Genomic DNA, 57,671 nt, shown 5'->3' with positions numbered 1-57,671 from the left:
CCGTTGTAGGTCCAGGCGTCGACCACGGCGCCGGAGCCGAGCCGGATCCTCGTTTCCCCGGCCGTCAGGGTGAACGCGCGGTCGGGGGTGCCCGCGCGCGGTCCGGTGAGGGCGGCGACGTCGACGGCGGGGGCGCCCGGTGCCCGGCTCCCGTGGTGGGAGCCGCCGGGACCCCCTCCGTGGTCCACCTCGCCGTGACCCATCATGGACATCCGGTCGGGCAGGAGGCTCGCCCGCATCCGGTGGACGCCCGCACCGGTGACGGCCGTCGCCACCAGGGCGGTGACGGCCACAGCCCGCCTGGCTCCACCGGGGCGCGGGTTTCGCGCCCCGGACGCCGCCGCGGCCACGAGGAGGACGCCCGCGTAGATCGCCATGTCCGCGCCGTACGGCGGGAGCGGGCGGGAGAGATACTCCATGAAGGCGCCGAGCAGGGCGGCCGCCGCGGTCGTCCGCACGGGCACCCGGACGGACACCGGAAGGGGCGCCGACGGCGCTGCCGCCGTCTCCGTCGTCCCGTCGGCCGCTCGACGCCGCCCGGCGATCCGCCACAGCGCGGGCACGGCCAGCGCGAGCGTCGCCACCATCGGAACGGCGAGCAGGGGGAGCGCCACCAGTATCCGGTCCGCGGCGAAGACCCAGCCGTTCGACCACAGCAGGCCGGTGTCGATCCCCCGAGCCGCCGCGGCGGCCGTCCCCACGCCGATCAGCACGAGCAGGGCCCGGGTCCGGCGGTGCGAGGAGAGGCCTCCGGCGAGGAGGCCGGCGACGCCCCAGACGATGAGGAGCAGGGTCACCAGGATGCTGTCGGCGTTCGCCGCGAACTCGTACATGGGCGCCGACGTTAGGTTCCCGACACGGGCGCCCACATCCGCCCGGTGCCGACACCAGCTACGCAGATCACCGTACGGACGGCCGGATGGGAGTCGTACGGTGCCGGGTGCGTCCTGGCCGTCGGTGTGCCTTCGCCGTCGGGCGTTCCCCGGCTGTCGGGTACGTTCCGGCCGTCAGGCGTGCCCGGGACGGACCAGGCCGGTTTCGTAGGCGATCACCACGAGTTGGGCCCGGTCGCGCGCGCCGAGCTTCAGCATCGTCCGGTGGGCGTGGGTGCGTGCGGTCGCCGGGCTCATGGACAGGCGCCCGCCGATCTGCTCGTTGCTCAGCCCGGCCGCCACGAGCGCCATGACCTCGCGCTCCCTGCCCGTGAGCCTGTCGAGCACGCCCGTGTCCCGCCGGGGCGGCTCCTGAGCGAGGAACCGGGCGATCAGCCGGCGGGTCGCCCCTGGGGACAGCAGTGCCTCGCCCTGGGCGACCACGCGCACCGCCTGCCGGAGGTCGGCGGGTTCGACGTTCTTGGTGAGGAAGCCGCTCGCGCCCGCGCGAAGGCCGTCCATAACGTACTCGTCGAGATCGAAGGTCGTGAGCACGATCACGCGAACCGCGGACAGCGCGTCGTCCCCGGCGATCCGCCTGGTGGCCTCCAGCCCGTCCATGACCGGCATCCTGATGTCCATGAGCACGACGTCGGGGCGAAGCTCGCGCGCGAGCCGGACCACGTCCTCCCCTGTCGTCGCCTCCGCGACGACCCTGATGTCGTCGCCGTTCTCCAGCAGCCCGCGCAGGCCCACCCGGACCATCGCCTGGTCGTCGGCGACCAGTACCCGGATCACGCGGGGTCTCCGGTCGGCATCCGGACGAGGACGGAGAATCCGCCACCGGGAAGGGGGGCCGCCGTGAGCGTTCCGCCGAGGGACGACGCGCGCTCTCCCATCCCGCTGAGCCCGTATCCCGGGGTCACCCCGGCTTCCGGGTGTTCGTCGCCTCTCCGGCCCCGTTCCTCGCGGGGGCGCCCGTCGTCGACGACCTCGACCTCGAGCGCGTCCGGCTCGTAGGCCAGGGTGATCCGCACCGTCCTGGCGTTCGCGTGCCGGATCGTGTTCGTCACCGACTCCTGCACGACGCGGAACGCGGCGAGGTCCACCGCGGGAGGTAGCCGCCGCGCCTCGCCCCTCACGATGACCGTCGCCTCCAGGCCGGCGCTCCGCGCCTGTCCGGTCAGCTCGCCGACCTGGCCCAGGCCGGGAGCCGGTACGCGCGGCGGGGGCTCGCCGTCATCCGTCCGGAGGAGTCCCAGGGCCGCTCTGAGCTCGGCCGTGGCCTCTCCGGCGGCCGTCCGGATGGCGCGCAGGGCCGTCCGGGCGTCGGCCGGCCGATTGTCGAGCACCTCGTCGGCCAGCGCCGCCTGGATGGTTATCCCGGTGATCGTGTGGCTCAGCACGTCGTGTATCTCCCCGGCGATCCGCAGCCGCTCCTCCGCCGCCCTCCGGGCCGCCTCGCGCTCCTGCCCGGCCTCCACCAGGGCCAGTCGCTCGTCGGCCTCCGCGAGCCGTACTCTCCGGCCGCGCAGGGTCTCACCCAGCAGGACGACGGCGAGAAGCAGCCCCGCCTGGGCCGCCATGTCCGTGAGCACCGGCAGGATCGGCTCGCCGAGATGCAGAGGGCGGACCGTCAGCCCCAGCACGACGAAGAGCGCGGCGATACCGAGCGACCACACCAGCAGTCCTCTCGACGCCGCGGTGTAGAGCGCGACGGCCAAGGGGACGGCCGGGGTGATGCCTGGATATTCCAGTCTGTAGTACAGCAGGAGGCACGCGGCCGTGACGAGGAGCACGCCCAGCGGCGAACGCCTGCGGACCAGGAGAACCCCGCCGATGACCGCGGCGAGACCGTAGGCGATCGCGTCGGGAGGCCGCGTTCCGAGGGCGGGCTCGGTCGCCACGCTCATCGCGATGCCCACCAGGATCCCGACGAGCGCCGCCAGGCCGGCGTCGGCGGCGGGTCGCGTCCATCGGCTCATGGCCACACCCTAAACGCGACCTCGGAAGGCGACACCGAGAGCCCGGGAGCCGTGGGCGTGGACGACACGTCCTCTCCGGGCTTGCGCCCTGTGTGATCAAATGACTACTATACGTAAAAAAGATCTTGGATTAAAGGGGGTCCGGGATCCCGATGGTGCTCCGGGGCGCGGTGGCGGCGGGCGCGTAGGGCCGGCGGAGCGCCCGGCCGGGGCGGGCTCCGCCGGTGTTCCACGACGGCAGGGGGATGTGCGGTGGCCGGAAGGCTCCAGCGCGTGATCGTCGCGTTTCTCGTGGCGGGCGGCATGGCGTCGGCGACGGGCTCCGGGGTTTCCGGCGCGTCCCGGGTTTCCAGTGCGTCCCGGGTTTCCAGTGCGTCCGGGATGTCCGGGATTCCCGGCGCGCCTGGTGTGTCCGGGTTTTCCTGGGCTTCCAGTACTTCTGGTGCCTCCAGTGCGTCCGGTGCCTCCAGTGCGTCCGGTGCGTCCGGTGCCTCTGGCGCGTCCGGCCCGGCCCCGGACTTCTCGCTGACGGTGAGCCCGGCACGGCTGGCGGTCGGTCCGGAGGAGATCGACCACCCTCAGTCGTTCCGTGTGGTCAACGGTGGCCGGTCGCCGGTCGACGTGACCGTCGACAGGGTGGGCTTCACGATGGACGGGACCGGCAGGATGGTCTTCGGGCATGACGCCCCTCGCTCCGCCGCGAGCTGGCTCAGGGTCACACCGGCGGACTTCCGTCTCGCCCCCGGAGCGAAGCGGAGCGTCACCGTACGGATCGACCCCCCGCCCCGGCCCGAGCCCGGCGGGTATCAGGTGGCCCTGCTCTTCGTCACCCCCGCCGGGACCGGCGAAGGCGGCATCAAGCTCGACCGGGCGATCGGAACGCCGATCTATCCCACGGTTCCGGGGCCGGTCGACACGTCCGTGAGCGTCGACGGCCTCACCACTCCCAGCGGCTTCACGACGGGCGGTCCCGTCGACTTCACCGCCACCGTCGACAACGTCGGGACCGTCCACCGCGACTTCCTCGCCCCGCGGGGCCTGAAGGTCGACGTGAACGGGTACGACGTGCCGTTCCCCGACTTCACCCTGCCCCGCGGGGTCGGCAGGACCGTCACCGCCAGGTGGACGAATCCGCCGTTCATGTGCGTCTGCCACGCGACGGTGTCGGTCTCCGGCACCGGCGGGACCTCCCGGCGGAGCGTCACGCTGGTCATCCTTCCGCTCCGTTTCCTCGGGGCGCTGCTGGCGGTGGCGGTGGCGTTGTACGTCCTCGCCTGGCTGTCGCGCCGCCGGCGCCGGGCGCGGGTGCTCGGGGAGACCCGAGCCTCACGCGCCCGTGACACCCCTGCTCAGGAGGGCTGTGACGCCCCCGCCCCGAGTGGTGGCCCTCCTGTCCGGGACGGCCGCGACGACCCCGCCCGGGTCGGCGGCGAGGGCTAGCGCGAGGCCCGAGGGTGCGGCGCAAAGCGTGCGAAACGGCTGTTTCACCCCGGAGGGCTCTCTCGTCCCGGCAGATGGGGGAGGCAACCCTGTGGATTCGCCCCGTACGGGCGGCCCTTCGTCACATACTGAGACGCTAGATAAGCGGAAAGTGACCGACGAGGGGCGCGGCGGTGACAGTAACGATCCTCCAGCGAGTCCGCACGGAGCGGGGCGGCTGCGACATCACGAGCATGGAGCGGGGCGGCCGCGACATCACGAGCGAGGAGGCGATCCGGTCCGACGTCGACGTCACCGTGATCGTCCCCCTCCACAACTGCGGACCCTATCTCGACAGGTGCCTGACCTCGCTGCTGATCCAGCGCGTCGCCCTGGAGGTGGTGGTCGTCGACGACGGTTCCACCGACGGCGGTGCCGCGCTGCTCGACCTGTACGCCTCCTGCCACCGCGGGGTGATCCGCGTCGTCAGGCAGGAGGCGTCCGGCGGCGCGGGACGCCCGCGCAACGTCGGGCTCTCCCACGCGCGCGGCAGATACGTCTTCTTCTGCGACGCGGACGACTACCTCGGCCCCCAGGCGCTGGAGCGGATGCTCGCGATGGCCGACCGCAACGGCTCGGACATCGTGCTCGGGAAGATCGTCGGGCATGACCGCAAGGTGCCGATCTCGATGTTCAAGGAGAACGCCGAGCGGGTGCCGCTCGGCGACAGCGCGGTCTACAACAGCCTGAGCTGCTTCAAGCTGTTTCGCAGGGAGATGCTGGAGCGGCACGCCATCCGTTTCGACGAGACGCTCCTGGTGGGGGAGGACGTCGTCTTCACCACCCACGCCTACTGTCACGCGGACGTGATCTCGGTGGTCGCCGACTACGACTGCTACCACCTGGTCGCCCGGCCCGACGGCACCAGCATCATGCAGCGGCAGGGGAGCCGCGACCCGGTCTCCTGGCTACGGATGATCAAGCGGCCGATCGAGCTGATGCTCGCCCACGTACGCCCCGGAGACCTTCGCGACCACCTCCTGCGGCGCCATTTCCGGATGGACGCCTTCGGCAACCTCGGCAGGCCCTTCCTGGACGCCGGGGAGGTCGAGCGCAAGGAGATCGCCGCCGAGGTGGCCGACATGTGCGAGCGGTGGCTGACCGACGGGGTCCGCGAGCGGCTCCCCGCGATCGACCGGAGCCGGATCGCCGCGCTGCAGGACATCGACCGCCTGGTGCGGCTGGCGCACATCGAGTCGGCCTCGGTCCGACGGGAGCTCACCGCGCTCCGCTGGGAGCGGGGCCGGGAAGGGCGGCTGGCGATCTCGGGCAAGGTGGCGCTGAGCACGCTGGAGCGCTACGACCGCCCGGAGATCACCGGTGGGGACCTCGTCCTGGTGCTGCGACGCCGGCACGCGGACCCCGGCCCCTCGGACGAGGTCGTGATCCCGGTGACCGGCGACTGCGCGGGATTCACCGGGACCGTCGACGTCACCACCCTGTCCTCCGGCATCTGGGACGTCCACGTGAGCGTCGCCTTCGAGGGCGTCCCCCGGCTCGCGCGCCTGGGCGCCGACGGGGAGGGGCTGATCGCGCCGCCCGCGCCGCGCGTGGTCGGCGACGTCGTCGCCCTCCCGTACTTCACCCATCCGTACGGCAACCTCAGCCTCGACATCGGCGGGCACGTGGTCGCGGTGCCGGGCAGCGCCAGGCTGGTGCGCGCCCGCTGGGCGGCCGGGCATCGGCTGGTGCTCGACGGGGAGGTCAGCGTGGGCGCGGCGGCCCCGGCGGCCGACGCGCTGCGCCACCTGGTCTGGCGGGAGCGTGAGTCGAGCCGGGAGCGGCGCGAGCCGGTCACGGTCGGCGAGGGCGGCACGTTCAGGGCCTCCCAGGCGATGGGGCGGCTGGGCCCCGGCACCTGGGACGCCTACCTGGAGCTCGACCTGGGCGGGCCGCCCGCGCGCTTCAGGATCGAGGCGGTGCCGGATGTGATCGAGCAGCCGCGCACGTGGTGGCGCGGCGCGATCCGGTGGAGTGTCAGGCCCTACGCCACGGCGGGGAAGGGCCGGCTCAGCACGGTGGTCCGCACTCTCGGCCCCAGAACTTTCATCAGACGTATCGTCCGTTAATGCCACCTTCTTGCAACTACAAGCCCATGGCCTAAAGTTAGGGGCAAATCCGCACCTCGGAGGCTTGTAGTGCACGTGCCCGATGGTTTTTTCAACGCCGCCGTGTCGGTGTCGGCGGGAGTGGTGGCCGCCGCCGGCGTGGCCGTCTGCCTGCGCGGCGCCCGCCGCGAGCTCGACGACCGCACCGCTCCGATGGCCGGACTGGTCGCCGCCTTCATATTCGCGGTCCAGATGCTCAACTTCCCGGTCGCCGCGGGCACCAGCGGCCACCTTCTCGGCGGCGCGCTCGCCGCGATACTCGTCGGCCCGTACACGGCGGTGTTGTGCGTGGCCGTGGTCCTCCTGGTGCAGGCGTTCTTCTTCGCCGACGGCGGGCTGACCGCACTGGGCGTCAACATCACGCTGATGGGCCTCGTCGCCGTGCTGGTCGGGTGGGGCCTCTTCCGCCTGATCACCCGGAGCGTGCGGAGCAGGGGCGCCGTGGTGGCGGCCGCGTTCGTCGCGGCGCTGCTCTCGGTGCCCGCCTCGGCGCTGGCGTTCACCCTGCTGTTCTGGGCCGGCGGCACCGCGCCCATCGAGATCGGCACGGTCGCCGCGGCCATGGGCGGCGTGCACCTGCTCATCGGCGTGGGAGAGGGCCTGATCACCGCGGTCACCGTCAGCACCGTGCTGGCGGTCCGGCCCGACCTGGTGTACGGCGCCCGCGAGCTCGTCGCGCCGCTGGTCCTGCGCGGCGCGGGCGGCGACGTGACCGTCCTCCCCGACGCCCCGAGATCTTCCGCGCCGGTCGCCGCCCGCCGTCCCGGCTGGTTCCTGCCCGCCGGAATCGCGGTGGCGGTGCTCCTGGCGGGCGTGGTGAGCTTCTACGCCTCCTCCTCGCCCGACGGCCTGGAGCGGGTCGCCGAGGACAAGGGCTTCATCGGCCAGGCGGCCGACCACTCGCTGGGCGAGCAGCCGCTCGCCGACTACGGGGACGTGGGCGGCATCCCGGTGGGCGTGGCCGGGCTGATCGGCGTCGGGGTGACCCTGGCCGTCGGCGGCGGGGTGTTCTACGCCGTGCGCCGCCGCGGCGACAGCGCTGACTGCGGTGGCGGCGCCGGCAGGGACGACAGCGGTAAGAAGGTCTCCGCCTAGTGGGCGCGGGCCATCACCACCAGCTGCACCGGCCGGGCGACACGCTCGTGCACCGGCTGCCGCCCCAGTGCAAGCTGGTGGCGGTGGCCGGGTTCGCCCTGGTGGTGGTCGCCACCCCGCGCGAGTGGTTCTGGGCCTTCGGGCTGTACGCCGTGCTCCTGGCCGCCGTGGCGGTCCTGGCGCGCGTCCCGGCGGGGTTCGTGCTGCGGCGGATGGCGGTCGAGGTCCCGTTCGTGGTGTTCGCGCTGGCCATCCCGTTCATCGGGTTCGGCGAGAGGGTGACCTTCCTGGGACTCTCGCTCAGCGTCGCCGGCCTGTGGGCCGCCTGGAACATCCTGGCCAAGGCGACGCTGGGCGTGGTCGCGAGCGTGCTGCTGGCGGCCACCACCGAGCCGCGGCTGATCCTGCTGGGCGCCCAGAGGCTGAGGCTGCCGCCGCTGCTGGTGCAGATCGCCATGTTCATGCTCCGCTACATGGACGTGATCCTGGACGAGATGCGCCGGATGCGGGTGGCGAGGGAGTCGCGCGGGTTCGTGGCCAGGGACGTGCGGCACATCCCGGTGGTCGCCAGGTCGGCGGGGGCGCTGTTCATCCGCTCGTACGAGCGGGGCGAGCGGGTGCACCTGGCGATGCTCAGCCGGGGCTACACCGGCTCGATGCCGGTGATCCAGGACCTCTCCGCCGCTTCGCGGCAGTGGCTCGCCGCCGGTATGTTGCCGGGTGCGGCACTCGCCGTACTACTCGGGAGCTGGGGGTTCGCATGACAGTGCCGTCCTCGCCGCCCGTGCCCACCCCGTCCCCGTCCCCTTCGCCGCCCTCGCTCGAGGTGAGCCGCCTGGCGTACGCGTACCCCGACGGCACGCAGGCGTTGTTCGGGGTGGACTTCCGGGTGGAGCGCGGTGAGCGCGTCGCGCTGCTCGGGCCGAACGGCGCGGGCAAGACCACCCTGGTGATGCACCTCAACGGCATCCTGACCGCCGGGCACGGCATGGTGGCCGTGGCGGGGCTGCCGGTGGGCAAGGGGTCGCTCAAGGAGATCCGCAGGCGGGTCGGGCTCGTCTTCCAGGACCCCGACGACCAGCTCTTCATGCCGACCGTCCGCGAGGACGTGGCCTTCGGGCCGGCCAACATGGGGGTCGCGGGCGAGGAGCTGCGGCACCGGGTCGAGGACGCGCTGGAGCGCGTGGGCATGCTGGAGACGATTGACCGGCCGCCGCACCACCTGTCCTTCGGCCAGCGCCGCCGGGTCGCGGTGGCGACCGTGCTGGCCATGGAGCCGGAGATCCTGGTGCTCGACGAGCCGTCCTCCAACCTGGACCCGGCCTCCCGGCGCGAGCTCGCCGAGATCCTCAGGGGGCTCGACGTGACCGTCCTGATGGTCACCCACGACCTGCCGTACGCGCTGGAACTGTGCGAACGCTCGCTCATCCTCTCCGGGGGCGTCATCGCCGCCGACGGGCCGACCCGCGAGATCCTCGCCGACGCGAGCCTCCTCGCCGCCCACCGGCTCGAACTGCCGTACGGTTTCGCCGCTCCCTGACTCCGGCCCCCTGCCTTTTTCGGGCCCCCGGCTCCGAGATCCCGGCTCCGGGGCCTCGATCCCGAGCTCAGGACCCCGGCGGCCTGGCCTTCGAGGCGCGTTCGGCGCGAACTTCCTGTGAACAGTCGCGCATGACCTCGCGCGGAGTGACGGCGAAGTAAAGTAGGTCTGCCCTTCGGGCGCGAGGAGGACTGATGAAGCTACGGCTGGCTCGCCGCGCCGTCGGGGACGCCGTGGTGGTGGCTGTCGAGGGTGAGCTCGACCTGTTCACCGCTCCCTTCCTGCGAGACGAGGTCCGCGACGCGATCAAGCTGGACGGCGCGCGGCTGGTCCTCGATCTCACCGCCCTGTCCTTCATGGACTCCAGCGGCCTTTCCGTGCTGATCGAGGCGTGGCGGCTGGCCACGAGCGAGGGGGGCGGGGTCTCCCTGGCGGCACCTCAGGCGCCGGTGGCCCGCATCCTCCGCACAACGGGGCTCGACCGGCGAATCAAGGTCTATCCCGACGTGAGCAGCGCCGTCGGGGAGATCTGACGCCGGCGAGTTTTTACCCCACCCCGAGTAGAACTTCATTCGGTCCGCGCGTTAAAGTCCGCTCATGGACCTGAACGGAGCAGCAGCAATCATCTCGGGCGGTGCCAGCGGCCTCGGCGAGGCCACGGTACGCGACCTCGCCGCGCACGGTGCCACCGTCGTCATCGCCGACCTGAACGAGGAGCGCGGCAAGTCACTGGCCGACGAGCTCGGCGGCGTCTTCGTCAAGACCGACGTGTCGGACGAGGAGCAGGTGCAGGCGGCGGTGGACGCGGCCGTGGCGACCGGCAGGCCGTTGCGCGTCGTGGTGAACAGCGCGGGCATCGGCTGGGCCAGCCGGACCGTGGGCCGCGACGGCTCGCCCCACGACCTGGCCTCGTACCGCAAGGTCATCGAGGTCAACCTGATCGGCACCTTCAACCTCATGCGCATCGGTGCCGCCGCGATCGCGAAGACGGAGCCGGTCGACGCGGACGGCCAGCGCGGCGTGGTGATCAACACCGCCTCGGTGGCGGCGCTGGAGGGGCAGACCGGACAGGTCGCCTACTCGGCGTCCAAGGGCGGCATCGTCGGCATGACCGTCCCGGCCGCGCGCGACCTCGCCGCCGTCGGCGTACGCGTCAACACCATCTGCCCCGGCATCATCGACACCCCGATCTACGGCTTCTCGGCCAACGCCGAGGAGTTCAAGGCCAAGCTCATAGCCCCGGTGGTCTTCCCCAAGCGCATGGGGCAGGCCTCCGAGTTCGCCCACCTGGTCCGCTCGCTGATCGAGAACGACTACATGAACGCCGAGACGATCCGTTTCGACGGCGGCATCCGCTTCCAGCCCAAGTAGGAGTCACCAGGTGTCTGACGAGGTTCTGGTCGAAGTCGACGGCGGCGTGGCCGTCATCACGATCAACCGCCCCAAGGCCAGGAACGCCGTCAACGGCGCGGTCGCCCGGGGCGTCGCCGCCGCGCTGGACGAGCTGGAGGAGCGCAAGGACGTGGCAGCCTACGTCCTCACCGGCGCCGGCGGCACGTTCTGCTCGGGCATGGACCTGAAGGGGTTCCTGACCGGGGACTTCCCGGTCGTGGAGGGCAGGGGGTTCGGCGGCATCGCCGAGGCGCCGCCGAAGAAGCCGCTCATCGCCGCCGTCGAGGGCTACGCCCTGGCCGGAGGCTGCGAGCTGGCGCTGGCCTGCGACATCATCATCGCCTCCGAGGACGCCAAGTTCGGGCTCCCCGAGCCCAAGCGAGGGCTGGTCGCGGGGGCGGGCGGCGTGATGCGGCTGCCGCGGCGCATCCCGTACCACATCGCCATGGAGATCGCCCTGACCGGTGACCACTTCCCGGCCTCCCGGCTGTACGAGCTCGGCCTGGTCAACCACGTCACGCCCGCGGGCGAGGCGCTGGCCACGGCCGTCGAGCTCGCGAAGAGGATCGCCGCCAACGCTCCGCTGGCGCTCGCCGCGACCAAGCGCGTGATCGTCGAGTCGGCGGACTGGAGCCGCGACGAGATGTTCACGAAGCAGGGAGAGATCATCAGCCCGGTGTTCGGCTCCAAGGACGCCATGGAGGGGGCGGCGGCCTTCGCCGAGAAGCGCGCCCCCCAGTGGAAGGGCGAGTAGCCCTACCGGGGGCCGGAGGGAATTCCCGTGCCGGGCGCGATCCCAGGGGTCGCGCCCGGCGCGTTCACGGCCAGGAGTGCGTACGGTAAAGGTGTGGACAGGTGCGGCGAGGGCACTTGATATTCACGCCAACGCTCCAAGGCCAGGAGAGTGCATGAACGACCACGCGACCGGGATGACCCCCACCGGCCGATCCTCCGGCGATCTCCTGAAGCGCAGGGCGGGAAATCTGGCGGCGGGCGCGCTGGGCGCCGCGATCATCAACGTTCTCATGGTCGCCGCCATGTGGGTGATCGAGGTCGCCGACTACGTCATGCCGGGGGAGTTCGACGTCTACGGCATCCGGGCCTGGGATCCCGAGGGCTTGGGCGGCATCTTCCTCGCCCCCTTCCTGCACGCCGGATTCGGCCACCTGATGGCCAACTCGCTGCCCCTGCTGATCCTCGGCTTTCTCGCCGCGCTGCGCGGGATCGGCCGCTTCCTGGCGGCCAGCCTGATCATCGTCCTGATCAGCGGCCTGGGCGTCTGGTTCACCAGCTCGCCGACGGCCATCACGGTCGGCGCCAGCGGCCTGGTCTTCGGCTATTTCGGCTTCGTCGTCGCCCGGGGCCTGTTCGACCGTCGCGCCCTCGACATCGTGATCGGTGTCGGCGTGGCGATCGCCTACTACTCGATCATCTGGGGCGTGCTCCCCGGCGAGGCCGGCATCTCCTGGCAGGGGCACCTGTTCGGGCTCGTCGGCGGCGTCATCGCGGCCTGGGTGGTGCGCCGCAGGCGCCGCAGGGCCGTCGCCCCCGCCTACTGAGCCGCGCTCACTGCTTGTCGATCACTCTGCTTGTCGAACCCCGCTTATGAACTTCGCTTACTGAGGCCTGCTTACCGGGCCGCCTTATTGGGCCGCACCCGCTGAGCCGCGCTCGCCGAATCGCGCCTCCAGGCCTCCGGCGACCGAGCCCCCGCCGCGCGGGCTCGGCGCCGCCCGGCTTTGTGGGCTTCGCCCAGAGATAGGCGCTGTACGGGGCTGTGGGCGCTATATAGCGCTTCGTAGCACCTTGGGAATACCGGGCCAGGGTCGGGCGGCGGATGGTCTCCAGGGGCGAATGAGGCCGATTCCGGACGTCGCCGACCGGCGGGGCCGGCAGGCGTGGGTGACGGGTGCGCGATCGGCGTCCCGGGCGGTCGAGTTGGCGTCGGAGGGTTCTGGCCGGACGCCTTTTGGGGCGGTTCTTTCCATAACCGTGCGACAGAAGATTCTGCTGGAATTCCATAGCTATGGATGCATCGGTTGATTTAAGTGACAATATGACAAAATTTCATGTGTGAACCTGCCTGGCCGCGTGCCCGTACATGTTCCAGGGCATCACAGCCGGGCGCGACCCTCGAAAGGTGGCCGCGGGTGAACCTGGGATCCCTGGAACGCGCGATCATGGACGTGCTGTGGGGCTGCAAACAGCCACTGCTGGTTCGCCAGGTGCAGGACATGCTGAATCAGGACGCGGAACGGAGCCTGGCCTACACCACGGTGCAGACCGTCGCCGAACGCCTTGTCAGGAAGGGCCTGCTGGAGAGGGCACCCGCGCGCAACGCCTTTCGTTACACCGCCAGCCGCTCACGGGACGAACACGTGGCCGGGCTGATGCTCGCGGCCCTGGCCGGTAGCCCCGACCGGGCCCCGGTGCTGTCGCGGTTCGCGGAGGGGGTGGATCCGGACGACGCCCTGCGCCTGCTGCACGAGCTGGCGCGGCGCGCGGGGGAGCGAGCACACGCCCCGGGCGCGGGCGGACCCCCGAGCACGCTGGCCTAGGCTCCCGCCCGGGAGCCCGGCTCCCGGGCGGGAGCGAGGACCGCGATCGTCCTCGCCGGCCCGGCGAAGGGATGGGGACTACAGGCGCTCGACGACGTAGTCGACGCAGGTGGTCAGGGCCTCGACGTCGTCGGGGTCGATGGACGGGAACATCGCGACGCGCAGCTGGTTGCGGCCGAGCTTGCGGTAGGGCTCGGTGTCGACGATGCCGTTGGCCCGCAGGACCTTGGCGATCGCGGAGGCGTCGACGCTGTCGGAGAAGTCGATCGTGCCGACCACGTTGGAGCGGAACTCCGGGGCCGCGAACGGGGTGGTGTAGGAGGTCTTCTCCGCCCAGGTGTAGAGGCGCTGGGCCGAGTCGGCCGTGCGGGCGGTCGTCCAGGCCAGGCCGCCGTTGCCGTTCATCCACTCGATCTGCTCGGCGAGCAGGAAGAGCGTGGCCACCGACGGGGTGTTGTACGTCTGGTCCTTGGAGGAGTTGTCGATCGCCACCGGGAGGCTGAAGAACTCGGGGACGTAGCGCCCGCTGGAGGCGATCTCGTCGACCCGGGCCAGCGCGGCCGGGGACATCAGGGCGATCCAGAGGCCGCCGTCGGAGGCGAAGCTCTTCTGGGGCGCGAAGTAGTAGACGTCGAACTCGCTCGCCTCGACGGGCAGGCCGCCGGCGCCGGAGGTGGCGTCGACCAGCACGAGCGAGCCCTCCTCGCCCACGCGCCTGATCGGCATCGCGACGCCGGTCGAGGTCTCGTTGTGGGTGAGCGCGTAGACGTCGACGCCCTCCTCCAGCCGGGCCTCGGGGTGGCTGCCGACCTCCGACTTGATCACGGTCGGGTCGCCCAGCCACGGAGCCCTGGCCGCCACGGAGGCGAACTTGGAGGAGAACTCACCGAAGTGCAGGTGCTGGGACCTGTCGCGGATCAGCCCGAAGGCGGCGATGTCCCAGAACGCCGTGGTGCCGCCGTTGCCCAGGACGACCTCGTACCCCTCAGGGAGGGAGAACAGCTCGGAGAGCCCCGCGCGGACGCGCCCGACCAGCGACTTGACCGGCTTCTGGCGGTGAGAGGTGCCCAGGAGACTGGATCCGGAGGCCGCGAGAGCCGAGAGCTGCTCGGGGCGCACCTTCGAGGGCCCGCAGCCGAAACGGCCGTCGGCGGGCTTGATGTCAGAGGGAATCACGATGTCAGCCACCTGACCAGCCTACTGAGCCCGGGGGTTGACCTAGGACGGGGTCCGGATTTTGAGACGAGACGTGGGACGGTTTTGGACAGGGCGAGGTGATCCCGGGGGCCGGGCGGGGTGGTCCGGGGCGTGGAGGGTCCTCGGCCGAAGCGTGGAGGGGCCCGGAACCGGCAACGGCTGCCGCGCGAGACGCCGCGCGACAGCCGTACAGGAGAGGGGGATTCAGAAGGAGTGGACGACCTCGGTGGCTCCGGGGACGTCCTGGACCGAGCGCTGGGACGGACCCACGTAGTCGGCGCTGGGGCGGACGAGCCTGCCCGTGCGCTTCTGCTCCAGGATGTGGGCGGCCCAGCCCGCGGTGCGGGCGCAGGTGAACATGGAGGTGAACATGGAGGAGGGAACCTGGGCGAAGTCCAGGATGACCGCAGCCCAGTACTCGACGTTGGTGGCGAGCACCCGGTCGGGCTTGCGGGCGTGCAGTTCTTCCAGCGCGGCCTTCTCCAGCGCCGCGGCGACCTCGTAACGCGGTGCGTCGAGCTCCTTGGCGGTGCGGCGGAGCACGCGTGCCCGGGGGTCCTCGGCACGGTAGACGCGGTGACCGAAGCCCATGAGGCGCTGGCCCTTGTCGAGCTCCGACTGGACGTACTTTTTGGCGTCGCCGACCTGCTCGACGCCCTCGATCATGTGCAGCACGCGCGCGGGCGCACCGCCGTGGAGCGGCCCGGACATGGCGCCGACCGCACCGCTCAGCGCCGCGGCGACGTCGGCTCCGGTGGAGGCGATGACCCTGGCGGTGAAGGTGGAGGCGTTCATGCCGTGCTCGGCGGCGGACGTCCAGTAGGCGTCGATGGCCTTGACGTGCTTGGGATCGGGCTCGCCCTGCCAACGGATCATGAACCGCTCGACGATGCTCTCACCCTTGTCGACCTCGCTCTGGGGGACCATCGGCTTCCCCAGGCCACGCGAGGACTGCGCGACGAAACTCAGGGCGTTCACACTGGCCAGGGCCAGGTCGGCGCGGGCCTGCGCGTCGTCGATGTCGAGCAGCGGCCTGAAGCCGTACGCGGGGGCCAGCATGGCCAGCGCGCTCTGCACGTCGACGCGGATGTCACCGGAGTGGACAGGAATGGGGTAGGGCTCGGCCGGGGCCAGGCCCGGCTGGAACTTGTTGTCGACAAGCAGGCCCCACACGTGTCCGAAAGAGACGCGACCGACCAGCTCTTCGATGTCGACGCCCCGGTAACGGAGGGCGCCCCCCTCTTTGTCCGGTTCCGCGATCTCCGTCTCGAAAGCTACAACGCCTTCGAGCCCGGGTTTGAAGTCGGACATTCTCGGCTGCCTCCCTTTCTTGAAGTCAAAGCCTTGATGTCGAGATACCGGCGGGTCATATTCAACCCCCTGGGCCGAGGCGGTGTGCCGCCGGACCCGCCGGAACGCGATCGCCCCAGGTAGGGGGCGCCGCGCGGGCTTCCAGCTCGGCACGCGAGAATACCTTCCCGTGGATGCCACATCGCGACCGCCTTCGATGGCGGGCCTTCGCCGCACGTACCAGGGACTGCCCCTGATCGAGGCAGACCTCGCCCCCGACCCCTTCTCGCAGTTCGCCCTCTGGTTCGGTGACGCCGTGGACGCCGGGCTTCCCGAGCCGAACGCGACCGTGCTGGCGACCGCCTCGGCGGGCGGACGGCCGACGGCCAGGACCGTTCTGCTCAAGGGCTACGACGAGAACGGGTTCGTCTTCTACACCAACTACGAGTCGCGCAAGGGCCGGGACATGGCGGAGAACCCGCGTGCGGCCCTGCTGTTCCCCTGGCACTCGATCCGCCGCCAGGTGCGGGTGGAGGGTGCGGTGGTGCGGCTGCCGCGCGAGGAGTCGGCCGCCTACTTCAGGTCCAGACCCTACGGATCGCAAATCGGCGCGTGGGCGTCGCGGCAGTCGGCGGTCGTGCACTCCAGGGAGGAGCTGGACGCCCGCTACGAGGAGCTGTCGGAGCGCTGGCCCGAGGATCCGCCGGTCCCCGACTTCTGGGGCGGGCTGCGCGTGGTGCCGTCCGAGGTGGAGTTCTGGCAGGGTCGTACCGACCGCATGCATGACCGCCTCCGTTACCGGCGCTCCGGCGCCACCTGGGTCGTCGAACGTCTGGCCCCTTGAAACCCTGCCCCCTCTTTACTGATATATCCATGTATGTCAGGTAGAGAGGTAACAGGGTGGGTTTCGGGGATTTCGTCCGTAGGCACGCGGCAGACACGCGCCCGCTGACCATTCCCGCGTACCGGCGTCTCTGGGCCGGCCAGGGCGTGTCGTTCATCGGCTTCCAGCTCACCTCGGTGGCCGTCAGCGCCCAGATCTACGACATCACGAAGTCGTCGTTCTGGGTCGGCATGCTCGGGCCGGCCAACCTGATCCCCCTGATCGTCTTCGGGCTCTGGGGAGGCGCGATCGCCGACGCGGTCGACCGGCGCAGGCTCCTCATCGTCGGCGCGCTGATCGCCTGGTCGGGGACGCTCGCGCTCCTGGTCCAGGCCGCCCTGGGCTCGACGAGCGTCGGCCTGCTGCTGGCCACCGTGGCCGTACACGCCACCGGTTTCGCCATCACCGGGCCGACCAGAGGCGCGATCATCCCCAGACTGGTCCCCGCCGGCCTGATCCCGGCGGCCAACACCCTCAACTTCCTGGTGGGCGGCCTCGGCACCGTCATCGGCCCCCTGGTCGGCGGGATCGTGCTCGCCCAGAGCGGCTTCGCCACCGCCTATCTGATCGACGCGCTGCTGTTCGGCGCCGGTTTCTACGCCGCGGTGAGACTGCCGAAACTCGAACCGGTCGGCGAGGTGACCCGCCCGGGGCTGCGGTCGGTGGTGGACGGCCTGCGCTACGTCTCCGGGCACCCGGTCGTGCTGATGTCGTTCGTCGTCGACCTCATCGCCATGGCGTTCGCGCTGCCCAGGGCGCTGTTCCCGGAGATCGTGGCCGAACGGTTCGGCGGCTCCCTCGTCGCGTTCGGCTGGCTGTCGGCCAGCATCGCCATCGGCTCGGTCCTCGGTGGCCTGCTGTCGGGCTGGGTGGGCCGGGTCCGGCGCCAGGGACTGGCGCTCACATACGTGATCGCCGCGTGGGGGCTCACCGTCGCCGCGGCCGGGCTCGCCGACCAGCTGTGGCTGATGGTCGCCCTGCTCGCGTTCGGCGGGGCCGCCGACCTGGTCTCCGCGGTGTGGCGGCAGACGATCCTGCAGACCCACGCGCCCGACGACATGCGCGGCAGGATGCAGGGGGTCTTCATGGTGGTGGTCGCCGGAGGCCCCCGGCTGGGGGATCTGCGTGCCGGGGCCACCGCCTCGTGGTTCGGCGCCACCGGGGCCTGGGTGAGCGGGGGGATCGCCTGCGCGGTGGCCGTGGTCGCGGTGGGACTGGCCGTTCCGGCCTTCAGAAAATATCGCCCGCTCGCGCGTAGCGTTTGAGCAGCTAGGGAAGGATTTGGCGTCCTCGGGCGTTGCCGTCCTTTGTCATCGCGGGCTGTTCTCCCAATAAGGTCGTCTTCTCAAACTTCCGAGGTCCCGCGCCGCCCTCCCGGGAACACCGCGCGATGGACGTAGCATCGAGAGAGGACGGGAGGAACCTTGACCGCACACGGCCTGATCGACACAACGGAGATGTACCTTCGTACGATCTTCGAGCTGGAGGAGGAGGGCATCGTCCCCCTGCGCGCACGCATCGCCGAGCGCCTCCAGCAGAGCGGTCCCACCGTCAGCCAGACGGTCGCCCGGATGGAGCGCGACGGCCTGGTTCGCGTCGAGGGCGACCGCCACCTGACCATGACCGACCTGGGGCGCACGCTCGCGACCCGCGTCATGCGCAAGCACCGCCTCGCCGAATGCCTGCTCACCCAGGTGATCGGTCTGCCCTGGGAAGAGGTGCACATAGAGGCGTGCCGCTGGGAGCACGTGATGTCCGAGTCCGTGGAGGCCCGGCTCGTCAGCCTGCTCAACAATCCCACGGAGGACCCGCACGGCAATCCGATCCCAGGCCTTGAGGAACTCGGCGTGGTCGGCGTTCCCGGCGGGAAACCGGAGTCGCTGCCGTCGATGGCCGCGATGGCCGGACCCAGAGATATACCCGTTGTCGTGCGGCGAATTAGCGAACAAGTGCAAAGCGATCCGGCTGTGATGCTTAAACTCAAGCAAGTTGGGATACAACCCGGACGCGAGGTGACGCTCGCGGCGAGCGACGACGGTGTGCGGGTGACAGGTGACGACGAGGCGGACAATTTTCTTGCGGATCTCCCGCGAGAGATTGCCGCGCACGTTTTCGTCTCCACACGCTGACCGAGGCCCCTTAGCTCGGTTGGATCCCGTTCGGGAGTCCCTCCGCTCCCAGGCCGAGACTGCAGGAGCAACCGTGGTTCGCTTTGCACACACCCGCCCACGAGGGGCGGTCACCGGATGAAGCGGTGGGGGGATGTTTCCCAGGACGCCGCTGATCACCTTACGGCTGGTTCCGTCCTGGATCATGCCGAGATGGCGGTGGTCGTCACCGACAGGTTCAGCAACCTTCTCTACTGGAACCCGTTCGCGGAAAAACTGTTCGGACGCCCCGGCACATCGGGGCCCCGCGACCAGTCCCTCTCCCTGGGCATCATGGAGAAGGACCACCCGCTGGCCGTCGAGCTCTCCAAGCACGTCCTCAAGGGCGGCGTCTGGGAGGGCACGTTCGACGTCAGGCGCGGCGACGGAACGATCATCTACGTACGGGCCCAGGCCGTGCCGCTGCGGCATCCCTCGGGAGCGGTGACGGGCATCGTCATCACCGCCCGCGAGGCGATGCGCAGCAACGAGCGCGAGAAGGACCGCTTCGGCCTGCTGGAGCGGATCGGCGAGCGCCTCGCCGGATCGCTCTACGTCGAGGAGACGCTCAAGCGCGTCGCCGAGATGCTCGTCCCGCAGTTCGCCGACCACTGTTTCATCGAGCTGATGGAGGAGGGGCGGCTGACCCGCAGGGTCTCCACTCACGTCCAGGGCTGGAGCCCGCCGCCCAACACCTGGGCGCCGCTCGGAGCGGAGATCCGCTACCCGGTGGGGCACTACGCCGAGATCGCGCTGCGCCGCCAGGAGACGATCCTCGTCGAGGACTTCTCCCAGACCAACTATCCCAGCCCGGGTGAGGCCAACACCCGCCTGGCCGCCGAGATCGGCATGACCTCGGCCATCGTGGCGCCGCTGTGCGTGCGCGGCGAGACCCTCGGGCTGATGTACCTGGGGCTGTCCAACCTGACCGACCGGCGCAGCCCGCACTACGACGCCTTCGACCGCGACTTCGTGGGGGCCATCGCCACCAGGGTCGCCCTCGCCGTCGACAACGCCCTGCTGTTCGAGGAGGAGCGGCACACCGCGGAGTCCTTCCAGAAGCACCTGCTGCCCCGAGCGCTGCCGCAGCTCGACGGGCTGGAGATCGCGGTCCGCTACTATCCGGCCGCCCCCCTGGCCAGCCACGGGCAGGGCATCCAGACCCAGGTCGGCGGCGACTGGTACGACGTCATCCCGCTGTCGGCGGGCCGGGTCGGCATCGTCATCGGCGACGTCGAGGGCAGGGGCGCCAAGGCCGCGGCGGTCATGGGGCAGCTGCGGGCGGCCCTGCGGGCCTTCGCCCAGGACGACAAGCCGCCCGCGGAGATCCTCGCCAGGCTCGACGAGTGGACGCGCATCATCGCCACCCCCGAGCAGGACGAGAGCGGCGCCGACATCAGCGTCCCGCCCATCGTCACCTGCCAGTACCTGGTGTACGACGCCTGGTCGCGGCAGCTGTCGTTCGCCAACGCCGGGCACGCCCCCCCGCTGCTGCTCATCGGCAACACCTGTACCGAGCTCGACATCCACGAGGTCGGCCAGCCGCTGGGAGTGCGGGCCAAGGGCATGCACGCCGACCTGGTCTACAAGGAGGAGACGCGGACGCTGCCCCCCGGCGCCGCGTTGCTCCTCTACACCGACGGGCTCGTCGATCGTCGCCCCATCCGCGACGCCGATGGCAGACCGCCCAACGTCGAGGAGACGCTGGCGCAGCTCTGCGGCAAGCTCATCGAGATCAGTGACGCCTCCGTCGAGCGCATCGCCGACGCCGCCACCGTCGCGGTGCCCGGTGAGATCGACGACGACATGGCCATCCTCGTGCTCAGGTCCGCCTCCGAGGACCTGGCCGTCGAGGAGCGCACCTTCCCCGCCCAGCCGATCATGGTCGGCGAGGCGCGCCGGATGGCCTCGGAGGCTTTCATCGGCTGGAACGTCCCAGAGGAGCGCGCCGAGCTCGCCTGCCTGCTGGTCTCCGAAGTCGTCACCAACGTCGTGCTGCACGCCGCCAGCGCCAGCATCCCGCGCAGGGAGCTGACGATGGACGGCCCTCCGCTGCCGTTCGACGAGTCCTGGGACGTCCCCGGCTTCGAGGACGAGGTCATCAACGAGAAGGAGTTCACGCTCAGGCTTCGCCGGGGCGGGGAGTCCGTCTGGGTCGAGGTCTTCGACCAGGACCTCCGGCTGCCGCGCATCCGCAGCGCGGGGGAGAACGACGAGGGCGGACGAGGCCTCTACCTCGTCGACCAGCTCGCCAAGCGCTGGGGTTCCCGCCCCACCAAGGAGGGCAAGGCCGTCTGGTTCGAGATCCCCACCAAGTCGCGCTGAGCCACACGCGACAGAGCTGGAACACGTCCCCGATCGGTGGTTGACTCGGGGGCATGGAGCTGGCGTTCGAACGGCGCGGGACAGGTCCTCCCCTGATCCTGCTGCACGGTATCGGGCATCACTGGCAGGCATGGCTGCCAGTGCTTGACCGGCTCGCCGCCGAGCGAGACGTGATCGCCGTCGACTTCCCCGGGTTCGGCGTCTCGCCGCCGCTGCCGCCCGGCACGCCGTACACGGCAGAAAGCCTGGCAGACGCGATCGAGTCCTTCTTCGCGGTGCTCGGCCTGCGCGACCCTCACGTGGCGGGCAACTCCCTGGGCGGCTACGTCGCCCTCGAACTGGCCTCGCGCGGGGTGGTCCGCTCGGCCACCGCCCTCTCTCCCGCCGGGTTCTGGAACCGCAGCGAGCTCGCGTACGCGCGAGCCGTCCTCCGCGCCACCAGGGCCTCCGCCCGCCGCCTTCCCCCGGGACGGGCCGCCGCCCTCGCGCGAGATCCGCTGGGCCGCGCCCTGTGCGCCGGCGTCATGGTCGCCCATCCGGGAAGGCTCTCGCCCGAGGCGCTGCTCGCCGCCCTCCAGGCGCTCGGGGGCGCCTCCGGTTTCGACGAGACCCTCGCCTCGTTCGCGGGGCTGATGCCCCCCGCGCCGCCGAAGGCGCCGGTCACGATCGCCTGGGGTGAGAACGACCGGCTGCTGCCGCGCCGGCAGGCCATCCGGGCGGCCAGATGGTCGGGGCAGCGGGTGAAACTGCTCAGGGGCTGCGGGCACCTGCCGATGACCGACGACCCCGAGCTGGTCGCGAGCGTGCTGCTGGAGGCGTCCCGGTAGGCGGGGCGGCGCGCGGCTCTCAGGGGGGCGGGCATCCCGAGGCGCCCGGTGCCGGACATCCGGTGCCGGACATCCGGGTCCGGCCGGGAGAGGTCAGCCGGGGGAGGTCAGCGGACGGTCTGTCCCCAGATGGCGAGCATCGCGATGACGAACACCACCATGACGCCGACGTACGCGACCGGGCCGAGCCGGAAGGCACGCCGCACCCGGTTCAGGCCCCAGGCGAACAGGAACGCCAGGAAGATCAGCAGAATCAGTCCGCTGTCCATCGTCACCACCTCGGGGGAGTCTCCGCTGACCAGTATGCGTCGGCGGGGCAGCCTTCGCGCTTGGTAAAGGCAATCCCCAACCCATGGGATCGTTGCTTTTCGTGAACAGGACATCGAAGGTAACGCGCGCCCTGCTGGTGGCAGCTCTGGCCGCAGGCCTCTCCGCATGTTCGGGCGGGAGCGTCGCGCCCGGGGCGTCGGCGGCCGCCACAGCCACCGTTACCGTGACCGCCTCGGCCACCCCGTCCCCCGTGGCCTCCGCCACGCCCTCCCCGTCTCCCACGATCTCCCCGTCCCCCTCCCCGTCGGTGGACGCCCTCGTCACGGCGTCGCCGTCCGTGAGCATCCCCGGAGGGCGGGACGTCGACGCCACGATAAGCGGGCAGATCACCCTGCGCGGGGTGGACGGGATCACCGTGACCTCCGAGAGCGACCGGGAGGTGAAAGCCCTCCTGCTGCCGTACACGGTCGTGCGCGACGCGGAGGGGCTGGTCTGCAAGGAGGGCGAGGCCCCCTACAGCTGCTCGGTGGAGCAGTTGCAGGCGGCGATCAAGAAGGGCGGCGTCCTCATCGCCAAGGTGACGATCAAGGACGGGGTCGCCGTCAACATCGAGGACATCACCGAGAAGTGACGGGCCCGGCCGATCACGGGGATCCGCTGTCCCGCGGGGGCGCGGACGGCGGTTCTCCGCGGGGCCGTCCCGAGGGCCGGGGGTGTCCCGGAGGCCGGGTGCGGCGCGGAGATCGGTCCGGTGTGTTCCGGAGGCCGGCGGTCGTCGCGGAAGCCGGTGCCCCGGAGGCCGGTGGGCGTGGCGTGGCCAGGGGCCGGGGGCTCAGAAACCGAAGGAGCGGCCGATGATCTCCTTCATGATCTCGGTGGTGCCGCCGTAGATGGTCTGGACGCGGCTGTCGACCCAGGCCTTGGCCACGGGGTACTCCATCATGTAGCCGTAGCCGCCGTGCAGCTGGAGACAGCGGTCGATGACCTTGGTCTGCAGTTCCGTGGTCCACCACTTCGCCTTGGCGGCGTCCACGGCGGTGAGCTCCTTGGCGTTGAGGGCCAGGATGCACTTGTCCACGTAGAGGCGGGCGATGTCCACTTCGGTGTCCAGCTCGGCCAGGACGAACCGGGTGTTCTGGAAACTGCCGATGTTCCGGCCGAAGGCCGTGCGGCTCTTGCAGTACTCGATGGTCGTCCGCAGTACCGTCTCGGCCGCCGCCACCGCCATCACCGCGATCGACAGGCGCTCCTGCGGCAGGTTGGCCATGAGCTGGAAGAAGCCCTGCCCCTCCTGCGGGCCCAGCAGGTTGGCCACGGGCACCCGGACGTTGTCGAAGAACAGCTCCGCCGTGTCCTGGGCGTGCATGCCGATCTTCTCCAGGTTGCGGCCCCGGCTGAAGCCCTCCATGCCCCGCTCGACGACCAGCAGGGAGATCCCCCGGGCACCCGCGCCCGGGTCGGTCTTCGCGACCACGACGACCAGGTCCGAGTTGATGCCGTTGGTGATGAAGGTCTTCTGGCCGTTGACCACGTAGTGGTCGCCGTCGCGTACGGCGGTCGTCCTGATGCCCTGCAGGTCGCTGCCCGCGCCGGGCTCGCTCATCGCGATCGCCGTGATCAGCTCGCCGGAGGTGAACCCGGGCAGCCAGCGGGCCTTCTGCTCGTCGTTGGTGAGGTCGACGAAGTACGGCGCCATCACGTCGTTGTGCAGTGAGTAGCCCAGGCCGGACGCGCCGATCGCGATGACCTCCTCGACGATCACGGCGTTGTAGCGGAAGTCCGTGATCCCGGCGCCGCCGAACTCCTCGGGCACCCCGAAGCCGAACATGCCGATCTCTCCGGCCTTCTTCCACACCTCGCGGGGGACGATGCCGTCCTTCTCCCACTGGTCGTGGTGGGGCACCACCTCGCGGGCCAGGAACTCGCGCACGGTCTCTCGGAAGAGCTGGTGCTCTTCCTCGAAGAGGTCTCGCTGCATTGTGTGCCTCCTAGTGATTCGTGACACAGAATACGATTCTGTTACTACCAGGTACACCCGGTTCCGTACCGTCCATGCGGCTTGCGGAGGCGTATGGAGGTACGTCCAGATCACAAGTGCGCCACGGTCTTCGGATCAACCCCCATCTCGCTGCGCCGAAGATGGGTGAAACCGTACGATCTACCCTCGGTGTGCTATGGGTATGCCCGTTGACGGCAGCCTTCGTGATCGGAGTGTGTGGTGGTTCGGTGGCGATCTGGGCTCCGTAGGTCTCTCGCGGTTTCGGCCCTGTGCCTTTTCGGCGGTGCGCTGGTCGCGCTGCCATCCGGTGCGTCCGGTGCCAGCAATGCCGAACTCGTGGTCGACTACAGCTGTACGGGGGGGATCGCCCTGGGAAGCAGCGTGGTGAACCTCCGGACCAAGGTGTCGATCCCCACGACGCTCACGGTCGGGCAGCCGCTCAACATCGGCTGGGCCCTCAACTACAAGAACGGCGACCCCGCCAGGTTCGGCTCGCCGGGCTACTTCGGTCCCGGGGGCAAGGTCCTGGTCACCGGGAACGTGCAGCTCTCGGGGAGCTGGGTCGGCATCCTCCAGCCGAAGGGCGTCGTCGACCAGCCCGGCAAGCTTCAGCCAGGACAGATCCTGAAGCTCCCCGACGGGATCTCCGACTTCGCCCACACCACCCAGGCGGGCACGGTCAAGGTCACCCCCCGGAGGCTGTTCGTGGACTTCACGCCTCCGGCCGGGGAGTTCATGGTCAACAACGACGATCCCCTGGTGAAGTACCACGGGGCGGCCGACTGGTACGAGCTGAACGACGAGCCGCTGAGCATCGGCGACTACGGCCGTGACCTGCACCGCACGGACAAGGTGAACTCCTTCTCCACCTTCACGTTCACCGGCACCGGGATCGAGTACGTCGCCCGGCGCAGCACGGAGGCGGGGAAGGTCGGGTTCAAGATCGACAATCAGGACGCCACGCCGTCCTTCATCGACGCCTCGAAGAACCCCGACGGCACGCCGACGAACGCCGCGCACCAGGGCGGGCTCACGCTGTGGAGGTTCAACGGCCTCAAGTACGGCGAGCACACCATCCAGGTCACGAACCTGGAGGCCGGCAAGTTCGCACAGGTCGACGCCTTCCGGGTGATCACGAGGGAGCTGGCGAACCCGCCGGCCGACTACAGGGCCACGTGCACGCTCGTCAGCGCGCCGGTCTCGGTGGACGTCACCATCTCCGAGCCGGGCGAGTCTCCTCCTCCGCCCAGCCCGACGGTCACCCCCACCACCACGGTCACCCCGACCACCACGATCAGCCCCAGCACCAGCGTCACCCCCACGCCTACGGTCACCCCGAGCGCGAACGGCAACGGCCACCAGTCGGTCGGGACGAACAGCACCACCACCAGCACGACCACTTCCACGCCCAAGCCCACCCTGACCGTGACCGCCACCGTCACCCCCACCAGGCCCACCCCCACCGCACCGCAGGTGATCATTACGCCCAGCGGCGGGGCACAGACCGGTGAGGCTCCGGGAGGAGGCTCCGGACTGGGGCTTCTCGGCGCGGGCACGGCGATGGTGACGGGAAGCGCACTGGGCGGGGTGGCCTTGATGAGGCGGCGAGCGGCACACGCACGCGGCCAGAGGGATAGCTGAAGGAGGCGCCGGATGTACGAAGGACCTGTGCAGGGCGGTCCCGACCCCTACGACGGTCGCAGCCCGGCCCCCAAGCCCAAGGGGAGCATGCTGATGGCCGGGCTCCTCGTGGCCGGGTCGCTCGGCGGGGTGGCCGCGATCATGGCGGGGCTGCTCGCGTACCTGGCCCCGGCGATGGAGGACGCGCCGTACGGGCCGCCCGTGCCGCAGGCGGCGGACAGCAACCTTCAGATCCAGGAGGTTCCGGTCGCCGGCCAGCAGCCCGCGGGAGTGACGCCGTCCTCGGTGGTGGGGCCGGGCGGGCTGGACGCCCCGCTGACGGCCGCCGCGCCCACGGCGCCGCCGCCGCTGCCGGTGGTCATGCCTCCTGAGCCGTTGAAGAGCGACGGGGTGACGCCCCGGCGGCTGGCCATCCCGAAGATCGGCGTGCTGGCCCCGCTGATGGCGCTCGGTGTCGACTCCAAGCGGGAGGTCCAGACGCCTCCGCTGAGCAGGCCCAACCAGGCCGGCTGGTACAAGCACGGCCCGATTCCCGGGCAGCAGGGGCCCTCGGTGGTTCTCGGACACGTGAACACCAAGGGCGGGGCCGCCGTCTTCAGCCGGTTGAAGGAGATCAAGCGCGGGGACAAGATCAAGGTCTCCCGGTCGGACGGGAGCCTCGCGGAGTTCACGGTCGACGGTGTGGAACAGGTCAGCAAGGCGGCCTTCCCGTCCAAGCGGGTCTACGGCAACACCGGTGAGGCGACCCTGCGACTGATCACCTGCGGTGGTGTCTACAACAGCAAGACCCGCCACTACACCGACAACATCATCGTCTACGCGACCCTGTCGAAGACCCGTCGCGCCTGACCGCGCCGCCCGGCCCGCGGGCCGGGCACGGTGCGCCGTCCTTCCCGAATCGGGCGCGGCGCTTCTCGAATCGGGCGTGATGCTTCCCGGATCGGGCGTGGCGCTTCCCGGATCGGCGGGTGGCGGCCCCTTTGACGCCCGCCTCCGATCGTTAGCCTCCCCGGTATTCCGGGTAGGAAGTCGTTCGTACGAGACAACCCCCCGAATGATCAGAAGGCGGGGGTGTGCCCAGGTGAGCACTGTGCGGGCCGGGGTCGTAGCCGTACTCATAGGGATAGCCGCCCTTGGCGCGGTCCAGCACCCGAAGTCGGGGAACGAGCGCTCCACAGGCTGGGGTGCCAAGCGTCACGCGCACTCGACGCCGAAGCACGCCGGAGGCTGGACGACCAGAAACTGGGGCAACGGCGGACGGACGGCCGAGCGCTCGAAGACGACCATCGAGCGCAGGGGGAACTGGGGATTCGGGCGGCCGAGACACTCGGACGGCGGGCGGTACAGGGCCCGGGAGGCCGGGCGGCGGGATCCGGAGCGGGGGCGCTACGGGAATCGCGGGTTCTGGCGGCGTGATCCGGGGAACGAGCGCGGCGCGGAGTGGAGGTACGGACGCCATAGGGACCGGGAGTTCGGGCGGCCGGGCTCGGATGTCAGGAGTGGTGACGGCTGGGACCACGAACGGCTGGAGGATCCGGCGTTCGAGCGGTACAGGGGAGGCGGGTCCGGAGAGCGCGGTGACGGCTGGGGGCTCGGGCGTTCGAGGGACCGGCAGGTCGGCCTACCGGAAGACTCGGGGTTCGGGCGGTACGAGGAGGATTACGAGGCCGGGCGCGAGCGCGGTGAGAGGCTGGGGCTGGGGCCCCACATGGACCGGGAATGAGACCGGTCCGTCGCCGGAAGCCGGTGTGGTGCCGGTTCGTCGTTTGAGGTCGGTGTGGTGCCGGTTCGGTGCCCGTACCGTGCCGGTTCGCTGTTCGAGGGCCCGTGCGGTGACGGTACGCCGGATGAGACCGGTGCGGCGATCTGAGGTCGAGGCCGGAGCCGGGGACGGAGAGCGCCTGGCCGCCGGTTGACGCGTGTTTCCCTTCCCTTCGCCAAGGAGTGAGTGATTAATCGCTCACTCTTTTTTTGTGGCCTACGAAACCGGGACACATTCCGGGAAATACCCAAGGATGCGGTCATGTGGTGTTATCTCATCGAGAATCGCTTCTGATCGTTAATCGCACGTCCGGTCCGGGTATAGCCGTTATGCGAATGTGTCTCCCCCGCTGAACCGGAGCGAGGGGTGTACGCAGGTGAGCAGGACGCGGGCTGGTGTGCTGGCCGTATTCATAGGGATGGCCGCGATCGGTGCCCTCCACCACTCTGACTCGACGGGCACGCGATTCGTGAGCGCCACGGACGGACGATCCGGTGACTCGTCGGCCAAGCGGTCCGCGAACTCCGCGGCCGGGCGGCTCGCGAACCCGGAGGCCCGGCATTTCGGCCGCCACAAGGCCGCGCCGATCGTCATCGCGCATCGCGGAGCCAGTGCCTTCCGGCCCGAGCACACGCTTCTCGCCTACACGGTCGCCATCTCGATGGGTGCCGACTACATCGAGCCCGACCTCGTCTCGACCAAGGACCACGTGCTGGTCGCCCGGCACGAGAACGAACTCTCCGCGACCACCGACATCGCCAAACACCCCGAGTTCGCCGACCGCATGACGTCCAAGGTCATCAACGGCGTCCGGCACACGGGCTGGTTCACCGAGGACTTCACCCTGGAGGAGCTGCGCACCCTCCGGGCCAGGGAGCGCTTCCCCAAGGAACGGCGGGACAACACCGCCTACGACGGGACGGAGCGCATCCCGACGCTCGACGAGGTGGTCCAGCTCGCGCGGAGGCACGGGGTAGGTGTCTACGCCGAGACCAAGTTCCCCACCTACTTCGCCTCGATCGGGCTGCCGCTGGAGGAGCCGCTGCTGGAGACCTTCGCGCGGTACGGCTGGAACGATGAGCGGGACCCGGCGTTCATCCAGTCCTTCGAGCCGGGGAATCTCAAGCGGCTGCGTCCCCTCACGCGGCTGCGGCTCATCCAGTTCGTCGGCGCGACCGGTGCCCCGTACGACGCCGTGAGCGCCGGTGACCCGCTCACCTACGACGACATGGTCACCCCGGAGGGGTTGCGGGAGGTCGCCAGGTACGCCGACGGCATCGGTGTGGTCACCAAGCGGATCGGTCCCGGCGATCCCGGGGGCCTCGACGGGAGACCGGTGTCACCCGTCGAGCTCGTCGGGAACGCCCAGCGGGAAGGGCTGCTGGTCCACGCCACGACGGTTCGCAAGCTCGCCGCGCGGCTCCGGGCGGAGCTCAGGGGCGACACCTCCGGCGGGCGCGCCACCGCAGGGGTGAGGAGGTGGCTGAAGCGTCTGTACGGGCTCAACGTGGACGGGGTCATCGCCGACGACCCCGGTCTGGCGTGCGCCGTACGGGACCGGCTACGTGGCGGAGGCTGACGCGCGCGGGCCGGTGTCATGCCGCACGAGGAGTGTCGTACCGCGCGGGCGGTGATACCGCACGGGGGCGTGCCGCGCGGGCGGTCGTGCCGCGCGGAAGGTGTCCCGTCAACCGCCGCGCACGGCCGCCCGTACCCGGTCAAGGGTGATCGGCAGGTCGCGCTGCCGGAAGCCGGTCGCGTGGAAGACGGCGTTGGCGATCGCCGCGGCGGTGCCGACGATCCCCACCTCGCCGATGCCCTTGGCGCCGACCGGGTTGAGTTCGTCGTCCTGCTCGTCGATCCAGTGGGCCTCGATCCCGCGGACGTCGGCGTTCGCCGCGATGTGGTACCCGGCCAGGTCGTGGTTGACGAAGTCGCCGAACCGGGGGTCCGTCTCCAGGGCCTCGTGCAGGGCCATGGAGACCCCCATCGTCATGCCGCCGAGGAACTGCGAGCGCGCCGTCCTGGCGTTGACGATCCGGCCGCCCGCGAACACCCCCAGCAGCCGCTCGACACGGACCTGCCCGCTGTCGACGTTCACCCTGACCTCGGCGAACTGCGCCCCGAACGAGTGGCGTGAGAAACGCTTCCAGGCGGCGAGATCTTCGGTGGTGTCCGCCCGCGCCTCCAACCCCTCGGGAGGGACCAGACCGGACCGCTCGTCGAGCTTCTTGACCAGTGCCCGGCACGCCTTGCTCACCGCCCAGCTCCACGAGGAGGTGCCCATGGACCCTCCGGCGAACGGCGCGGGACCGAAGACGCTGCGGCCCACCCTGACCGTGACCCGGTCCATCGGCACGCCGAGCTCGTCGGCGGCCACCTGGGTCAGCGCGGTACGGGCCCCGGTGCCGATGTCGACCGCGGCGATCTGGACCACGAACCTGCCCGTGGGCCCGGCGTAGGCGGTCGCGGTGGACGCCCTGGTGAAGACGGGGTAGGTCGACGACGCGACGCCGGTCCCGGCGAGCCACCGTCCGTCCTCGCGCACGCCCGGCGTGGGGTCGCGCCCGGCCCAGCCGAAGCGCGCCGCCCCCTCGCGCAGGCAGGCGACCAGGTTGCGGCTGCTGAACGGGAGCCCCGACTCGGGGTCGACGGAGGGCTCGTTGGCGATCCGCAGCTGGACGGGGTCCATTTCGAGGGCGTACGCCAGCTCGTCCATCGCCGACTCCAGGGCGAACATCCCCGGGGCCTCGCCGGGGGCGCGCATCCACGAGGGGGTCGGCATGTCCAGTCGCAGCAGCCGGTGGGCGGTGTGGCTGTTGGGCGTCGCGTACATCATGCGGCTGGCCCCGACCGTCGGCTCGGTGTATTCGACGAGCTTCGAGCTCTGCTGGAGCGCGTCGTGCCACACCGCGGTCAGCTTGCCGTCCCGCTCGGCCCCCAGGCGTACACGCTGCACGGTGGGCGTCCGGTAACTGACGAGCGCGAACATCTGCTGCCGGGTCGCCGCCACCTTGACCGGTCGTCTGACGGCACGGGCGGCCAGCGCCGCCAGCACGGTCGGCGGGCGCGGCACCGCCTTCGACCCGAAACCGCCGCCGACGTGGTCGGCGATGACGCTCACCGCGCTCTCGGGAAGGCCGAACAGCTCGGCGATCGCGGTCGCCGACATCCATGGGGCCTGGTCGGAGTTGTAGAGCGTCAGGGTCTCGCCCTCCCAGAACGCGATCGTGGCGTGCGGCTCCATCGGGCTGGCGTGCTCGGTCGGGGTCGTGTAGACGGCGTCCACGCTCACCGCCGCCGCCGCCAGGGCGCTCTCGGCGTCGCCCCAGTCGACCGTCCCCGCGAAACCCGCGCTGGCCTTCTCCGGCGAGAAGATTCGCGGGTCGCCGGGATTCAGCACGACGTCGTGCTCCCCCTCTCCCGCCCCCTCCTCCTCGTAGTCCACGCGCACCGCCGAGGCCGCCTCGCAGGCCCCCTCCAGGGTGTTCGCGACCACGGCCGCGACGATCTGCCCCCGGTAGGCGACGTCGGCCGACTGCAGGACGGCCAGCTCCGCGTCCTCCACCCGGCGCAGCCGGGAGACGTTGCCGCTGTCCAGCACGGCGATCACCCCGGGCATGGCCAGCGCGGCGGAACCGTCGACGGCGCGCACCCGCCCGCGGACGATCGTGGACTGCACCGGAGAGACGTAGGCGGCGTCCGGTACGGGGTGCTCGTACGCGTAGCGGGCCGCGCCGGTGACCTTGTCGCGCCCCTCGATCCTGGTCGGTGCCCCGCCCACCACCTTGTCGAGCGTGGTCATCCCCGCTCCTCCCGCGTGAAGTTTCCCGTGGACCCGGTGTTCCCCGTGTTCCCCATGGACCCGGTGGACCCGGTGGACCCGGTGGACCCGATGGACTCTGTGAGGTCGCGCACGCTCGCCGCGATCAGGTCGACGGCGAGTCCGATCTTGAACTCGTTTCGCGGGAGGGGGCGCGCCGCCGCGAACTCCGCCTCCGCGGCCGCCAGCAGCAGTGCCCTGGTCGGCCTGTGGCCGGCCAGCGTCCGCTCGGCCTCCCGGGCCCGCCACGGCACGGGGGCCACCCCGCCCAGCGCCAGCCGGATCTCCCGCAGCGAGCCGCCGGCCTCCATCGCGACCACCGCCGCGACCGAGACCACCGCGAACGCGAAGGACCAGCGGTCACGGACCTTGTGGTACAGCATGACCGCGCCGTCCGGAGGCGGGGGCAGCTCGACCCCGGTGATCAGGTCACCGGGTTCCAGCACCGTCTCCCGCTCCGGGGTGTCGCCGGGCAGCAGGTAGAAGCGGGAGAGCGGCACCGCCCGCTCGTCGCCCCCCGCGAGCCTGATGTGCACCACGGCGTCGAGGGCGGCCATCGCCACCGCCATGTCGGAGGGGTTGGTGGCCACGCATGCGATGGAGGTGCCGATCACCCCCAGGTCGCGGTGGTCGCCGCCGATCGCCGAGCAGCCGCTACCCGGGTCGCGCTTGTTGCACGGCTTGGTGACGTCCTGGAAGTACAGGCAGCGCGTGCGCTGCAGCAGGTTCCCGCCGGTGGTGGCCATCGACCGCAGCTGCCCGGAGGCCCCGGACAGCACCGCCTGGGAGATCGCGGGGAAACGCTCTCTGATGCCCGGGTCGCCGGACAGGTCGCTGTTGCGGACCATCGCGCCGATGAGCACGCTTCCGTCGGCCCGGTGCTCGATCCGGTCGTACGGCAGCCGGGTGACGTCCACCAGCGTCGCCGGTCTGGCCACGCCGAGCTTCATCAGGTCCACGAGGTTGGTGCCGCCGGCCAGGAACATCGCGTCGGTGCCGTCGAGGAGGGCGGTGGCGGCGGCACCGGGGTCGGTGGCGCGCTCGTAGGTGAAGGGCCTCATCGCGTGCCTCCGGGATTCCGCCCGGCGAGAACCGGCTCCGCGCTCTCGCCGCCGGCCGCGTCGAGGACGGCTTCGACGATTCCGGCGTACGCACCGCAGCGGCAGAGGTTGCCGCTCATCCGCTCGCGGACCTCCTCGGCGTTCAGGGCGCCGCTGGAGGCGACGCCCGCGGCGACGTCCTCGGTGACATGGCTCGGCCAGCCCCGTTCCGCCTCGTCGAGCGCGCCGATGGCCGAGCAGATCTGGCCCGGCGTGCAGTAGCCGCACTGGAAGCCGTCGTGATCGAGGAACGCCCGCTGTACGGGGTGCAGGTCGCCCGCGCGGGCCAGGTCGGCCACCCCCTCGATGGTGATGATCTCCTGCCCGGCGGTCGTGACCGCGAGTGTCAGGCAACTGTTCACCCGGCGGCCGTCCAGCAGGACCGTGCACGCCCCGCACTGCCCGTGGTCGCATCCCTTCTTCGTCCCGGTCAGCCCGAGGTGCTCCCGTAGCGCGTCCAGGAGGGTCACCCGGTTGTCCAGGGAGACGGAGTGGTCGGCACCGTTGATGCGCAGCGTGACATCGCTGCTGAACGCTTCGACTGCCATGCGCTTATCCTGTCAATTTCCCGATGAGGGGTGGATTTCCTATTAATCTGAAAATCCAAAAGAAGCAACAATCCTGGCACTTCGCGAATCACGGGAGAGTTAAAGGGGCGCCAAGACCGGTCAGCCCGGTCGCCTGCCGGCGGCCATCGCCGACACGGCGGCCCCGCGCCGCTGGAACCGCCGCTGCGCCTGATCCAGCGCCACGGCGACGACGAGCACGGCTCCCTTGATGATGGTCTGCCAGAACGGCGACACCCCCACGAGTATCAGGCCGTCGGAGAGGAAGCCGATGACGAAGGCCCCGACGAGAGTGCCTCGCACCGTGCCACGCCCCCCGCTCAGCGCGGCGCCGCCGAGGATCACCGCGGTGATCGCGTTGAGCTCGTACGTCTCACCGGCCAGCGGTGTCGCCGCGTTCAGCTCCGAGGTGACGACGAGACCCGCGAGCGCGGCGCAGGCGCCGGAGATCACGTACACGGCCGTCTTGACGCGGTCGATCGGGACTCCGGAGAGTTCCGCGGCCCGCTCGTTGCCACCCGCGGCGTACAGCCACCGTCCGAACGGCGTCCTGGTGAGCACCAGCGTGATGGCGAAGGCGAGGAGGGCCATGATCCAGATCGCCAGGGGGAGGCCGAACAGGTGTCCGTCGCCGATGACCTCGAAGCCGGTGTTGCCGAGCTCGGGATCGCCCGTCAGGTCGGGGTAGGTCGAGCCACCGGAGATCAGCAGCGCGATTCCCCGCGCCACGTACAGCATGGCGAACGTCGCGATGAACGGCGCCACCTTGAAGCGGGTGATGACGATGCCGTTCACCAGGCCGACGAGCATGCCGACCGCGACGCAGAGCGCGATCACGCCCCACACGGGTGGGTAGGCGACCAGGCCGGCGAACCCGAGGTCGAGCCCTTCGAGTAACTCGCCGGCGGCGACCGCGGTGAGCCCGACGATCGAGCCCACCGACAGGTCGATGCCGCCCCTGAGGATGACCAGCAGCATGCCGAGCGCGATCACCGCGTTGATCGCGACATGCTTGGTCATCGTGATCAGGTTCGGCACGGTGAGGAAGGTGTCCGACAGCACGCTGAAGATCACGACCACGACCGCGAGCACGATGAGCGCCCGCTGCTCGAACAGGCCGTTCACCAGCGACAGGCGGCGTGTCTTGGCCGAGGTCCTCTCCTGCGGGGAGTGGCCCGGCGACGCCGGTGCGGGGGACGATTCCCGAGATCTCACCCGCTACCGTCCGCGTCCGTGTGGATGGTGGTGCCGGCCGACACCCTTATCAGTTCCTCCCGGGTCATCTCGCCACGCCGGAACTCGCCGGCGAGAACCCCGTGGGCGAGCACCAGCAGCCGGTCGGGGACGCGCAGGGCCTCCTCGGCGTCCGACGTGGTGAAGAGGACGGCCAGGCCGCGCTCCGCCTGTGCCGCCATGAGCGCGAAGATGTCCGCCCTGGCGTCGGTGTCGACGCCGCGCGAGGGCTCGTCCAGCAGGAGCACCCGGGGGGCGGTCAGCAGCGCCCTGCCGATGACCACCTTCTGCTGGTCGCCGCCGCTCAGCGACGCGATGGGCGCCTCCGTGCCCTCCGCGTCCTTCCTGCCCTCCCTCCCGGCGGTGATGTCGGTGATCATCTGATTGACGGCGTCCCGCTCGCGGTCACGGGAGACCAGCAGCCTCCGGACGAAGGTGCCCAGCCCGGCCAGGGAGAGGTTCTCCCTGACCGACATCGTCTGGACGAGGCCGTCGCGCCACCGGTTTCCGGGAACCAGGATCACTCCCCGGTCGATGCGGTCGCGGATCCCCGCGTTTCCCAGCGGGATGCCGGAGAGCAGGATCTCGCCGGCCTGCGAGGGGGTCAGGCCGGCGAGCGCCTCCAGCAGCTCGGTGCGGCCCGAGCCCGTCAGGCCGTAGATGCCCACGATCTCGCCCTCCCTGACGGTCAGGGAGAGGCCGTCGATCGCGAGGCGGCCGGGATTGGCCGGGTCGGCCACCACGAGGCCGCGCAGGCTCAGCAGTTCCTCCCCGGTGGCCGGGGCGTGGTGCGGGAACAGGTCGTCCTGGTCGCGGTCGGTCATCCGCTCCACGATCCACCGGACGCCGACGTTCTCGGCGTCCGCCGTGGCGACCGGCCGTCCGTCACGCAGGACGACGACGTTGTCGGCGATCTTCAGCGACTCCTCCAAATGCGAGGAGACGTAGACGACGGCCACCCCGTTCGCGGTCAGCTCCCTGATGACCCGGAAGAGGATCTCGACCTCCGGGGCGGAGAGCGCCGAGGTGGGCTCGTCCATGATCAAAACGCGTGCCTCCTGGAGGAGCGCCCGCGCGATCTCGACGATCTGCTGCTCGCCCGGCGTCAGGTCACCGACCAGCAGGGTGGGATCCAGATACTCCTCCAGGCTGTGGAGGATCGCCTCGGTGGTGGCCCGCTGGGACGAGCGGTCGATCACCCACGGGCCCCCGCAGATCTCCCTGGCCAGAAAAAGGTTGTCCTGGATGCTCAGGTTGGGACAGAGGCTGAGCCCCTGGTGGACGATCGAGACGCCCTGGTCGGCGGCGTCGCGGGGCGACACGAATCTGACGGGCTTCCCGTCGAGCTCGACATGGCCGCCGGTGGGACGTTCGATCCCGGAGAGGATCCTCATCAGGGTCGACTTGCCGGCCCCGTTCTCGCCGAACAGCGCGGTCACCCGGCCGGCGGTGACGTCGAAGTCGACTCCCCTGAGCGCGGGCGTGTCCCCGTACACCTTGGTGACGTCGCGGGCGCTCAGGACGGTGACGGCCGGGCTCTTCACGGAGTCTCCTTGATCGAGACCGGGGTGATGGTCACGACGGACGGGGTGAGGAAGCCGAAGGCCCCGACGAAGGAGATCTTCTTGCCCCTCAGCCCTGGCGCGTTCAGGTTCTTGAGCAGCTTCTCCCACGCCTGGTCGTTCAGCGCGGTGGCGGCTTGGGCGTACTCCACCTGGTTGAGGAACTGCCTGAAGGTGATGAACCCGACCGAGTCCCGCAGCGCCGTGCCGTTGATGACCGGACCGACCTGAAGCGACACCCGGGTGCCGGGGGGCAGCCCCGGCACGGCCACGGGCATCAGCCCGGACCGCACCGCCCCGGCCGTGCCGGTGCCCTTGACCGCGAAGCTGTAGGGGCCGTTGCCCTGCCGGATCCCGTACTGCCTCCCGGCCCCCTCCATGTCGGTGTTCATGGCCTTCACCAGTACGGGCAGCTCGACGGCCTTCCTCTTGACCGCGGGCACGACCTTGCTCTCGTACGTCCGCTCTCCGTACGCGACCGGGTCGAACTGCTTGCGACTCGGCTCCGCGACCGACTCCGCCGAGCGGTACTGGGTGCTGAGTCCGATGGCCGCCAGGAGGGCCACCGCCAGGGCGACGGCGATCCATCTCGCCGGGATCCGCCGGCGGGGCACCTGACCGCCGCGCGCCTGCGAAGCAACCGGCGTGCTCATCTCGATCCTTCCGATGGGGAAATCTCAGGGGAGACCGCTGATCCGTCCGCTGGGAGAGAGCCCCGGGAGGGGCCCGTGGCCGGGTGAGGGGAAGGTTTTCCGTGAAGCGCGGGGGTGATCGTCGCTGCTCGGAGAGGACGTTCGGCGGGTCCTCTGGACGACGCGTCGTGCCGCCGGGGAGCCATCGCGCCTTCGGCACGTTGGAGCGGCCCTCGCGGTCCACCGGGCCGAGGGCGTGGTGGATGCTGTTCATGTCCCGTATACCCGTTCGTGCGCCTTCCACCGAAATCCTCTCCGAACGGGAGCCGGTCGAGTTACCGGACGCCGTCCCAGCCCGCGCCGCGCGGGCCGCGGACGACCGGGCCGATGATGACCGCGATGTCCGTGTCGATGAAATATTTCGGCACCCCAGAGGGGTATCCGGAGCGTCCTGATCGGGCCCGCCGCAGGTTCCACACTGCCCGATGGCGCTCCACGGATGGCGATCTTCAGGCCCGGTATCATCAGTTTTGACCTGGTTTTTTCTATATAACCGGACTCTGATTGCCGATCCCGGACCGCCGGTCCATCGGGCGGCCGGGGTCGGCGGGGGTCCCCTCGGCCGGACCGCAGGGGGTGTCTCCGGTGCCTCCGACCTCCGGTCGAGGCCCTACCCCGACCCACCGTTACGGGTCTTACCGATGTACGGTGTCGTTTGCTGTGGGATAGATGGGAATTTGTGTCCGTTTAGCCGACTTGCTCGCGTGTCCCGGTCTCTGTTCGTAGGATCTATGCCGAGCCTTGACCACAACCTGTAAGCCTCGGCGGCCGGTGTGCCGGCCGATCAATCTGGAACGGGGAGAAACTGTGCTGAAGTCCAAGACGCGGCTGCGCGTCGCGGTCAAGACAGCCGTGATCGCTACGGCGGGCGCAGGCATCTTCGGTGCGATCCCCGCGCTGGCCTCCATCTATGCCGCCCCCAAGCCGGTCGCCTACACCTGCACGCCCGCCAACGCGGCGTCACCGGCGGCGACGTACACGTTCCAGATGGATCTCACGGGCCCGACGGCGGCGGTGACGAACTCGCCCCTCGTGGCGACGTGGAAGATAGCCCCGCCCAGCCCGCTCGTCGCGCCCACGGCCGTCACCGTGCCCCTGTCTCTCATCATCGACGCCGACGTGCAGATCAACGCGACTCCCGCGGCGGTCCTCCCGCTTCCCTCCGAGCTCCGCTCGATCGCCGCCACCGCTCCCGCCGCGACGATGACGTCCGGCCAGCCGCTCACCCTGCCGACGCTGATGGTCACGGTGACTCCCAGCGCGACCGGCGTCGTGGCCTTCGAGCCCGACAACTTCACCCTGCTCCTCGGTGCCGCGGCGGGCACCGGGACCAACGAGATCACCGTGCTGGACTGCACGGTCCCGGTCGAGGCCCAGGTCTCCGCCGCCGCACTGCGGGTGACGGTGGGAACGGGCGCTCCCAGCCAGTCGAACAGTCCGTCGCCGTCGGCGTCCCCGTCGCCGTCCCCGACCGTCACGACCCCCAGGCCGACGCCGACGCTCACCGTCACCCGGACCAAGACCGCGGAGGCGTCCTCCGACCCCGACGAGCAGATCGAGGAGACCCCCAAGGGCGCCGCCTCCACGGGTGGCGGCGGCGACGCGGGGCCCGACGCTCGAATGATCATGTTCAGCGGTGTGCTGATGGTGGCGCTCGCCGGGATCGGCGGCCTCGTGCTGCGGCGTCGCACCGCCGGTCGCGGCTGATCGGGGTGGCCGGATGACCACCCCACCTCCGGGCGGCTGGCCGCCCCCCGGGCACCCCCAGGGGCCGGTGCCCCACTACCGGCCGGTTCCGGTCCAGCCGCCGTACCCGCCGCAGGGCCACTCCCGGGGGTATGGCCCGCCGTACGAGGAATGGCCGCCGGGGCAGGAGCCTCCCGGCGGTGGCCGGATGATGCGGTCGGTGCTCATCCTGGCCGGGATCGCCGGGGTGGTCACGGTCCTGGTGGGCCTGCTCTACATGCTGGCCGCGCCCGAGGAGTACGGCCTGGCCGACCAGCGCACCACGCTGCCGCCCCGCGACCTGGCGGCCGTGGCACCGGCGAACCCCTACTTCCAGGCACCCGCGACCGCGCCGCCGCCCCTGCCCAGCCTGCCCCCGGCCCCGGCCATGCAGCCCTCCTCCCCGGTGCGCCTGGTCATCCCGCGGCTCGGCGTCAACGCGCCGGTCAGGTCCGTGGGACTCGACAGGAAGGGCACCATCGAGGTGCCGCCGGTCGGCGACCCGAACCTGGTCGGCTGGTACCGCTCGGGCCCCACGCCCGGCGAGGCGGGCCCCGCGATCATGCTCGGGCACAAGGACACGCGCTCGGGAAGCGCGGTGTTCAGCCGCCTCGACGAGATCCGCAACGGCGACGTCATCGAGGTGCACCGCAAGGACGGGATCATCGCCGTCTACACCGTCGGCGGGCTGGAGCAGGCGGAGAAGTCGGTGTTCCCGACGCAGCGGGTGTACGGCCAGTCGCCGACCCCGCAGCTGCACCTGATCACGTGCGGCGGTGTCTACGACCGCGCGACCGGCCACTACACCGACAACGTCATCGCCTACGCGACCATGACGAGCGCGAAGAAGGCCTGAGCGGCACCGCTTTCCGATATTTCGTGTGTTTCGTGGAAGGCGCGATCAGCTTCGCTGCCGCGTGGGCGGCTCCCGTCAGGGCGCGGACAAAGGTTCTGTTGTAACCTCCTACTAACCGAACATTGCTCGGTTTCGCAGGCAGCTCGGTTCCGCAAGCAGGAGGCACTGTGGCAGAGGCGTACATCGTCGGGGCGGTCCGCACCCCCGTCGGCAAGAAGAAGGGCGGTCTGTCCACCGTCCACCCCACCGACCTGGCCGCGCACACCCTCAGCGCGCTCGTCGAGCGTACGGGCGTCGACCCGTCCGCGGTCGAAGACGTGATCATGGGCTGTGTCATGCAGTTCGGCCCGCAGAGCATGGACATCGCGCGCAACGCCTGGCTGTCGGCGGGCCTGCCGGAGAACGTCGCCGGCGTGACCATCGACCGCCAGTGCGGCTCCTCCCAGCAGTCGATCCACTTCGCGGCCCAGGGGGTGCTCTCCGGCACCCAGGACCTCGTCGTGGCCGCCGGGGTGGAGTCCATGAGCATCGTCCCCATGGGGTCGAGCATCACCACCGCCCTGGAGAAGGGCATGCCCTTCCCCTTCGGGGAGAAGTGGGTGGAGCGGTACGGCAAGCAGGAGATCTCCCAGTTCCGCGGCGCGGAGCTCATGTGCGAGAAGTGGGGCCTCAAGCGCGAGGAGCTGGAGCGGTTCGCGTACGAGAGCCACCAGCGGGCTTCGAAGGCCGTCGCGAACGGCTACTTCAAGGACCAGATCGCCCCGATCAACGGTGTCGAGGACGACGAGGGCCCGCGCCCGGACACCACGCTGGAGAAGATGGCGTCGCTGAAGACGTTGAAGGAGGGCGGCATGATCACGGCCGCCACCTCCTCGCAGATCTCCGACGGCTCGGGAGCGCTCCTGATCGCCTCCGAGCAGGCGGTCCGCGACCACAACCTGACCCCCAGGGCGCGCATCGTCACCCTGGCGCTCACCGGCGACGACCCGGTCTACATGCTGACCGCGCCGATCCCGGCGACCCAGAAGGCGCTGAAGAGGGCGGGCCTGTCCATCGAGGACATCGACGTCACCGAGATCAACGAGGCGTTCGCCCCCGTCCCGCTGGCGTGGATCAACGACCTGGGAGCCGACCCGGCCAAGGTCAACCCGAACGGCGGCGCGATCGCCCTGGGCCACCCGCTGGGCGGCACCGGCGCGATCCTGATGACCAAGCTTCTGCACGAGCTGGAGCGGACCGGCGGCCGGTACGGGCTGCAGACGATGTGCGAGGGCGGCGGCCAGGCCAACGTCACGATCATCGAGCGCCTCTGACACCGGTGCCCGCACGGCCCGCGCGGCCCGAGCGGCGCCCGTGAGGTGGGGAAGGCCCCGCTCCTGGAATCCAGGAGCGGGGCCTTTCACGTTCTCGCGAAGGGGTCCGCAGGCCGGCCTCGCGAAGGGACCCGCGGGCCGGCCTCGCGAGGGCCGGCCCGCGGGTCAGCGGCCGCCTTTGCCGGGAATCCGGCGCGGCTGCTGGGTCGGCCGCATCGGCGTCGGGGGCATCGGCAGATGCCGGGGCGCCGGGGGCACGACGTGCTCGGGGAGCGGGGTGCGGGTCTTGGCGGTCTTGGACTTCCCGCCGCGCTTCTGCGCGAGTTTGTGAGCAGCGTGAATTCGCATATGGGACTCCTTGAGAAATGTGACGACGCGGTGAGATCCCGGGTCGGACAACTCAGCTGCCGCGTCAGACGAACGGGGCCAGAAGGCTGAGTGCGGGCGGATCGGCGAGGACCGATCGACGCCGGCTCTTAGGAGTTAATCCACATGCGGACGAACATACGGCGCCCCACCGAGGCGTGCAACCGATTTATTCGCCGCCGGTTCCGGGCCGCGCGCCCCCGGCGAGACCGGCGGGTTCCGCTGGGCCGAGGTGGTGAAATCTGGAGAGACCGGCCGGTACCGCCGAGGCCCGGTCTGGTCGAGGCTCGGTCTGTGAGACCCGCCGATCCCGTCGGAACTCACCCGGCGAGACCGGCCGGCCCCGTCGGGGCGGGACGCTCGGGAAGCTCGACATGAACGCGGGTGCCCTCTCCGGGAGCCGAGGTGATCCAGCAGCGGCCGCCGTGCGCGTCAGTGATCGCCTTGACGATCGACAACCCCAGCCCGGCGCCGTCGGGCAGTCGCTCCCCGCCCCGGTGAAAGCGGTCGAAGGCTCTGTCCACCTGCTCGGCGGACATCCCGGGGCCGTCGTCGGAGACCTCGATCAGCGCACCGCCGTGTGACCGCCGCGCGATCCGTACGGTGGCCGTGGTCTCCGCGGGTGTGTGCGTCCGCACGTTCGCCAGGAGGTTGACCAGGATCTGCCGGACCCTGGCCTCGTCGGCGGTGACGGTCAGCGACTCGGGGGTGTCCACGACGATCGGCGACTCCGGCTCGACGGCCGTGCAGTCCGCGCTCACGTCCCGCGCCACCGAGGCCAGATCGGTCTCGGTGAGCTGGAGCCCGGCGTTCCTGTCCAGGCGGGCGAGGTCGAGCATCTGGCTGACGAGATCACCCATCCGGGTGGCCTCGTCCTCGATCCTGCCCATGATCCTGGGCATGTCCTCGGCGCGCAGCGCCCCGGTCCGGTAGAGCTCGGCGTACCCCCGGATGGTGGACAGCGGGGTCCGCAGTTCGTGCGAGGCGTCGGCGGCGAAGCGGCGGACACGCTCCTCCGACGCCCAGCGGTCCCTGAAGGCCTCCGCGATCCGGTCGAGCAGCAGGTTCACGGCCGTGCCGATCCGCCCGACCTCCGAGGGGCCCTCGGGCATCCGTACCGACAGGTCGCCCTTCCCGGCCATGTGGTACGCCGCCCCGGCGATCCTGGCCAGCGGTGCGAGACCCTTGGTGATCAGGGCGCGGCCGGCGAGCGCCAGCACCAGGATCAGCGCGCCGCCGGTGAGCAGTTCGGCGATGACGAGCCGGCGGATCGGGGCCTCGACGGACTCCAGCGGGACGGCGACGACCACCAGCCGGTTGCCCTGCCTGGCTTCGGCCACCCGCGCGATCATGCCCTGGCCGTCCGTCGCGCCGAGCGCGAACGCCTCCCCGCTCTCGGCCTGGGCCCTCAGGCGGGCGACACCGAGCGCCTCCACCAGTTGCGGCACGGTCGCGGCGGCGGGCGCGTCCCCGTTGACGAGCCTGGCCCGGCCCGTGTTGAGGTTCATCGCGGCCACGGCGTAGGTGGACCCGGTCAGGGTCTGCGCGAGCTGGCCGCCGGGGGCGGCGACGATCCGTTTGGCGGCGGTCGCGGTGGCCGCCCGCAGCTGCCCGTCGAGCCTTTCCATGAGGTGCCCGCGCAAGACGAGGACGCTCACGATGGACAGCATCACCAGCAGGGCCGTGCTCACCGCGAGCAGGCCCGCGAGCAGCCGTGCCCTGAGCGACATCAGGTGTCCCGGGGCGGGCGTAACGCGTAACCGACTCCGCGCTGGGTGTGGATCAGCGGCGGGCCGAGCGGGTCGAGCTTGCGGCGCAGGTAGGAGATGTACGTCTCGACGACCTGTGAGGAACCCCCGTAGCCCCAGACGTGTTCCAGCAGCTGGCGCTTCGTCAGGACCAGGCCGGGATGTTCCATCAGGAAGGCGAGCAGCCGGAACTCGGTGGGGGAGAGGTCAAGCGTGACTCCGGCCCGCCGTGCCTCCCAGCGTGACTCGTCGAGCTCCAGGTCCGCGACCCTGAGCGTCCCGCCCGGGTCGTCGGAGACGGCCGTCCTGCGGAGCACCGCCCGCACGCGGGCGACGAGGGCCTCGACGGAGAAGGGCTTGGTGACGTAGTCATCGCCGCCCAGAGTGAGGCCGCGTACGGTGTCGGTGGAGGTGTCCCTGGCCGTCAGGAAGATCACCGGGGTGTGCAGGCCCGCGGTCCTGATCCTCCGGCACACCTCGAAACCATCGACGTCGGGGAGCATCACGTCGAGCACGATCAGCGCGGGAGGACCGCCCTCCACCGCGTCGAGGGCCTCCCTGCCGGTCGCCACGCCCGTCACCCCGAAGCCGTGGAAGCGCAGGGCGACCTCGACGATGTCACGGATGTTGGGGTCGTCCTCGACGACGAGGATGGTGCGCTCATTCATGGAGGCCCCATTCTTGCCTACTAACCCGTGCTTCATCCCAGTTCGTAGCTGTTAGTCCTCAATCGGAGGCCGCCGCGAAGCGGTGGAGTCCCGGCGCATCTCGGTGATCCCACCGCTTCACGGTCAGCTTCCGCCAGGCCCCCGGGGCTCCCCGGTCAGCTCCCCGGGGTGGTGGCCGGCGGGTCCAGGAGGGCGCGGTCACGCGGTACGAACACCGCGGCGGCCGTCGGGTCGGTCGAGGTGGGGACGCCGATCACGAAGACCCCGTCACCGACGACCAGCTTGGTGAGGTCGGCGCGGACGCCGAGCCTGCGGAACCTCGTGGACGTGTCGAGGTTCCAGTTCCAGACGAGGCCGTCCTTGCTCTTGACGGTCAGCTTGTTCTCGCCCTTGGCGGTGATCACACCTCGCTGCCAGGTGTAGTCGATGAACGTCGTCTTCTTGTCTCTGACGGTGGCCTGTCCGTGGACGCCGACCACCCACAGGCTGTAGTGGGAGCGCAGCCTCGGCCCGCGAAGCGTGGAGTCGGCCTTGAGCAGCTGGTCGGCGATGGCGGTCACGCCGGTCGGCACCGGGGCGGCCGTGTCGGTCGCCCAGGCGGTGGAACCCGTCAGCATGATCGACGCCGTAATGGCCGCGGCGCCGAGTGCCAGTTTCCTCTTCATGGTGATCCTTCCGGGAACGCCTCCCGACGGGGAGACGTCGATCAGGCAATCGCCCCGGGCTGTGATCTTTGGGGGAGGATCCTGGGAATTCCCTGAGAGCACTGGGAGAGCCTGAAAAAGCCGCGCGCGGTGCCGCTCCCGGAAGGCCGGGAGCGACACCGCGCGGAGGGTGTCTCGGGGGTCGCGGACTACTTGGGAACGCGGGCGACGCAGAAGACGGTCTGCCCGAACGGCGGGCGGACGAAGCGCTCGATGAGGCGGGTCAGGGGCACCACCGTACGGTCGTAGATCTTGACCAGGCGGGGGTCGGGGTAGCCGACGCCCCCGCGGCGGACGGCGGCCCACCAGGCGATGCCGCCCAGGAAGTTGATCGGCTTGAGCACGTCGATGTCCAGGCCCGCCTTGGAGACCGTGCTGCGCAGGGTGGCGGGGGTGTAGCGGGTGACATGGCCGACCTTGCGGTCGAAGTCCCCGTACAGCTGCATGTAGCCGGGCACCCAGATGATGATCCGGCCACCGGGGAGGGTGACCTTGGCGAGCGAGCGCAGGGCCTCGACGTCGTCCTCGATGTGCTCCAGGACGTTCATCATCACGACGGTGTCGACCTTCTCACCGATCGGGATCTCGGTCGGCAGGCCGAACTGGAGGACGTCGATGTCGTCGCGACCCTCGAAACGCTTCTCCAGCTGCTCCACGCAGTAGGGGTCGAAATCGCTGACCACCAGCCGGTCGAGGCGAGGCAGGAACGCCTCGGCGAAGTGGCCCAGTCCGGAGCCGATCTCCAGCATGGACCGGCCCACGTGCGGGGCGACCATGTCGAGCTCGTACTGCCGGTAGTTCTTGGCCTCGTCCCCACCCAGGTGGTTCTCCAGGGCCTCGTCACCGGCCGCGGGTTGCACTACGCGGTCATACCCAGACATGCGGTTCCGTCCAGCTCGCTTACGGAAAGGCCGGGGCGAGGCCACGGCCAGGGACAGCCAGAGTCTAGTGGCGCTTCCCTCGCGGCGGCCCCTTAAACGCTTCACGGCCGTGCCGCCTCGCCGTGACGGGCGCTCTTTCGCGGCGGGCGGCGGCCGGACCCGGCGAGCGGCGCGCCCCCGCGCCCACCCCGATTACCGGCTTCACCGAATCAGCCATAAAGCACCAGCATTTCCACGGCTCACGCCGTACGGAGGAAGTTCGACCTCGACCCGGCGGTGAGATTTGCACCGGGGGACAAGGTAAACCCCTCTGGTGAATGGCGGGCCGAGCGGTTCGTGATTTGGAAAGGGTGCGATTCCCGGTGAGTGAAAAAGGAGCGCGAATCAATGGAACAGACCCAATGGTGGCGCGGGAACCTGCCCGCGGAGACGAACGGCCTCGTCGGCAGGGAAGGCGAGGTGCGACGGCTGCTGAAGCTGCTGGCCGACACGTCGCTGGCCACGGTCACCGGTGTCGGCGGCATCGGCAAGTCACGAATCGCGGTCAGGGCCGCGCGGGAGTGCCAGGAGCACTACCCGGACGGCACCTGGCTGGTGGAACTCTCCGGCGAGCGCAACGGCGACCTGCTCGCCCACACGTTCGCGGCCGTCCTCGGCCTCCCGGAGCGGTCCGCGCGGTCGCAGGCCGGGATGCTCGTCGAATTCCTCGCGGGCAGGAGGCTGCTGCTGATCCTCGACGCCTGCGAGCACCTCCTGCCCGCCTGCCGCGACCTCGTCGCGGAGATCCTGGCGGCGGCACCCGGCGTACGGATCATCGCGACCTCCCGCCGGCCGCTCGGGCTGCCGCAGGAGGCGCTGCTCCCCGTCGGCCCCTTCGAGGCACCCGGCCCGTGGGCACCTGTCCGGTGGGCGACGGGCACGGTGTCGACGGGCCGGGTGTCGAAAGGCTTGGCGCCGGAAGGTACGGGGCCAGAAGACACGAGATCGCAAGCCCCTGGAACGGAAGGCCCGGGTGCGAAGAGCGGAAGGGCGAAGAGCGCGGGGACGGAGCGCGCGGAGGCGGGAAGGCCGAAGAGGGAGAACCACGCGTTGCGGCTCTTCCTCGACCGGGCCGCAGTCGTGGCACCCGGGCTGGAGATGACCGAGGCCGGCATGGCGGCCGCGGCCAGGATCTGCCGTCGGCTGGACGGCATACCGCTCGCCGTCGAGCTGGCCGCCGGAGGGCTGGCGTCCATGCCGGTGGAGCGGCTCGCCGATCACCTGGAGGACCGTTTGGAGGTCCCCCACGGCCGGGCGCCGGTCCCCCGCCACCGGATCGTGCGTGCCGCGGTCAGCTGGAGCCACGGGCTGTGCGACCCGCGGGAACGCCTGCTCTGGGCCAGGCTCTCTGTTTTCGCGGGAGGCTTCGACACGGCCGCCGCCGAGTGGGTGTGCGGTGACGAGCACCTGGACGACGTACCGGGCCTGCTCGCGAGCCTGGCGAAGAGGTTCCTCCTCGTCCCCGTGCCCGGCGGCTACCGCCAGCCCGCCACGGTGAGGGAGTACGGCGGGGAGCGGCTGGCCCGGCTCTGTGACGGGGCCAGGCTGGCGCAGCGGCACCGCTACCACTACCTCGATCTGGCACGCAGGGCCGAGGCCGACTGGTACGGCCCCGGGCAGGAGGAGTGGGCGGCCAGGCTCGCCTTCTCCATGACCGATCTCCGCCTCGCCCTCGACCCCGCCTCCCCGACGTCCGTCGAGCTCGCCGGAACGCTCTGGATCCTCTGGTTCTGCCTGGGCAGGCTGAACGAGGGCCGCTACCACATGGCGCGGGCGATCGAGGCGGCCCCCGTCACCGATCCCGGGCTGCCCAGGCTCCTGTGGGCCGACGGCTGCGTGGCCATCGCCCAGGGCGAGCTGGAACTCGGCCGTCGCCGGGCGGAGGCGGCGCTGTCCGCGGCCCTCGACTGGGGCGACTACGCGGCGGCCGGGCACGCCCAGCTCAGGCTGGCCAGCAGTTCCCTGTGCTCCGGAGCCCTGGAGGACGTCGAACCCTGCGTCGAGCTCGTACGCGACTACTTCCGCCGCGCCGAGACCGCCACCGTCAGCGAACCCCTCGCTCTGGTGACCGCGGCCATGGCGGTCACCTGGCGCGGCGAGTTCGACAGGGCCGTCTCCGTGCTCAAGGAGGTGCAGCGGCTCTGCGACGCGCGCGGCGAGCGCTGGGCCCGCGCCTGCGGCGACTACGTCCTGTCCATCGCCCAGCTGGGTCTCGGCCGGGTGGCCGAGGCGGCGGAGGCCGCCCGGCAGTCGCTCGACGTCAAGTGGCGCCTGCGCGACGCCACCGGCGTGGCGCTGGCGGTCGACCAGCTCGCGGTGATCGCCGCGGTCGAGGGCGACGGCCGCCGCACGGCCAGGCTCCAGGGAGCGGGGGTACGGCTGTGGGCCACCTTCGGGCTCCCGGGCTGCCGCTCGGAGGGCATGTCCGAGCCGAGGACCGTCGCCGAGCGGACGGCCAGGCAACTGCTCGGCGACGAGACCTACGACGCGGTCTTCGCCGAGGGCTACGAGGCCGACCCGGACGCGGCGGTCGCCTACGCCCTCCACTGAGGGCCCCGCACGGAACATCCCGGCAGGGGACACGATCGCGGGCGAGGGCTTCCGCAAAGGGCTCGTATGCGGTGGAATCTCTCACGACATCCGCGAAGGAGCCCCCGACGGACGACGACGAGGCGATCACCCGATCGCTGGCCGGTGACCTGGACGCCTACGAGGTGCTGGTCGCCCGCTACAGCATGCTCGCGCACCGCACCGCGGCCATGCTCGGGGCCGCCGACGAGGCCGAGGACGTGGTCCAGGAGGCGTTCGTCAAGGCGTACCGCCACCTGGCCTCCTTCCGCAGGGACGCGCACTTCCGCCCCTGGCTGCTGCGGATCGTGGCCAACGAGACGCACAATCTGACCCGTTCCCGCGGACGTCGCGACAGGCTCACCGCGCGGCTCACCGAGGCCGTTCCCGTCTCGGGTGAGGGCCCCGAGGAGGCGGCGGTCGCGACCGACCGCAGGGCGCGGCTCCTCGACGCGGTGCGTACGCTGCCCGAACGGGAACGCGAGACCGTGGTCTGCCGGTACTTCCTGCAGCTGTCGGAGGCCGAGACCGCCCAGGTGCTCGACCTTCCCGTCGGTACCGTCAAGTCGCGGACCTCCCGCGGCCTGGCCCGTCTGCGCGAGGAGGTGGCCCGTGACCTCACCTGACGACCTCGAAGCCCGGCTCCTCGCCCTCGGGGAGTCCCTCGACGTCCCGTCCCCGCCGCCCGCAGGCGTCGCGCGGGCCGTACGGGCCCGCCTCGAATCACAACTCGCCCCCGAGGAGACCCCGGCCCCCGAGAGCCCCGCACCTAAGAGCCCCACCCCCGAGAGCCCCGCTCCCGAGACCCCCGGCCCCAAGAGCCCCGCTCCCGAGACGCGCGTCCCCGAGGCGCCCGCCGTCCCGGGCGGTCCCGGAACGCTCCGGCGCGCGTGGCGGGCGTTGCGGGACGGAGGCCGGGCGCGGCGGCGGGTGGCGGTCGCCGCCGTCGCGGTCCTCGTCGCCCTGTTCCTGGGGGCGACGCCCGCGGGCAGGGCGGCGGTCGCGGAGATCCTGCGCTTCGCGGGGGTCGAGCTCAGGATCGGAGGCCCGGGGCCGCTGCCGTCGGGGGTGCCCCAGCCGCTGCCCGGCGAACGGCGGGTCACCCTGGAGCAGGCGCGGGAACAGGTGGCGTTCCCGATCTCCATCCCGGCCGCGCTCGGCGATCCCGCCGAGGTCAGGGTGAGCGACGGCGGCAGGGTGGTGTCACTGTTCTGGCCCGGTCTCAGGCTGGACGAGTACGACGGCACCCTCCAGCTCGTCTTCCGCAAGGACCTGGGCCCGCCCTGGCCGCAGGAGACCGCTGTGGGCGCCGAGAAGGCGCAGTGGATCCCGGTCCACCACGGCCTGACCTACCTGCCCAGGGGTGGCGGCGAGGCCGCGGTCCGTCCCCGCCCGGCCGGGCCCACCCTCATCTGGCAGCGGGGGCGGGTCGGCCTGCGCCTGGAGGGCGCCGGGGAACTCGGCCGCGCCCTGGAGATCGCCCGCTCGGTCCGCTGACGCGGGCACGTCGCGCGGTGCCCTGGAGATCGCCCGCTCAGTCCGCCGACGCCAGCCAGCCGTCGATGTCCTGGAGGAGCCTCTTGCGCACGTCGTCCGGGGCCGCCGACGCCCGTACCGACTGGCGGGCCAGCTCGGCCAGCTCCGGGTCGGAGAAGCCGTACACCTGCCTGGCGAGCTCGTACTGGGGCAGCAGCCTGGCGCCGAACAGCAGCGGGTCGTCGGCGCCCAGCGCGATCGGCACCCCCGCCTCGAACAGGCGCCGCAGCGGTACGTCCTCGGCGCGCTCGGCCACCCCCAGCCCGACGTTGGACGTCGGGCAGACCTCGCAGGTGATCCCCCGGGCCGCGAGGCGCTCCATGAGCCTCGGCGACTCGGCGGCCCGCACCCCGTGCCCGACCCGGTCGGCGTCCAGCACGTCGACGCACTCGGCCACGCTGGCCGCGCCCAGCAACTCCCCGCCGTGCGGCACGGCCAGCAGCCCGGCACGCTTGGCCAGCCGGAAGGCCCCGTCGAAGTCGCGGGCCCGGCCGCGCCGCTCGTCGTTGGAAAGCCCGAACCCGACCACGCCCTGGTCCATGTAGTGCGTGGCGAGGCGGGCGAGGGTCTTGGCGTCGAGAGGGTGGCGAGTGCGGTTGGCGGCCACCACGACGGCGATCCCTATCCCCGCGTGGTCCGCGGCCCTGCGCGTCGCGTCGAGCATCAGCTCCATGGCCGAGGTGAGCCCGCCGAACTTCGACGCGTACCCGGACGGGTCGATCTGGATCTCCAGCCAGCCCGACCCCTCGGCGGCCTCGTCCTCGGCGGCCTCGCGCAGCAGCCGGTAGACGTCGCTCTCCCGCTGCAGGACCGAGCGCGCGATGTCGTACAGCCGCTGGAAGCGGAACCAGCCCCGCTCGTCGGTCGCGCGCAGCTGGGGCGGCCAGTCCTCCTCGAGCGCGTCGGGAAGGTGTAATCCCTGCTCGCGGGCGAGCTCGACGAGGGTCGAGTGCCGCATGGAGCCGGTGAAGTGCAGGTGCAGGTGCGCCTTGGGCAGTTCGCTGAGGGGACGTGGCATTTCAATATGGTGCCGTACCTTCGGCGGCGCCGATCGACGGCCCCGGCGTTTTTGGTCTCAACCTGACGGTCTGTTCGCGCGTTGGGGAGGGCGAAAGGGGACCTCGCTGATGACGGAAGAAGACGAGGCGGCCTTCGACGAGTTCCTGGCCGCACGGAGTACGGCGCTGCTGCGCACCGCGATCCTGGTCTGCGGCGCGTCCCCGCACGACGCCGAGGACCTGGTGCAGAACGCCCTGGAGAAGATCTACCGGCACTGGAGCCGCGTCCGGCACGACAACCCCGAGTCCTACGCCCGCAGGATCGTGGTCAACGCCGCGATCAGCGTCTCCCGGCGGCGCAGGGTGATCCAGGAGATCACCTTCGCCCGCCCTCCCGACACCCCGGTCGACGCGCCGGACGTGGACCTGCGGGACGCGCTCCTGGCGGAACTGCGCAGGCTGCCCGCGCGGATGCGCGCGGTGCTGGTGCTGCGCTACTGGGAGGACCTGTCGGAGACCGAGACCGCCGCGCTGATGGGCTGCTCGGCGGGCACCGTGAAGAGCCAGGCCGCGCGGGGGCTGGCCAGGATCCGCGAGCGAATGGGCACGCTGGAAGGAGTGATGGGATGAGGCTGGAACAGGAGTTGTCCGAGGCCATGGGGGAGCACGTCGCGAGCGTGCGGGCCCCCTCCACGATGGGCGCGGCGATCCGCCGTCGCGCGCGCGCCCGGCGGATCCGGATCCGCACCGCGGGCGCCGCCCTGGTCACCGCCGCCGTCGCCGCGGCCGTGCCCTCGTACGTGGCGTTGAACGCGGGCTCGCAGCCCGCCGTGGGCGGGCCCGCGGCCCCGGCGGCGCGGCAGGGCTCCGACGCCAGGGCCGGGGTCGTCCCGCAAGTGAAGGTGCCGGTCGTCCTCAAGATGACGGTGGCCGAGGCCAGGGCGGTCCTGGAGGAGGCGCGGTTCGCGGTGACCGTCGAGGGCGGGGCGGGAGCGGAGGAGGGCGAGAGCCTGGTGGTCGAGCAGATTCCCGGCCCGGGGGAGAGCGCCGTCCAGGGATCCGGAGTGAGGCTGGTGGCGATCGGCGAGCTCTCGCCGTCCTCGACGGCCTCGCCCGGCGGCGGCCCCGGGGAGGTCAGCATGCCGCAGGACCTGGGTGACCTGGGTGACGGACGCGCGTTCGGCGGCGTCAGGTTCGGTTACCTGCCCGAGGGACTGGTATGGGGGAAATGGTCGGTGAAAAATGGTTTCGGCACGACCAGCTACTCCACCTCGTGGCAGCGGCCCGGCCTGCCGGAGGGGCACTACGACGTCCAGGCCGTGGTCTTCGAGGGTGACGCCGCCGCGCGGGCGGCCAAGCGGATGAAGGAGTACGGTCGGCAGGGCGCCGAGTCGATCAGGGTCGGCGGCCGGAACGCCTATCTCGCCCACATGGGCGAGGCGGGCCAGGTCGAGGAGGACGGCACGCTCACGCTCGCCTGGACGGAGCGCAAGGGTCTCGCCGTCGAGGTCATGATGAGCCCGGACTACGCGAGGGAACTCGGCGACAGGGTCGGGACCGAGATCAGGAAGGTCGCCGAAGGAGTCGCCCCCACCGGGTGAGGCCGGACGTGCCGCCCGCCGGCGGGCGGGAGAGCACGAGGGAGTGCGGGAGAGTGGAGAGCGGGGACGGCCGGAGGAGCCACCCGGGCCGCCCGTGCGGCCGGACCCCCGCTTATCCCTCCCGGTGTTTCACATGGCTTTTCGCAATTAGTCGCTTATAGGTTTTAAGGTGTTATTTCGGGCGGGTGTCGCCGGGTTCAGGGCGCACCCGCCCATATCCCATCCCCCGTTATATCGAGGAAATTTAGGAAACGGGCTTTCAGGGGACCATGCCTCCGTGCGACCGTGGAGGCACACGTTGTCAGGACGCTGGGGCTGCCATGGAAGCAGACGTCTTCGTCGGCAGGGAAACGGAACTCGCCGACGTATCCGCGCTGCTCGAAAGGGTCCGGCACGTCACGCTGACCGGCCCCGCGGGGGTCGGGAAGACCTGTCTCGCCCTGCGGCTGGCCCGCACCCTCGAACCCGCCTTCCCCGGCGGCGTCCACATCGTGGAGCTGTCGGAGGCGCCCGGCGATCTCGACTCCCTGGCCGTGACGCTCGCCGACGCGATCGGCGCCCGCTCCCGGCCCGGCGTCCCCGCGCTGCGGGTTCTGATCGACGAGTTCCTCACGCGCCGGACCCTGCTCGTCCTCGACACCTGCGACCGCGTCGTCGGCGCCGCGGGCATCCTGGTCGGCCTGCTGCTGCGCTCGGTCGAGGGCCTGCGCGTCCTGACCACCAGCAGGCAGCGGCTGGGCCTGCCCGGCGAGCACCTCTACCCGGTCGGCGGCCTCCCCGACGCCGACGCCGTCCACCTGATCACCGCCCTCGCCGGCGACAGGCTCGGCGGCACCGACCCGGCCGAGCTCTGCAGGCGCCTCGACAACCTGCCGCTGGCGATCCGGCTCGCCGTGGCCGACGGCGCCCCCGGCGGCCCCGGCACCCTCGACGGGCTCGCCGCCGCCCTCGACGGCCGGTTGATCTCCACCGCCGGGCTCGCCGCCTTCGACGGCCACGTGACCTCCCCGGACGAGCTCGTCGCGGCCCTCGAAGGCCGTACGATCCCCGCGGCCGAGCGCGAGATCCACGCCGAGAGGGCGGGCGCCGCCCCGCGCGGGCGGGCCGCCGTTCCCCGGCGGCACAGCTCCATGCGCGTCGCCCTCGGCTGGAGCCACGAACTCTGCACCCCGCAGGAGCGCCTCCTGTGGGCGCGGGCCTCGGTCTTCGCCGGCACCTTCGACATCGAGGCCGCCGAGGAGGTCTGCGCCGGTGGCGCCCTCGCGGTCAAGGACGTCCTCGACGGGCTGCTCGGCCTGCTCGACAAGTCCGTCCTCGTCCGCGAGGAAGGAGAGGGCGGGGTCCGCTACCGCCTGCTCAACACCGTCCGTGAGTTCGGCGTGGTCTGGCTCGACCGGCTCGGCGAGACCGACGAGATCCAGCGCCGCCACCGCGACCACTTCCTCGCCCTGTCCGCCCGCGCCGAGATGAGCTGGCAGGGCCGCCAGCTCGAGTGGTACCGCAGGCTGGTCCTCGAATGCGGCAACATGCGCGGCGCCATCGAATACTGCTACTCCCGGCCGCCGGAACACCGCAAGGGCCTCGACCTGGTCGGCAACCTGTGGTTCCTGTGGGCCTGCTGCGGCATGCAGGCACCCGGCGACGACCTCCTCCAGCGCGGCCTCGATCTCGACCACACCCCCAGCCCCGAGCGGGTCAAGGCCCTGTGGGTGCACGCCTGGGTCTCGATCCAGCGCGGCGACCTCGAACGCGCCGAGCGCATCCTCACCGAATGCGCCGCCGAGGACGCCGACGGCTACGCGACCGCCTACGTCAGCCAGTTCCAGGCTCACCTGGCCGTCGTCAGGGGCGACGTGGTCGAGGCCCTGCGGCTCATCAAGCACGCCCGGGTGCGCCACCGCTCCACCGGCAACGTCTTCCCCGGCTTCCTGCCCACCTACACCGTGGTCGCCACCGCCATGATGCTCGCCGACCACCACGACCAGGCCGTCTCCGTCCTGCGCGAGGGACGCGAGCTCTGCGAGTCCTGCGGCGACTACTGGACCCTCATCCGTCTCGACCTCCTCCTGGCCCAGGCCGAGCACTCCCTCGGCAACACCGCCTCCGCCGTCGAGTCCGCCTGCGGCTCCCTGCGCGGGGCCCGCCTGTTCGGCGACAGCATCTCCCTCATGGAGGCGCTGGAGGTGTTCGTCGTGATCGCCGAGGCGTGCGCCGACGACACCTTCGCCGCCACCATGTTCGGCGCGTCCCGTGCCGCGTGGAAGAGCGCCGGCGTCCCGCCCAGCCGCTCACCCATAATCGCGACACAGCTCCGCGGTGCCGAGCTGAGACTGCGCGGGCGCATGGGCAGGGCCGAGTTCGACCGGCTGGAGGCGCGGGGAGGTTCGATCAGCCTGCGCGACGCCGTGGAACACGCACTCCAGGGAGACCTTTCTTGACGCGCTGCGGCAACCTGCCGGCGGAGATGAACAGTTTCGTCGGCCGCACCACCGAGCTTGACGAGATCGCGAAACTCCTCACCCGGACGCGCCTGCTCACCCTGCGCGGCCCCGGGGGCGTCGGCAAGACGCGCCTGGCCCTGCGGGCCGCGCGGAACGTCCGCGACGACTACCCCGACGGCGTCTGGGTGGCCGAGCTCTCCGCGGAGACCAACGGCGGCCTGCTCATCCACGGGGTCGCCGGAGTGTTCGGCCTGCACACCCAGGCCGAACGCCCCGCCCTGGAGTCCCTCGTCGAGCATCTCGCCGACCGGCGGCTTCTCATCGTCCTCGACACCTGCGAGCACCTGGTCGACGCCTGCGCCGCCATGGTCGTGGCCGTGCTGACCGGCGCGCCCGACGTCCAGATCATCGTGACCAGCCGCCAGGAGCTCGGCCTGCCGCTGGAGGTCGTCATGGTCGTCGACCCCTTCCCCGTCCCCCCGCCCGAGGTCGCCGACCTCGCGGAGCACGACGCGCCGAGCCTCTTCCTCGATCGCGCCAGGGCCGTGGCCCCCGGGCTGCGTACGGACGGGCGGGCCATGATGGCCGTCGCCAGGCTCTGCCGCAGGCTCGACGGCATGCCCCTCGCCATCGAGCTGGCCGCCAGCCAGATGCGCGGCCTGTCGGCGACCCAGCTGGCCGACCAGCTCGACGTCCACTTCAAGCTGCTGGCCGACGGCGAGGGGCTTCCCGTCCGCCACCACACGCTCCGCACCGCCGCCGGCTGGAGCCACGAGCTGTGCACACCCGCGGAACGCCTGCTCTGGGCCCGCCTGTCGGTCTTCCCCGCCGCCTTCGACACGGAGGCGGCGCGCGGGGTGTGCGAGGACGAGCGCCTGCCCGGCGTCCCCGGCGTCCTCGCCGCGCTCGCGGCCAAATCCGTCGTCGCCAGGGTGGGAGATCAGTACCGCCTGCTCGACACCATCAGGGACTACGGGCGGGACTGGCTCGACGAGCTGGGTGAGAGCGACCTGATGATCCGCAGGCACCGCGACCACTACCTGTCCACCGCCCGGCGCATGGGCGCCGAATGGTGTGGCCCGTGCCAGCTCGAATGGGCCTGCTGGGCGCACAGGGAGGTGCCCAACATCCGCGCGGCCCTCGATCGCTGCCTCGCCACGGGCGACCACCGCGGCGCCCTGGAGCTGGCCGGAGCGCTGTGGGTGCTCTGGTGCCATCTGGGGCTCGTCCGCGAGGGCCGCCACTATCTCGACCGCGCCCTGGCCGCCGCCCCGGCCCCCGACCGGGCCAGGTCCAGGCCGCTCTGGGCCGCCGCCCATCTCGCGCTCATCCAGGGAGACATGTCCCTGGCGCGCGGCCGGGCCGAGGAGGCCGTCGAGAGCGCCCAGCGGTACGGCGACGACGACGCCGAGGCGCATGCCCTCCTCGCTCTCGCCGAAGCCCGTCTGTTCACCGGCGACCTGGACCTGGAGGGCGCGCGGGCGTACGCGCTGCGCGTGGCCGCCGGGCTGAGCCCCACCTCGTCCGGGGCTTTCTTTCTGCCCTGCCTCCTCGCCATGGCCGCCACGTTCGGCGGCGACTTCGACGAGGCGGTGAGAATCCTGCGTGAGGCCCGCCCGCACCACGAGGAGCGGGGGGAGCTGTCACAGCGCGCCATGAACGACTACGTCCTCTCCCTGGCCCTTTTCGGCCGGGGGGACATCGCGGAGGCCTCCGCCGCGGCCAGGGCGGCGCTGGAGGTCAAACGGAGGCTGCGCGACACGGTCGGCTGCGTCCTGGCCATCGACCAGCTCGCCAGGATCGCCGCCGCCGAGGGCGACGGCCATCGCGCCGCCTGGCTCCTGGGCGCCGCGCAGCGCATCTGGACCACCTTCGGGTCGCCCACCCCCGAGGCCGACACCCTGGCCGCGCTCCGCGAGGCCGCCGCGGCCTGCGCCGCGGAACTGATCGGCGAGACCGCCTACGCGCGGGCCTTCAACGAGGGCTCGGCCTCCCACTTCGAGGGCGCCGTGACCTACGCCCTGCGCGACTGAGCCCCGGCCGGCGCGCGCGAAGGCCGCGCCCGACCGGCCGGAGCGTCGTGCTCAGCCTGCCTGGCCGAGGAACTTGGCGAGGCGGCTCACGCCCTCGGCGAGATCGTCGTCGCCCAGCGCGTAGGACAGGCGGAAGTAACCCGGGGTGCCGAAGGCCTCGCCGGGGACGACCGCCACCTCGGCCTCCTCCAGGATGATCTCGGCCAGCTCGGCGGAGGTCGCCGGGCGCCTGCCGCCGAACTCCTTGCCCAGCAGGGCCTTGACCGACGGGTAGGCGTAGAACGCGCCCAGCGGCTCGGGGCAGAGCACGCCCGGGATCTCGTTGAGCATCCGGACCATGGTCCGGCGACGCCGGTCGAAGGCGTTACGCATCTCCGCCACGGCCGACAGATCGCCGGTGACGGCGGCCAGCGCGGCGGCCTGGGCGACGTTGGAGACGTTGGAGGTGGCGTGCGACTGCAGGTTGGCCGCGGCCTTGACGACGTCCTTGGGGCCGATCAGCCAGCCCACGCGCCAGCCGGTCATCGCGTACGTCTTGGCGACGCCGTTCAGGATCACGACCTTGTCGCCCAGCTCGGGGACCACGGTGGCGATGCTCGCGAACTTCGCGTCGCCGTACGTGAGGTGCTCGTAGATCTCGTCCGTGACGACCCACAGGTCGTGCTCGACGGCCCAGCGGCCGATCTCCGCGACCTGCTCGGGGGTGTACACCGCGCCGGTGGGGTTGGACGGGGAGACGAAGAGCAGGACCTTGGTGCGGTCGGTGCGGGCCGCCTCCAGCTGCTCCACGCTCGCCAGGTAGCCGGTGGTCTCGTCGGTCACCACGTCGACCTGGACGCCGCCGGCGAGCTTGATCGCCTCGGGGTAGGTCGTCCAGTACGGGGCGACGACCAGGACCTCGTCGCCCGGGTCGAGCAGCGTGGCGAACGCCTGGTAGACGGCCTGCTTGCCGCCGTTGGTGATCAGGACCTGGGCCGCGTCCACCCGGTAGCCGGAGTCGCGGAGCGTCTTGTCGGCGACGGCCTGCCTCAGCTCGGGAAGGCCGCCCGCCGGGGTGTACTTGTGGAACCTGGGGTTCCCGCACGCCTCGACGGCCGCTTCGACGATGTAGCCGGGAGTCGCGAAGTCCGGCTCACCGGCGCCGAAGCCGATGACCGGGCGGCCCGCAGCCTTCATCGCCTTGGCCTTGGCGTCCACGGCGAGCGTGGCGGACTCGGAGATCGCGGAGATGCGCGCTGAGATGCGAGGACGGGTCATACCTCCATGGTTACAGACCTGTGCCGATGTTTCCGCCGCGTATCCACCATGCGGACGCGCCGCCCCACAAGCCCCGTGAGCACGGGGAAAAGGCCCTGAGCTGGGCGATCGTCCGCCGGTTCGACGTGATGGCCATTCACACGTAGACTCCGGCATGTTCTTTCCGCCGCATGCGTGAACCGGCGGTCAAGACCGTGAGCCACGGACAAACTTCGGTCCAACCGATGTATGGTGGTTCATGTCTTAGGGCACTAGCGCAATTGGTAGCGCACCGGTCTCCAAAACCGGCGGTTGGGGGTTCGAGTCCCTCGTGCCCTGCTAGGAGCGGTCCGCGCATCAGGCGTCCAGCGCGCCGCTTATGTGCGTTGGACTCGATGGATTCAGGTGAGGACTGTGGCGATCGACACGCGCGGCGAAACCGCAGACAAGCCGAGCGGTGAGAAGAAGACTAAGCGCACTTCTCCCGCCCTTTTCTACCGACAGGTAGTCGCAGAGCTGCGTAAGGTCATCTGGCCTACGCGTAAAGACCTCATTTCGTACACCATCATCGTCCTGGTCTTCGTTCTGATCATGGTCGGGATCGTGTCGGCT

Annotated in this window: 51 protein-coding genes and 1 tRNA gene (2 of these 52 only partly in view); 32 read left to right on the top strand and 20 right to left on the bottom strand. The window is 71.0% G+C overall.

Going from position 1 to position 57,671, the window contains the following annotated elements; all coding sequences use genetic code 11:
* From ACSDR0_RS12635 to ACSDR0_RS12625, 3 genes are all read right to left on the bottom strand, one after another.
* Positions 1–833, bottom strand: the beginning of a protein-coding gene (locus ACSDR0_RS12635) for a multicopper oxidase family protein (protein WP_435288954.1). Its footprint begins 1,375 nt before the window's first position; only the first 833 of its 2,208 coding nucleotides appear in the window; it begins with the start codon at positions 831–833; the stop codon falls past the left edge of the window.
* 174 nt (positions 834–1,007) lie between these two features.
* Positions 1,008–1,670 (bottom strand): response regulator, encoded by a 663-nt coding sequence (locus ACSDR0_RS12630; protein WP_435288953.1) that lies wholly within the window; start codon positions 1,668–1,670, stop codon positions 1,008–1,010.
* The gene (locus tag ACSDR0_RS12625; RefSeq protein WP_435288952.1) at positions 1,667–2,857 is read right to left on the bottom strand and encodes a sensor histidine kinase; all 1,191 of its coding nucleotides are present in this window, start codon (positions 2,855–2,857) and stop codon (positions 1,667–1,669) included. Before ACSDR0_RS12625 ends, ACSDR0_RS12630 begins: the two co-directional genes overlap by 4 nt.
* A 531-nt stretch (positions 2,858–3,388) precedes the next feature.
* On the opposite strand from ACSDR0_RS12625, the gene ACSDR0_RS12620 reads away from it, so the two are divergent.
* The 10 genes from ACSDR0_RS12620 to ACSDR0_RS12575 all read left to right on the top strand — a co-directional run bounded on the left by ACSDR0_RS12620 (position 3,389) and on the right by ACSDR0_RS12575 (position 13,029).
* Complete coding sequence (locus ACSDR0_RS12620) at positions 3,389–4,297, top strand: hypothetical protein (RefSeq protein ID WP_435288951.1); 909 nt, start codon at positions 3,389–3,391, stop codon at positions 4,295–4,297.
* Between the two features lie 173 nt (positions 4,298–4,470).
* Complete coding sequence (locus ACSDR0_RS12615) at positions 4,471–6,405, top strand: glycosyltransferase family 2 protein (RefSeq protein ID WP_435288950.1); 1,935 nt, start codon at positions 4,471–4,473, stop codon at positions 6,403–6,405.
* 75 nt (positions 6,406–6,480) lie between these two features.
* Positions 6,481–7,539: an energy-coupling factor ABC transporter permease gene (locus ACSDR0_RS12610; RefSeq protein ID WP_435288949.1), complete on the top strand. Its 1,059-nt coding sequence runs from the start codon at positions 6,481–6,483 to the stop codon at positions 7,537–7,539.
* The gene (gene cbiQ, locus ACSDR0_RS12605) at positions 7,539–8,303 is read left to right on the top strand and encodes a cobalt ECF transporter T component CbiQ (RefSeq protein WP_435288948.1); all 765 of its coding nucleotides are present in this window, start codon (positions 7,539–7,541) and stop codon (positions 8,301–8,303) included. The genes ACSDR0_RS12610 and cbiQ overlap by 1 nt, the downstream gene beginning before the upstream one ends.
* The gene (locus ACSDR0_RS12600) at positions 8,300–9,079 is read left to right on the top strand and encodes an energy-coupling factor ABC transporter ATP-binding protein (RefSeq protein WP_435288947.1); all 780 of its coding nucleotides are present in this window, start codon (positions 8,300–8,302) and stop codon (positions 9,077–9,079) included. The genes cbiQ and ACSDR0_RS12600 overlap by 4 nt, the downstream gene beginning before the upstream one ends.
* Positions 9,080–9,273: 194 nt before the next feature.
* Positions 9,274–9,612, top strand: a complete 339-nt coding sequence (locus tag ACSDR0_RS12595; protein WP_344750334.1) for an STAS domain-containing protein — start codon at positions 9,274–9,276, stop codon at positions 9,610–9,612.
* A 64-nt stretch (positions 9,613–9,676) separates the two neighbouring features.
* Positions 9,677–10,450: an SDR family NAD(P)-dependent oxidoreductase gene (locus tag ACSDR0_RS12590; protein ID WP_435288946.1), complete on the top strand. Its 774-nt coding sequence runs from the start codon at positions 9,677–9,679 to the stop codon at positions 10,448–10,450.
* A gap of 10 nt (positions 10,451–10,460) precedes the next feature.
* Positions 10,461–11,225: a crotonase/enoyl-CoA hydratase family protein gene (locus ACSDR0_RS12585; RefSeq protein ID WP_435288945.1), complete on the top strand. Its 765-nt coding sequence runs from the start codon at positions 10,461–10,463 to the stop codon at positions 11,223–11,225.
* A 154-nt stretch (positions 11,226–11,379) separates the two neighbouring features.
* The gene (locus tag ACSDR0_RS12580; protein ID WP_435288944.1) at positions 11,380–12,030 is read left to right on the top strand and encodes a rhomboid family intramembrane serine protease; all 651 of its coding nucleotides are present in this window, start codon (positions 11,380–11,382) and stop codon (positions 12,028–12,030) included.
* 591 nt (positions 12,031–12,621) lie between these two features.
* Positions 12,622–13,029, top strand: coding sequence for a BlaI/MecI/CopY family transcriptional regulator (locus tag ACSDR0_RS12575; RefSeq protein ID WP_435288943.1), 408 nt, complete (start codon positions 12,622–12,624; stop codon positions 13,027–13,029).
* A gap of 78 nt (positions 13,030–13,107) precedes the next feature.
* Here the strand turns inward: ACSDR0_RS12575 and serC are convergent, their stop codons facing one another.
* Together serC and ACSDR0_RS12565 are read right to left on the bottom strand one after the other, a co-directional pair.
* Positions 13,108–14,217 carry a phosphoserine transaminase gene (gene serC / locus ACSDR0_RS12570; protein WP_435288942.1) on the bottom strand — a complete coding sequence of 370 codons (1,110 nt, stop codon included), beginning with the start codon at positions 14,215–14,217 and terminating at the stop codon, positions 13,108–13,110.
* Positions 14,218–14,430: 213 nt separating this feature from the next.
* A complete protein-coding gene (locus ACSDR0_RS12565; RefSeq protein WP_435288941.1) occupies positions 14,431–15,537 on the bottom strand; it encodes a citrate synthase 2 in 1,107 nt (368 codons plus the stop codon).
* Between the two features lie 169 nt (positions 15,538–15,706).
* Here ACSDR0_RS12565 and pdxH point away from each other — a divergent pair, with 169 nt between their 5' ends.
* From pdxH to ACSDR0_RS12540, 5 genes are all read left to right on the top strand, one after another.
* On the top strand, positions 15,707–16,360 hold the full coding sequence (gene pdxH, locus ACSDR0_RS12560; RefSeq protein ID WP_435288940.1) for a pyridoxamine 5'-phosphate oxidase: 654 nt from the start codon (positions 15,707–15,709) through the stop codon (positions 16,358–16,360).
* Between the two features lie 56 nt (positions 16,361–16,416).
* Positions 16,417–17,664, top strand: coding sequence for an MFS transporter (locus ACSDR0_RS12555; RefSeq protein ID WP_435288939.1), 1,248 nt, complete (start codon positions 16,417–16,419; stop codon positions 17,662–17,664).
* Between the two features lie 159 nt (positions 17,665–17,823).
* Complete coding sequence (locus ACSDR0_RS12550) at positions 17,824–18,528, top strand: metal-dependent transcriptional regulator (RefSeq protein ID WP_435288938.1); 705 nt, start codon at positions 17,824–17,826, stop codon at positions 18,526–18,528.
* 117 nt (positions 18,529–18,645) lie between these two features.
* Positions 18,646–20,871, top strand: a complete 2,226-nt coding sequence (locus ACSDR0_RS12545) for a SpoIIE family protein phosphatase (protein WP_435288937.1) — start codon at positions 18,646–18,648, stop codon at positions 20,869–20,871.
* Positions 20,872–20,924: 53 nt separating this feature from the next.
* On the top strand, positions 20,925–21,698 hold the full coding sequence (locus ACSDR0_RS12540) for an alpha/beta fold hydrolase (protein ID WP_435288936.1): 774 nt from the start codon (positions 20,925–20,927) through the stop codon (positions 21,696–21,698).
* 107 nt (positions 21,699–21,805) lie between these two features.
* Here ACSDR0_RS12540 and ACSDR0_RS12535 read toward each other — a convergent pair whose 3' ends face one another.
* A complete protein-coding gene (locus ACSDR0_RS12535; protein ID WP_329089849.1) occupies positions 21,806–21,967 on the bottom strand; it encodes a hypothetical protein in 162 nt (53 codons plus the stop codon).
* 101 nt (positions 21,968–22,068) lie between these two features.
* Here ACSDR0_RS12535 and ACSDR0_RS12530 point away from each other — a divergent pair, with 101 nt between their 5' ends.
* Positions 22,069–22,599 carry a hypothetical protein gene (locus tag ACSDR0_RS12530; protein WP_435288935.1) on the top strand — a complete coding sequence of 177 codons (531 nt, stop codon included), beginning with the start codon at positions 22,069–22,071 and terminating at the stop codon, positions 22,597–22,599.
* Between the two features lie 201 nt (positions 22,600–22,800).
* Here the strand turns inward: ACSDR0_RS12530 and ACSDR0_RS12525 are convergent, their stop codons facing one another.
* Positions 22,801–23,946, bottom strand: a complete 1,146-nt coding sequence (locus ACSDR0_RS12525; RefSeq protein ID WP_435288934.1) for an acyl-CoA dehydrogenase family protein — start codon at positions 23,944–23,946, stop codon at positions 22,801–22,803.
* 402 nt (positions 23,947–24,348) lie between these two features.
* Between ACSDR0_RS12525 and ACSDR0_RS12520 the strand changes: the two genes are divergently transcribed.
* From ACSDR0_RS12520 to ACSDR0_RS12505, 4 genes are all read left to right on the top strand, one after another.
* A complete protein-coding gene (locus ACSDR0_RS12520; RefSeq protein ID WP_435288933.1) occupies positions 24,349–25,608 on the top strand; it encodes a hypothetical protein in 1,260 nt (419 codons plus the stop codon).
* Positions 25,609–25,620: 12 nt separating this feature from the next.
* On the top strand, positions 25,621–26,457 hold the full coding sequence (locus ACSDR0_RS12515; protein ID WP_435288932.1) for a class F sortase: 837 nt from the start codon (positions 25,621–25,623) through the stop codon (positions 26,455–26,457).
* A gap of 232 nt (positions 26,458–26,689) precedes the next feature.
* Positions 26,690–27,331, top strand: coding sequence for a hypothetical protein (locus tag ACSDR0_RS12510; RefSeq protein WP_435288931.1), 642 nt, complete (start codon positions 26,690–26,692; stop codon positions 27,329–27,331).
* 508 nt (positions 27,332–27,839) lie between these two features.
* Complete coding sequence (locus ACSDR0_RS12505; protein ID WP_435288930.1) at positions 27,840–28,949, top strand: glycerophosphodiester phosphodiesterase family protein; 1,110 nt, start codon at positions 27,840–27,842, stop codon at positions 28,947–28,949.
* A gap of 108 nt (positions 28,950–29,057) precedes the next feature.
* Here the strand turns inward: ACSDR0_RS12505 and ACSDR0_RS12500 are convergent, their stop codons facing one another.
* From ACSDR0_RS12500 to ACSDR0_RS12475, 6 genes are all read right to left on the bottom strand, one after another.
* Positions 29,058–31,175, bottom strand: coding sequence for a xanthine dehydrogenase family protein molybdopterin-binding subunit (locus ACSDR0_RS12500; RefSeq protein WP_435288929.1), 2,118 nt, complete (start codon positions 31,173–31,175; stop codon positions 29,058–29,060).
* The gene (locus ACSDR0_RS12495) at positions 31,172–32,254 is read right to left on the bottom strand and encodes an FAD binding domain-containing protein (protein ID WP_435288928.1); all 1,083 of its coding nucleotides are present in this window, start codon (positions 32,252–32,254) and stop codon (positions 31,172–31,174) included. Before ACSDR0_RS12495 ends, ACSDR0_RS12500 begins: the two co-directional genes overlap by 4 nt.
* The gene (locus tag ACSDR0_RS12490; protein ID WP_435288927.1) at positions 32,251–32,841 is read right to left on the bottom strand and encodes a 2Fe-2S iron-sulfur cluster-binding protein; all 591 of its coding nucleotides are present in this window, start codon (positions 32,839–32,841) and stop codon (positions 32,251–32,253) included. Before ACSDR0_RS12490 ends, ACSDR0_RS12495 begins: the two co-directional genes overlap by 4 nt.
* A 120-nt stretch (positions 32,842–32,961) precedes the next feature.
* Positions 32,962–34,074: an ABC transporter permease gene (locus ACSDR0_RS12485; RefSeq protein ID WP_435288926.1), complete on the bottom strand. Its 1,113-nt coding sequence runs from the start codon at positions 34,072–34,074 to the stop codon at positions 32,962–32,964.
* A complete protein-coding gene (locus ACSDR0_RS12480; RefSeq protein ID WP_435288925.1) occupies positions 34,071–35,636 on the bottom strand; it encodes a sugar ABC transporter ATP-binding protein in 1,566 nt (521 codons plus the stop codon). Before ACSDR0_RS12480 ends, ACSDR0_RS12485 begins: the two co-directional genes overlap by 4 nt.
* Entirely contained in the window at positions 35,633–36,307 is a 675-nt protein-coding gene (locus ACSDR0_RS12475) for a DUF2291 family protein (RefSeq protein WP_435288924.1), read from the bottom strand. The genes ACSDR0_RS12480 and ACSDR0_RS12475 overlap by 4 nt, the downstream gene beginning before the upstream one ends.
* An 846-nt stretch (positions 36,308–37,153) precedes the next feature.
* Between ACSDR0_RS12475 and ACSDR0_RS12470 the strand changes: the two genes are divergently transcribed.
* The 3 genes from ACSDR0_RS12470 (at position 37,154) to ACSDR0_RS12460 (ending at position 40,240) form a co-directional block, all read left to right on the top strand.
* The gene (locus ACSDR0_RS12470; protein ID WP_435288923.1) at positions 37,154–38,053 is read left to right on the top strand and encodes a hypothetical protein; all 900 of its coding nucleotides are present in this window, start codon (positions 37,154–37,156) and stop codon (positions 38,051–38,053) included.
* Positions 38,054–38,066: 13 nt separating this feature from the next.
* Positions 38,067–38,927 (top strand): class F sortase, encoded by an 861-nt coding sequence (locus ACSDR0_RS12465; RefSeq protein ID WP_435288922.1) that lies wholly within the window; start codon positions 38,067–38,069, stop codon positions 38,925–38,927.
* 167 nt (positions 38,928–39,094) lie between these two features.
* A complete protein-coding gene (locus ACSDR0_RS12460) occupies positions 39,095–40,240 on the top strand; it encodes an acetyl-CoA C-acetyltransferase (RefSeq protein WP_435288921.1) in 1,146 nt (381 codons plus the stop codon).
* Positions 40,241–40,405: 165 nt separating this feature from the next.
* Here ACSDR0_RS12460 and ACSDR0_RS12455 read toward each other — a convergent pair whose 3' ends face one another.
* From ACSDR0_RS12455 to ACSDR0_RS12435, 5 genes are all read right to left on the bottom strand, one after another.
* Positions 40,406–40,588, bottom strand: coding sequence for a hypothetical protein (locus ACSDR0_RS12455; RefSeq protein WP_435288920.1), 183 nt, complete (start codon positions 40,586–40,588; stop codon positions 40,406–40,408).
* A 338-nt stretch (positions 40,589–40,926) separates the two neighbouring features.
* Entirely contained in the window at positions 40,927–42,336 is a 1,410-nt protein-coding gene (locus ACSDR0_RS12450) for a sensor histidine kinase (RefSeq protein ID WP_435288919.1), read from the bottom strand.
* Positions 42,336–43,022 (bottom strand): response regulator transcription factor, encoded by a 687-nt coding sequence (locus ACSDR0_RS12445; protein WP_435288918.1) that lies wholly within the window; start codon positions 43,020–43,022, stop codon positions 42,336–42,338. Before ACSDR0_RS12445 ends, ACSDR0_RS12450 begins: the two co-directional genes overlap by 1 nt.
* Before the next feature lie 155 nt (positions 43,023–43,177).
* Positions 43,178–43,687 (bottom strand): hypothetical protein, encoded by a 510-nt coding sequence (locus tag ACSDR0_RS12440; RefSeq protein ID WP_435288917.1) that lies wholly within the window; start codon positions 43,685–43,687, stop codon positions 43,178–43,180.
* Positions 43,688–43,875: 188 nt separating this feature from the next.
* Complete coding sequence (locus tag ACSDR0_RS12435; protein WP_435288916.1) at positions 43,876–44,586, bottom strand: class I SAM-dependent methyltransferase; 711 nt, start codon at positions 44,584–44,586, stop codon at positions 43,876–43,878.
* A 408-nt stretch (positions 44,587–44,994) separates the two neighbouring features.
* Between ACSDR0_RS12435 and ACSDR0_RS12430 the strand changes: the two genes are divergently transcribed.
* From ACSDR0_RS12430 to ACSDR0_RS12420, 3 genes are all read left to right on the top strand, one after another.
* Entirely contained in the window at positions 44,995–47,196 is a 2,202-nt protein-coding gene (locus tag ACSDR0_RS12430) for an ATP-binding protein (protein ID WP_435288915.1), read from the top strand.
* 71 nt (positions 47,197–47,267) lie between these two features.
* A complete protein-coding gene (locus ACSDR0_RS12425; protein WP_435288914.1) occupies positions 47,268–47,840 on the top strand; it encodes an RNA polymerase sigma factor in 573 nt (190 codons plus the stop codon).
* Entirely contained in the window at positions 47,827–48,711 is an 885-nt protein-coding gene (locus tag ACSDR0_RS12420) for a hypothetical protein (RefSeq protein ID WP_435288913.1), read from the top strand. The genes ACSDR0_RS12425 and ACSDR0_RS12420 overlap by 14 nt, the downstream gene beginning before the upstream one ends.
* Before the next feature lie 37 nt (positions 48,712–48,748).
* Here the strand turns inward: ACSDR0_RS12420 and ACSDR0_RS12415 are convergent, their stop codons facing one another.
* Positions 48,749–49,768: an adenosine deaminase gene (locus ACSDR0_RS12415; RefSeq protein WP_435288912.1), complete on the bottom strand. Its 1,020-nt coding sequence runs from the start codon at positions 49,766–49,768 to the stop codon at positions 48,749–48,751.
* A 109-nt stretch (positions 49,769–49,877) separates the two neighbouring features.
* On the opposite strand from ACSDR0_RS12415, the gene ACSDR0_RS12410 reads away from it, so the two are divergent.
* The 4 genes from ACSDR0_RS12410 (at position 49,878) to ACSDR0_RS12395 (ending at position 55,823) form a co-directional block, all read left to right on the top strand.
* Positions 49,878–50,378 carry a SigE family RNA polymerase sigma factor gene (locus ACSDR0_RS12410; RefSeq protein ID WP_435288911.1) on the top strand — a complete coding sequence of 167 codons (501 nt, stop codon included), beginning with the start codon at positions 49,878–49,880 and terminating at the stop codon, positions 50,376–50,378.
* Entirely contained in the window at positions 50,375–51,349 is a 975-nt protein-coding gene (locus tag ACSDR0_RS12405) for a PASTA domain-containing protein (RefSeq protein ID WP_435288910.1), read from the top strand. Before ACSDR0_RS12410 ends, ACSDR0_RS12405 begins: the two co-directional genes overlap by 4 nt.
* A 320-nt stretch (positions 51,350–51,669) precedes the next feature.
* Entirely contained in the window at positions 51,670–53,787 is a 2,118-nt protein-coding gene (locus ACSDR0_RS12400; protein ID WP_435288909.1) for an ATP-binding protein, read from the top strand.
* A gap of 26 nt (positions 53,788–53,813) precedes the next feature.
* Positions 53,814–55,823, top strand: coding sequence for an ATP-binding protein (locus ACSDR0_RS12395; protein WP_435288908.1), 2,010 nt, complete (start codon positions 53,814–53,816; stop codon positions 55,821–55,823).
* 51 nt (positions 55,824–55,874) lie between these two features.
* Here the strand turns inward: ACSDR0_RS12395 and ACSDR0_RS12390 are convergent, their stop codons facing one another.
* Positions 55,875–57,080 (bottom strand): pyridoxal phosphate-dependent aminotransferase, encoded by a 1,206-nt coding sequence (locus ACSDR0_RS12390; RefSeq protein WP_435288907.1) that lies wholly within the window; start codon positions 57,078–57,080, stop codon positions 55,875–55,877.
* Between the two features lie 245 nt (positions 57,081–57,325).
* Between ACSDR0_RS12390 and ACSDR0_RS12385 the strand changes: the two genes are divergently transcribed.
* A tRNA-Trp gene (locus ACSDR0_RS12385) sits at positions 57,326–57,398 on the top strand.
* A 75-nt stretch (positions 57,399–57,473) separates the two neighbouring features.
* Positions 57,474–57,671, top strand: partial view of a preprotein translocase subunit SecE gene (secE, locus tag ACSDR0_RS12380; protein WP_329089906.1) — the 5' portion only. Its footprint extends 51 nt past the window's final position; 198 of the gene's 249 nt are visible here — the first part of the coding sequence; the start codon lies at positions 57,474–57,476; its stop codon lies off the right edge, out of view.

This window comes from Streptosporangium sp. G11 (genome assembly GCF_051192615.1).
Lineage (GTDB): Bacteria > Actinomycetota > Actinomycetes > Streptosporangiales > Streptosporangiaceae > Streptosporangium.
The sequence above is the reverse complement of the archived record's forward strand: the minus strand, read 5'-3'. Positions and strand labels throughout refer to the sequence as shown.

Coding starts and splice junctions, on each gene's coding strand:
- ACSDR0_RS12625 (WP_435288952.1), bottom strand. CDS start 2,857: ATGAGCCGATGGACGCGACCCGCCGCCGACGCCGGCCTGGCGGCGCTC.
- ACSDR0_RS12600 (WP_435288947.1), top strand. CDS start 8,300: ATGACAGTGCCGTCCTCGCCGCCCGTGCCCACCCCGTCCCCGTCCCCT.
- ACSDR0_RS12595 (WP_344750334.1), top strand. CDS start 9,274: ATGAAGCTACGGCTGGCTCGCCGCGCCGTCGGGGACGCCGTGGTGGTG.
- ACSDR0_RS12590 (WP_435288946.1), top strand. CDS start 9,677: ATGGACCTGAACGGAGCAGCAGCAATCATCTCGGGCGGTGCCAGCGGC.
- ACSDR0_RS12580 (WP_435288944.1), top strand. CDS start 11,380: ATGAACGACCACGCGACCGGGATGACCCCCACCGGCCGATCCTCCGGC.
- ACSDR0_RS12565 (WP_435288941.1), bottom strand. CDS start 15,537: ATGTCCGACTTCAAACCCGGGCTCGAAGGCGTTGTAGCTTTCGAGACG.
- ACSDR0_RS12545 (WP_435288937.1), top strand. CDS start 18,646: ATGAAGCGGTGGGGGGATGTTTCCCAGGACGCCGCTGATCACCTTACG.
- ACSDR0_RS12540 (WP_435288936.1), top strand. CDS start 20,925: ATGGAGCTGGCGTTCGAACGGCGCGGGACAGGTCCTCCCCTGATCCTG.
- ACSDR0_RS12535 (WP_329089849.1), bottom strand. CDS start 21,967: ATGGACAGCGGACTGATTCTGCTGATCTTCCTGGCGTTCCTGTTCGCC.
- ACSDR0_RS12525 (WP_435288934.1), bottom strand. CDS start 23,946: ATGCAGCGAGACCTCTTCGAGGAAGAGCACCAGCTCTTCCGAGAGACC.
- ACSDR0_RS12515 (WP_435288932.1), top strand. CDS start 25,621: ATGTACGAAGGACCTGTGCAGGGCGGTCCCGACCCCTACGACGGTCGC.
- ACSDR0_RS12500 (WP_435288929.1), bottom strand. CDS start 31,175: ATGACCACGCTCGACAAGGTGGTGGGCGGGGCACCGACCAGGATCGAG.
- ACSDR0_RS12495 (WP_435288928.1), bottom strand. CDS start 32,254: ATGAGGCCCTTCACCTACGAGCGCGCCACCGACCCCGGTGCCGCCGCC.
- ACSDR0_RS12490 (WP_435288927.1), bottom strand. CDS start 32,841: ATGGCAGTCGAAGCGTTCAGCAGCGATGTCACGCTGCGCATCAACGGT.
- ACSDR0_RS12475 (WP_435288924.1), bottom strand. CDS start 36,307: ATGAGCACGCCGGTTGCTTCGCAGGCGCGCGGCGGTCAGGTGCCCCGC.
- ACSDR0_RS12465 (WP_435288922.1), top strand. CDS start 38,067: ATGACCACCCCACCTCCGGGCGGCTGGCCGCCCCCCGGGCACCCCCAG.
- ACSDR0_RS12455 (WP_435288920.1), bottom strand. CDS start 40,588: ATGCGAATTCACGCTGCTCACAAACTCGCGCAGAAGCGCGGCGGGAAG.
- ACSDR0_RS12450 (WP_435288919.1), bottom strand. CDS start 42,336: ATGTCGCTCAGGGCACGGCTGCTCGCGGGCCTGCTCGCGGTGAGCACG.
- ACSDR0_RS12445 (WP_435288918.1), bottom strand. CDS start 43,022: ATGAATGAGCGCACCATCCTCGTCGTCGAGGACGACCCCAACATCCGT.
- ACSDR0_RS12440 (WP_435288917.1), bottom strand. CDS start 43,687: ATGAAGAGGAAACTGGCACTCGGCGCCGCGGCCATTACGGCGTCGATC.
- ACSDR0_RS12430 (WP_435288915.1), top strand. CDS start 44,995: ATGGAACAGACCCAATGGTGGCGCGGGAACCTGCCCGCGGAGACGAAC.
- ACSDR0_RS12415 (WP_435288912.1), bottom strand. CDS start 49,768: ATGCCACGTCCCCTCAGCGAACTGCCCAAGGCGCACCTGCACCTGCAC.
- ACSDR0_RS12410 (WP_435288911.1), top strand. CDS start 49,878: ATGACGGAAGAAGACGAGGCGGCCTTCGACGAGTTCCTGGCCGCACGG.
- ACSDR0_RS12405 (WP_435288910.1), top strand. CDS start 50,375: ATGAGGCTGGAACAGGAGTTGTCCGAGGCCATGGGGGAGCACGTCGCG.
- ACSDR0_RS12400 (WP_435288909.1), top strand. CDS start 51,670: ATGGAAGCAGACGTCTTCGTCGGCAGGGAAACGGAACTCGCCGACGTA.
- ACSDR0_RS12395 (WP_435288908.1), top strand. CDS start 53,814: ATGAACAGTTTCGTCGGCCGCACCACCGAGCTTGACGAGATCGCGAAA.
- ACSDR0_RS12390 (WP_435288907.1), bottom strand. CDS start 57,080: ATGACCCGTCCTCGCATCTCAGCGCGCATCTCCGCGATCTCCGAGTCC.